The organism is Rhizobacter sp. (genome assembly GCF_046595475.1).
GTDB lineage: Bacteria > Pseudomonadota > Gammaproteobacteria > Burkholderiales > Burkholderiaceae_C > Rhizobacter.
Genome location: NZ_JBKJOQ010000084.1, coordinates 53,906 through 108,357 on the forward strand (window position 1 = coordinate 53,906; position 54,452 = coordinate 108,357).

The 54,452-nt window shown below is 65.5% G+C and carries 55 protein-coding genes (2 of these 55 running past the window's edge); 27 read left to right on the forward strand and 28 right to left on the reverse strand.

What is annotated here, in order from left to right; genetic code table 11:
- From AC30QB_RS14580 to AC30QB_RS14590, 3 genes are all read right to left on the reverse strand, one after another.
- On the reverse strand, positions 1-501 hold the 5' portion of the coding sequence (locus AC30QB_RS14580) for a hypothetical protein (protein WP_489546958.1). The gene continues 576 nt to the left of window position 1, outside the view; 501 of the gene's 1,077 nt are visible here — the first part of the coding sequence; the start codon lies at positions 499-501; its stop codon lies off the left edge, out of view.
- A 73-nt stretch (positions 502-574) separates the two neighbouring features.
- Positions 575-1,735, reverse strand: coding sequence for an 8-amino-7-oxononanoate synthase (gene bioF / locus AC30QB_RS14585; RefSeq protein ID WP_489546959.1), 1,161 nt, complete (start codon positions 1,733-1,735; stop codon positions 575-577).
- A complete protein-coding gene (locus AC30QB_RS14590) occupies positions 1,732-2,355 on the reverse strand; it encodes a TetR/AcrR family transcriptional regulator (protein ID WP_489546960.1) in 624 nt (207 codons plus the stop codon). The genes bioF and AC30QB_RS14590 overlap by 4 nt, the downstream gene beginning before the upstream one ends.
- Before the next feature lie 122 nt (positions 2,356-2,477).
- Here AC30QB_RS14590 and AC30QB_RS14595 point away from each other — a divergent pair, with 122 nt between their 5' ends.
- Complete coding sequence (locus tag AC30QB_RS14595) at positions 2,478-3,185, forward strand: DUF2855 family protein (protein ID WP_489546961.1); 708 nt, start codon at positions 2,478-2,480, stop codon at positions 3,183-3,185.
- 31 nt (positions 3,186-3,216) lie between these two features.
- Here AC30QB_RS14595 and AC30QB_RS14600 read toward each other — a convergent pair whose 3' ends face one another.
- Genes AC30QB_RS14600 through AC30QB_RS14615 form a run of 4 tightly spaced genes read right to left on the reverse strand, consistent with a single transcriptional unit; the run spans position 3,217 to position 6,275 of the window.
- Positions 3,217-3,762 (reverse strand): outer membrane beta-barrel protein, encoded by a 546-nt coding sequence (locus AC30QB_RS14600; RefSeq protein WP_489546962.1) that lies wholly within the window; start codon positions 3,760-3,762, stop codon positions 3,217-3,219.
- Positions 3,763-3,790: 28 nt separating this feature from the next.
- On the reverse strand, positions 3,791-4,507 hold the full coding sequence (gene bioD / locus AC30QB_RS14605) for a dethiobiotin synthase (protein WP_489546963.1): 717 nt from the start codon (positions 4,505-4,507) through the stop codon (positions 3,791-3,793).
- Entirely contained in the window at positions 4,504-5,811 is a 1,308-nt protein-coding gene (gene bioA / locus AC30QB_RS14610) for an adenosylmethionine--8-amino-7-oxononanoate transaminase (protein WP_489546964.1), read from the reverse strand. Before bioA ends, bioD begins: the two co-directional genes overlap by 4 nt.
- 8 nt (positions 5,812-5,819) lie before the next feature.
- Positions 5,820-6,275: a chorismate--pyruvate lyase family protein gene (locus AC30QB_RS14615; RefSeq protein WP_489546965.1), complete on the reverse strand. Its 456-nt coding sequence runs from the start codon at positions 6,273-6,275 to the stop codon at positions 5,820-5,822.
- 80 nt (positions 6,276-6,355) lie between these two features.
- On the opposite strand from AC30QB_RS14615, the gene pabB reads away from it, so the two are divergent.
- Together pabB and AC30QB_RS14625 are read left to right on the forward strand one after the other, a co-directional pair.
- Entirely contained in the window at positions 6,356-7,756 is a 1,401-nt protein-coding gene (gene pabB, locus AC30QB_RS14620) for an aminodeoxychorismate synthase component I (protein WP_489546966.1), read from the forward strand.
- 1 nt (position 7,757) lies between these two features.
- Positions 7,758-8,468 carry a hypothetical protein gene (locus AC30QB_RS14625; RefSeq protein WP_489546967.1) on the forward strand — a complete coding sequence of 237 codons (711 nt, stop codon included), beginning with the start codon at positions 7,758-7,760 and terminating at the stop codon, positions 8,466-8,468.
- On the opposite strand, the gene AC30QB_RS14630 is transcribed toward AC30QB_RS14625, so the two are convergent.
- Positions 8,398-10,194 carry an AsmA family protein gene (locus AC30QB_RS14630; protein ID WP_489546968.1) on the reverse strand — a complete coding sequence of 599 codons (1,797 nt, stop codon included), beginning with the start codon at positions 10,192-10,194 and terminating at the stop codon, positions 8,398-8,400. The two genes, AC30QB_RS14625 and AC30QB_RS14630, sit on opposite strands and share 71 nt — an antisense overlap.
- A 341-nt stretch (positions 10,195-10,535) precedes the next feature.
- Between AC30QB_RS14630 and AC30QB_RS14635 the strand changes: the two genes are divergently transcribed.
- The gene (locus AC30QB_RS14635; RefSeq protein WP_489546969.1) at positions 10,536-12,020 is read left to right on the forward strand and encodes a thioredoxin family protein; all 1,485 of its coding nucleotides are present in this window, start codon (positions 10,536-10,538) and stop codon (positions 12,018-12,020) included.
- Here AC30QB_RS14635 and AC30QB_RS14640 read toward each other — a convergent pair.
- The 6 genes from AC30QB_RS14640 to AC30QB_RS14665 all read right to left on the reverse strand — a co-directional run bounded on the left by AC30QB_RS14640 (position 12,010) and on the right by AC30QB_RS14665 (position 16,396).
- Positions 12,010-13,023: a lysylphosphatidylglycerol synthase domain-containing protein gene (locus AC30QB_RS14640; RefSeq protein ID WP_489546970.1), complete on the reverse strand. Its 1,014-nt coding sequence runs from the start codon at positions 13,021-13,023 to the stop codon at positions 12,010-12,012. The two genes, AC30QB_RS14635 and AC30QB_RS14640, sit on opposite strands and share 11 nt — an antisense overlap.
- On the reverse strand, positions 13,013-14,287 hold the full coding sequence (gene clsB / locus AC30QB_RS14645; protein ID WP_489546971.1) for a cardiolipin synthase ClsB: 1,275 nt from the start codon (positions 14,285-14,287) through the stop codon (positions 13,013-13,015). The genes AC30QB_RS14640 and clsB overlap by 11 nt, the downstream gene beginning before the upstream one ends.
- Positions 14,284-15,060 carry an endonuclease/exonuclease/phosphatase family protein gene (locus tag AC30QB_RS14650; protein WP_489546972.1) on the reverse strand — a complete coding sequence of 259 codons (777 nt, stop codon included), beginning with the start codon at positions 15,058-15,060 and terminating at the stop codon, positions 14,284-14,286. Before AC30QB_RS14650 ends, clsB begins: the two co-directional genes overlap by 4 nt.
- Positions 15,061-15,202: 142 nt before the next feature.
- On the reverse strand, positions 15,203-15,547 hold the full coding sequence (locus tag AC30QB_RS14655; protein WP_489546973.1) for a hypothetical protein: 345 nt from the start codon (positions 15,545-15,547) through the stop codon (positions 15,203-15,205).
- Positions 15,547-16,155 carry a glutathione transferase GstA gene (gene gstA, locus AC30QB_RS14660; RefSeq protein WP_489546974.1) on the reverse strand — a complete coding sequence of 203 codons (609 nt, stop codon included), beginning with the start codon at positions 16,153-16,155 and terminating at the stop codon, positions 15,547-15,549. The genes AC30QB_RS14655 and gstA overlap by 1 nt, the downstream gene beginning before the upstream one ends.
- A gap of 79 nt (positions 16,156-16,234) precedes the next feature.
- Positions 16,235-16,396 (reverse strand): hypothetical protein, encoded by a 162-nt coding sequence (locus AC30QB_RS14665; protein ID WP_489546975.1) that lies wholly within the window; start codon positions 16,394-16,396, stop codon positions 16,235-16,237.
- Between the two features lie 11 nt (positions 16,397-16,407).
- Here AC30QB_RS14665 and AC30QB_RS14670 point away from each other — a divergent pair, with 11 nt between their 5' ends.
- The 5 genes from AC30QB_RS14670 to AC30QB_RS14690 are packed head-to-tail and all read left to right on the forward strand — an operon-like array spanning position 16,408 to position 20,644.
- Positions 16,408-16,851 carry a VOC family protein gene (locus AC30QB_RS14670; RefSeq protein ID WP_489546976.1) on the forward strand — a complete coding sequence of 148 codons (444 nt, stop codon included), beginning with the start codon at positions 16,408-16,410 and terminating at the stop codon, positions 16,849-16,851.
- 43 nt (positions 16,852-16,894) lie between these two features.
- Positions 16,895-17,263 carry a glutaredoxin domain-containing protein gene (locus AC30QB_RS14675; RefSeq protein WP_489546977.1) on the forward strand — a complete coding sequence of 123 codons (369 nt, stop codon included), beginning with the start codon at positions 16,895-16,897 and terminating at the stop codon, positions 17,261-17,263.
- Positions 17,260-18,714 carry an alpha/beta hydrolase gene (locus AC30QB_RS14680; protein ID WP_489546978.1) on the forward strand — a complete coding sequence of 485 codons (1,455 nt, stop codon included), beginning with the start codon at positions 17,260-17,262 and terminating at the stop codon, positions 18,712-18,714. The genes AC30QB_RS14675 and AC30QB_RS14680 overlap by 4 nt, the downstream gene beginning before the upstream one ends.
- Positions 18,711-19,487, forward strand: a complete 777-nt coding sequence (locus AC30QB_RS14685; RefSeq protein ID WP_489546979.1) for an ABC transporter ATP-binding protein — start codon at positions 18,711-18,713, stop codon at positions 19,485-19,487. The genes AC30QB_RS14680 and AC30QB_RS14685 overlap by 4 nt, the downstream gene beginning before the upstream one ends.
- Positions 19,484-20,644: an ABC transporter permease gene (locus tag AC30QB_RS14690; protein ID WP_489546980.1), complete on the forward strand. Its 1,161-nt coding sequence runs from the start codon at positions 19,484-19,486 to the stop codon at positions 20,642-20,644. Before AC30QB_RS14685 ends, AC30QB_RS14690 begins: the two co-directional genes overlap by 4 nt.
- Positions 20,645-20,656: 12 nt before the next feature.
- Here the strand turns inward: AC30QB_RS14690 and AC30QB_RS14695 are convergent, their stop codons facing one another.
- Positions 20,657-21,790 (reverse strand): SMP-30/gluconolactonase/LRE family protein, encoded by a 1,134-nt coding sequence (locus tag AC30QB_RS14695; protein ID WP_489546981.1) that lies wholly within the window; start codon positions 21,788-21,790, stop codon positions 20,657-20,659.
- Positions 21,791-21,841: 51 nt separating this feature from the next.
- Here AC30QB_RS14695 and AC30QB_RS14700 point away from each other — a divergent pair, with 51 nt between their 5' ends.
- Positions 21,842-22,333 carry a GNAT family N-acetyltransferase gene (locus AC30QB_RS14700; RefSeq protein WP_489546982.1) on the forward strand — a complete coding sequence of 164 codons (492 nt, stop codon included), beginning with the start codon at positions 21,842-21,844 and terminating at the stop codon, positions 22,331-22,333.
- 6 nt (positions 22,334-22,339) lie between these two features.
- Here AC30QB_RS14700 and AC30QB_RS14705 read toward each other — a convergent pair whose 3' ends face one another.
- Positions 22,340-22,744 carry a DUF4902 domain-containing protein gene (locus AC30QB_RS14705; RefSeq protein WP_489546983.1) on the reverse strand — a complete coding sequence of 135 codons (405 nt, stop codon included), beginning with the start codon at positions 22,742-22,744 and terminating at the stop codon, positions 22,340-22,342.
- A gap of 325 nt (positions 22,745-23,069) precedes the next feature.
- Here AC30QB_RS14705 and AC30QB_RS14710 point away from each other — a divergent pair, with 325 nt between their 5' ends.
- The 4 genes from AC30QB_RS14710 (at position 23,070) to AC30QB_RS14725 (ending at position 28,817) form a co-directional block, all read left to right on the forward strand.
- A complete protein-coding gene (locus tag AC30QB_RS14710; protein ID WP_489546984.1) occupies positions 23,070-23,792 on the forward strand; it encodes a helix-turn-helix transcriptional regulator in 723 nt (240 codons plus the stop codon).
- 354 nt (positions 23,793-24,146) lie between these two features.
- On the forward strand, positions 24,147-25,406 hold the full coding sequence (locus AC30QB_RS14715; RefSeq protein WP_489546985.1) for an HlyD family secretion protein: 1,260 nt from the start codon (positions 24,147-24,149) through the stop codon (positions 25,404-25,406).
- Positions 25,407-25,416: 10 nt separating this feature from the next.
- A complete protein-coding gene (locus AC30QB_RS14720; protein ID WP_489546986.1) occupies positions 25,417-27,540 on the forward strand; it encodes a peptidase domain-containing ABC transporter in 2,124 nt (707 codons plus the stop codon).
- 11 nt (positions 27,541-27,551) lie between these two features.
- Positions 27,552-28,817 carry an HD-GYP domain-containing protein gene (locus AC30QB_RS14725; RefSeq protein WP_489546987.1) on the forward strand — a complete coding sequence of 422 codons (1,266 nt, stop codon included), beginning with the start codon at positions 27,552-27,554 and terminating at the stop codon, positions 28,815-28,817.
- On the opposite strand, the gene AC30QB_RS14730 is transcribed toward AC30QB_RS14725, so the two are convergent.
- A complete protein-coding gene (locus tag AC30QB_RS14730; RefSeq protein ID WP_489546988.1) occupies positions 28,756-29,091 on the reverse strand; it encodes a YkgJ family cysteine cluster protein in 336 nt (111 codons plus the stop codon). The genes AC30QB_RS14725 and AC30QB_RS14730 overlap by 62 nt on opposite strands.
- A gap of 158 nt (positions 29,092-29,249) precedes the next feature.
- On the opposite strand from AC30QB_RS14730, the gene mnmG reads away from it, so the two are divergent.
- Genes mnmG through AC30QB_RS14755 form a run of 5 tightly spaced genes read left to right on the forward strand, consistent with a single transcriptional unit; the run spans position 29,250 to position 34,081 of the window.
- Entirely contained in the window at positions 29,250-31,214 is a 1,965-nt protein-coding gene (mnmG, locus tag AC30QB_RS14735; protein WP_489546989.1) for a tRNA uridine-5-carboxymethylaminomethyl(34) synthesis enzyme MnmG, read from the forward strand.
- The gene (gene rsmG, locus AC30QB_RS14740) at positions 31,204-31,857 is read left to right on the forward strand and encodes a 16S rRNA (guanine(527)-N(7))-methyltransferase RsmG (protein WP_489546990.1); all 654 of its coding nucleotides are present in this window, start codon (positions 31,204-31,206) and stop codon (positions 31,855-31,857) included. Before mnmG ends, rsmG begins: the two co-directional genes overlap by 11 nt.
- Before the next feature lie 14 nt (positions 31,858-31,871).
- Positions 31,872-32,483, forward strand: a complete 612-nt coding sequence (locus AC30QB_RS14745) for a LysE family transporter (RefSeq protein ID WP_489547035.1) — start codon at positions 31,872-31,874, stop codon at positions 32,481-32,483.
- Positions 32,484-32,507: 24 nt separating this feature from the next.
- A complete protein-coding gene (locus AC30QB_RS14750; protein WP_489546991.1) occupies positions 32,508-33,290 on the forward strand; it encodes a ParA family protein in 783 nt (260 codons plus the stop codon).
- Complete coding sequence (locus AC30QB_RS14755) at positions 33,290-34,081, forward strand: GNAT family N-acetyltransferase (protein WP_489546992.1); 792 nt, start codon at positions 33,290-33,292, stop codon at positions 34,079-34,081. The genes AC30QB_RS14750 and AC30QB_RS14755 overlap by 1 nt, the downstream gene beginning before the upstream one ends.
- A 7-nt stretch (positions 34,082-34,088) precedes the next feature.
- Here the strand turns inward: AC30QB_RS14755 and AC30QB_RS14760 are convergent, their stop codons facing one another.
- Both AC30QB_RS14760 and argC read right to left on the reverse strand, forming a co-directional pair.
- A complete protein-coding gene (locus AC30QB_RS14760) occupies positions 34,089-35,045 on the reverse strand; it encodes a glycosyltransferase (protein ID WP_489546993.1) in 957 nt (318 codons plus the stop codon).
- A gap of 305 nt (positions 35,046-35,350) precedes the next feature.
- Entirely contained in the window at positions 35,351-36,292 is a 942-nt protein-coding gene (gene argC, locus AC30QB_RS14765; protein WP_489546994.1) for an N-acetyl-gamma-glutamyl-phosphate reductase, read from the reverse strand.
- 46 nt (positions 36,293-36,338) lie between these two features.
- Between argC and AC30QB_RS14770 the strand changes: the two genes are divergently transcribed.
- The 5 genes from AC30QB_RS14770 (at position 36,339) to AC30QB_RS14790 (ending at position 43,060) form a co-directional block, all read left to right on the forward strand.
- The gene (locus AC30QB_RS14770; protein WP_489546995.1) at positions 36,339-36,908 is read left to right on the forward strand and encodes an RBBP9/YdeN family alpha/beta hydrolase; all 570 of its coding nucleotides are present in this window, start codon (positions 36,339-36,341) and stop codon (positions 36,906-36,908) included.
- 31 nt (positions 36,909-36,939) lie between these two features.
- On the forward strand, positions 36,940-37,833 hold the full coding sequence (locus AC30QB_RS14775) for a ParB/RepB/Spo0J family partition protein (RefSeq protein WP_489546996.1): 894 nt from the start codon (positions 36,940-36,942) through the stop codon (positions 37,831-37,833).
- Between the two features lie 299 nt (positions 37,834-38,132).
- Positions 38,133-40,055 (forward strand): PrkA family serine protein kinase, encoded by a 1,923-nt coding sequence (locus AC30QB_RS14780; protein WP_489546997.1) that lies wholly within the window; start codon positions 38,133-38,135, stop codon positions 40,053-40,055.
- 102 nt (positions 40,056-40,157) lie between these two features.
- Positions 40,158-41,429 carry a YeaH/YhbH family protein gene (locus tag AC30QB_RS14785; protein WP_489546998.1) on the forward strand — a complete coding sequence of 424 codons (1,272 nt, stop codon included), beginning with the start codon at positions 40,158-40,160 and terminating at the stop codon, positions 41,427-41,429.
- Positions 41,430-41,557: 128 nt separating this feature from the next.
- Positions 41,558-43,060: a SpoVR family protein gene (locus tag AC30QB_RS14790; RefSeq protein ID WP_489547036.1), complete on the forward strand. Its 1,503-nt coding sequence runs from the start codon at positions 41,558-41,560 to the stop codon at positions 43,058-43,060.
- On the opposite strand, the gene AC30QB_RS14795 is transcribed toward AC30QB_RS14790, so the two are convergent.
- From AC30QB_RS14795 to AC30QB_RS14805, 3 genes are read right to left on the reverse strand one after another with little or no spacing between them, the layout of a single operon-like run.
- Positions 43,054-43,662, reverse strand: a complete 609-nt coding sequence (locus tag AC30QB_RS14795; RefSeq protein WP_489546999.1) for a helix-turn-helix domain-containing protein — start codon at positions 43,660-43,662, stop codon at positions 43,054-43,056. The two genes, AC30QB_RS14790 and AC30QB_RS14795, sit on opposite strands and share 7 nt — an antisense overlap.
- A gap of 41 nt (positions 43,663-43,703) precedes the next feature.
- A complete protein-coding gene (locus AC30QB_RS14800; protein ID WP_489547000.1) occupies positions 43,704-44,210 on the reverse strand; it encodes a Dps family protein in 507 nt (168 codons plus the stop codon).
- 37 nt (positions 44,211-44,247) lie between these two features.
- Positions 44,248-45,168 (reverse strand): LysR substrate-binding domain-containing protein, encoded by a 921-nt coding sequence (locus AC30QB_RS14805; RefSeq protein ID WP_489547001.1) that lies wholly within the window; start codon positions 45,166-45,168, stop codon positions 44,248-44,250.
- Positions 45,169-45,310: 142 nt separating this feature from the next.
- Between AC30QB_RS14805 and AC30QB_RS14810 the strand changes: the two genes are divergently transcribed.
- Entirely contained in the window at positions 45,311-45,877 is a 567-nt protein-coding gene (locus AC30QB_RS14810) for a hypothetical protein (RefSeq protein WP_489547002.1), read from the forward strand.
- Between the two features lie 11 nt (positions 45,878-45,888).
- Here AC30QB_RS14810 and AC30QB_RS14815 read toward each other — a convergent pair whose 3' ends face one another.
- Positions 45,889-47,121 (reverse strand): Yip1 family protein, encoded by a 1,233-nt coding sequence (locus AC30QB_RS14815; RefSeq protein ID WP_489547003.1) that lies wholly within the window; start codon positions 47,119-47,121, stop codon positions 45,889-45,891.
- Between the two features lie 99 nt (positions 47,122-47,220).
- Positions 47,221-49,275 (reverse strand): ATP-dependent DNA helicase RecG, encoded by a 2,055-nt coding sequence (recG, locus tag AC30QB_RS14820; protein ID WP_489547004.1) that lies wholly within the window; start codon positions 49,273-49,275, stop codon positions 47,221-47,223.
- Positions 49,276-49,293: 18 nt separating this feature from the next.
- Here recG and queA point away from each other — a divergent pair, with 18 nt between their 5' ends.
- A complete protein-coding gene (queA, locus tag AC30QB_RS14825; protein ID WP_489547005.1) occupies positions 49,294-50,349 on the forward strand; it encodes a tRNA preQ1(34) S-adenosylmethionine ribosyltransferase-isomerase QueA in 1,056 nt (351 codons plus the stop codon).
- Here the strand turns inward: queA and AC30QB_RS14830 are convergent.
- The gene (locus AC30QB_RS14830) at positions 50,346-50,747 is read right to left on the reverse strand and encodes a type II toxin-antitoxin system death-on-curing family toxin (RefSeq protein ID WP_489547006.1); all 402 of its coding nucleotides are present in this window, start codon (positions 50,745-50,747) and stop codon (positions 50,346-50,348) included. The two genes, queA and AC30QB_RS14830, sit on opposite strands and share 4 nt — an antisense overlap.
- A complete protein-coding gene (locus AC30QB_RS14835; protein WP_489547007.1) occupies positions 50,744-50,968 on the reverse strand; it encodes an AbrB/MazE/SpoVT family DNA-binding domain-containing protein in 225 nt (74 codons plus the stop codon). Before AC30QB_RS14835 ends, AC30QB_RS14830 begins: the two co-directional genes overlap by 4 nt.
- Before the next feature lie 206 nt (positions 50,969-51,174).
- On the opposite strand from AC30QB_RS14835, the gene tgt reads away from it, so the two are divergent.
- Positions 51,175-52,308, forward strand: coding sequence for a tRNA guanosine(34) transglycosylase Tgt (tgt, locus tag AC30QB_RS14840; RefSeq protein WP_489547008.1), 1,134 nt, complete (start codon positions 51,175-51,177; stop codon positions 52,306-52,308).
- Here the strand turns inward: tgt and AC30QB_RS14845 are convergent.
- Positions 52,305-53,123 carry a crotonase/enoyl-CoA hydratase family protein gene (locus tag AC30QB_RS14845; RefSeq protein ID WP_489547009.1) on the reverse strand — a complete coding sequence of 273 codons (819 nt, stop codon included), beginning with the start codon at positions 53,121-53,123 and terminating at the stop codon, positions 52,305-52,307. The genes tgt and AC30QB_RS14845 overlap by 4 nt on opposite strands.
- 18 nt (positions 53,124-53,141) lie before the next feature.
- On the reverse strand, positions 53,142-54,452 hold the 3' portion of the coding sequence (locus tag AC30QB_RS14850) for an MFS transporter (protein WP_489547010.1). It continues 585 nt past the right edge of the window; only the last 1,311 of its 1,896 coding nucleotides appear in the window; the start codon falls outside the window, past its right edge; the stop codon is at positions 53,142-53,144.

A 54,452-nucleotide genomic window follows, 5' to 3' on the forward strand; every position in this document is an offset into this window, starting at 1 on the left:
GGCGCTCGGCGACCAGGCGGCCAGCACGTCTCTCACCTGGTGCGGCAAGTGGGCCGGCTCGGGGGTGTCGGGGTACAGCAGGCGCCAGAGCACGACCAGGGGCGCTTCGAACATCAGCGTGTTGAGCAGGTGATGGCGCGGTGTGGCACCTTCTGCGGCGACCTGGCGGGCGGTCGCCTCGACCGGGAATTCGGCGCTCATCAGTTGCGTCACCCAGGCCTTGCCGTGGGCGTGCACCGCGCCGTCGTTCTGCCGCATCAGGCCGCCGAAGAGTTGGCCCGCCGGTGTGCCGACCAGCGGCCTGGGCACGGGCTCGGTGGGTGGCCGCACGCGCAGGCTGGTGTGGCGCAAGACCTCGTCGACCGCGGCAGCGCTGCTCACCACCCAAAGGTGATGCTCGGCGTCGTGGTGCAGGCCACTCGGCGCCGCGGCGCGCAGGGCGGCGTAGTAGGGGTAGGGGTCGGGGTGGGAGGGCGCGCTGAGCAAAGAAGGCGTGGGCATGGCGTGGTCCGAAGAGAGCATGTGCTCAGTGTCGGCATTGCTGCGCTGCGATGCTTCGAGGTGGATCGAAGCGTCACGCTCCTTCGGCGGCCCGCAGCGCCGCGAGCAGCCTGTTTACGTCGGCTTCATGGTGGCCGGCCGACAGCGAGATGCGCAGCCGAGCCGTGCCCTCGGGCACGGTGGGCGGGCGGATAGCCGGCACCCACAGGCCTTGTGCCAGCAGCGCGTCCATCACCGCCAGCGCTTCAGCATTGCTGCCGATGATGAGCGGCTGGATGGCCGTGGGCGAGGGGGCGAGCTGCCAGCGCAGGCCGCGTGTGCCCTCTTGCAACCGCGAAATCAGCAGCGCTAGGTGGGTGCGCCGCCAGCCCTCGGTGGCGATCACCTTGAGGCTGGCACGCGCGGCCTCGACCACCATCGCCGGTGTGGACGTGGCGAAGATGTAGGTGCGGGCGCGCTGCAAGATCCACTCAATGGTGGTCGCCTCGCCGGCCACGAAGGCGCCGGCGCAACCCGCCGCCTTGCCCAGCGTGGCCATGTAGACGAGCCGTGGTGAGCGCAGGCCCAGGTGCGCCGCCGTGCCGCGGCCCTCGGGCCCGAGCACGCCGAAGCCATGGGCGTCGTCGATCAGCAGCTGCGCGTCGTGTTGCTCGCACAGGGCGAGCAGTGCGGCGAGCGGGGCGATCTTGCCGTCCATGCTGAACACCGCATCGGTGACGACGAGCTTGCGCGCGGCCGTCGACGTGGCCAGTTGCTGTGCGAGCGTGTCCACATCGTGGTGTGGGTAGATGTGCGACTCGGCGCGCGAAAGCCGCACGCCGTCGATCAGGCAAGCGTGGTTGAGCGCGTCGCTGAACACGGCATCACCATGGCCCACCAGCGCTGGCACCAGCCCCACGTTGGCCATGTAGCCCGAGCCGAAGTACAACGCGCGCGGGCGCTGCACGAAGGCGGCCAGCTCGTGCTCCAGCGCCTCATGCGGCGCCTCGTGGCCGCTCAACATGGCCGAGCCGGTGGCGCCCACTCCGTAGCACGCGGCAGCCTCTTGCGCGGCGAGGATCAGCGCCGGGTGCTGGGCCAGGCCGAGGTAGTCGTTGCTGGCAAACGAGAGCATCGGCACGCCGTCGACGCGCAGCTGCGGGCCCGCCTTGGCTTGCACGACGCGGCGCTTGCGGCGCAGTTGCTGCTCGTCCAGCTGGGCCAGCCGGGTCTCGAAGTCAAAGGGCGAGGTCACTCTTTTTCGCTGGCCAGGGCCAGGGTTTGGGCGCAGAGGGTGTGCATTTGCTCCACCCAGGTTTGCGCGTCGAAAGGCGGCTGCACCAGCAGCAGGTAGCGGCGCCCGCCCCAGATCGCCACGAAAAGGGTTTCGGTGAGGGCTTCGTCCACCGGGCCATAGAGCGACTCGATGGCCGCGCGCCAGGCCCCCAGCAGCTCGGCGTAGGCGCGCAGCTGGTGCTTGTGCTCGGCAATCTCGTGCTCGTGGTCGAGCATTTGCGCGTCGAAAGGCGGCATGCCTTCGGCGCGCGGGTCGCACATCAGGCTCACCAGACGCGCAAGCGTCATCGGCTGCACGGCGATCGCCTGCACCAGGCCTTCGAGGCAGTGCCGCACATAGCCCGACAGCAGGGCGTGTTTGTTGGGGAAGTACTCATAGAGAGTGCCCACTGCGATGCCGGCTTCGAGGGCCACCGCCCGGGTGCTGATGCCTTCCCAGCCCTCAAGTTGCCAGATCCGAACAAACGCGCCGTAGATGGCCTGCACCGTGAAACGTGCCCGTGCTTGCGCCGGGCGCTTGAGTGGTTTGGCGGCCGCGGCGCGCAAACCGAACCTCTTGGCGGCTTGTCGTGCATACATTGATTGCGCCCCTTTGAAACGACACGGTTTGCCGACCGGAGACGAGCCGAATGAACATCCTGCTGACCCGCCTGCTGACGCAGAAGGCGCAATTGCAGCACAGCCGCTTCGACACCTAGCCTATGCCACTCGGCGGCGTTGACGAAGTGGTGCTCGCCATCGAACGCGTGGCCCTGACCACGAACAACATCAGCTGCGCGGCCCTGGGCGACAGCCTGCGCCACTGGGAGTTCTTTCCCACCGAAACGCAGGGCTGGGGCCACCTGCCCGCCTGGGGCTTTGCCGAGGTGCTGGTGTCTGACGTGAGCGGCGTGGAAGTGGGCGAGCGCTTCTACGGCTACTTTCCCATCGCCACCCACGTTGTGATGAAGCCGCAGGGTGTGACGGGGCGTGGCTTCCACGATGGTCGCGAGCTGAGCGCGGCCTACAACCAGTACACCCGCTGCAGCGCCGACCCGGCGTACCGCCGGCAGGACGAAAACCTGCTGATGCTGCTGAGGCCGCTGCTCACCACCTCGCGGTGCCTTGCTGATTCTTTGCCGGGCAACGTTCTTTTGGGCGCAGACGACGCCTTGCGCGAGCGCGTGCACCGTCACTTCGGCAGCGCGCTGGGCCACGACTGCTGCGCCGGCGCAACGCACAGCTCACCACCGGAAGTGGAGGGCGGCCCGCGCTTGGCGGATGCACTGCAAGCCTTCATACGCCACGTGGGCAACGCTGGCTGGCTGCATTGGGCCGAGCACACCGGCTTCGAGGCGGCCCGCAGCTTGATCAAAGACTTGTGCTCGGGCCGAGCCGACCCACAGCTCGGCCACGTGGTGGTGCTCTGAGCCTCAGAGGGTGAGAGTCAGAGGCGAGCCATCAGAAGGCGTAGCTGAGGCCGATGCCGAACAGGGTGGCGCCGCCCGAGCCGCGCGGGTAGTCGGCCCGCAGGTAATCGAAGCTGCCAGTAACGCTGAGCTTGGGCGTGAGCGCGTAGCTCAGGCCCAGGCCGAGGTAGGGGCCGATGCTGCTGTCTGAGGCCGAGTTGCCGAAGGGGCCGACGGCGGCGGAATAGTCGGCGTCGACCGACGCGAGGCCCAGGCGCGCGATGCCGGTGAGCTTGGGTGCCAGCGGCAGGAAGAAGGCGCCGCCGACCGTCAAGGCCGTGGCCGAGTAGCGGCCCGCCAAGGGGCCACTGCTCAGGCGCACTGAGCCGAAGTCGGTGTAGCCGAACTCCACCGCCGCGATCTGCGAAAACTTGTAGCCACCGTAGAGCTTGTACCCGGTGTCGCTCTTGTCGCAGCTCGACCAGCCCGAGCAGTTGACGCCTTGCTGGCTGACGCCGAAGCTGGCGCCGACATAGCCCTGCGCCAGGGTGGCGCTGCAGGCGAGCGAGGCGGCCAGGGCCAGAAGTGTTCTTTTCATGTTTGTGCCTGGGTGGGGTGGGCCGGAATCAGGGGCGCGATTCTAGGTCAGCGGCCATGGGCCGCCACCGCACGGCCTCGGGCCGCGGTGCTGCCAGGCGTGGCACGTCGGCCCACAGCGGGGCGTGCAGCTTCTCGCGCAGGTAGGCGATGTTGTCTTCTTGCGCCTGCATCTGCGGGTCGATGCGGTTGGCCACCCAGCCCGCGAACGTGAGGCCGCGCGACAAGATGGCTTCTTGCGTGAGCAGAGCGTGGTTGAGGCAGCCCAGGCGCAGGCCGACCACCAGCAGCACGGGCAGGCCCAGCGCTTGCGCGAGGTCGGCGCCGGTTTCTGTTTCATTGAGCGGCACGTGAAAACCGCCGGCACCTTCGACCACCACCGCGTCGGCCTGCGCAGCGAGCTGGCGATAACGGTCGACCAGCAGGCCGACCTCGATGCGCTGGCCGGCGGCGCGTGCGGCCAGGTGCGGCGACATCGGCAGCGGCAGGCAGTAGGGGTTGCCGAGTTCACGCGGCACCTGGATGGAGCCTGCGGCGCGCAGCGCCAGCGCATCTTCGTTGTCGCCCTCGGGGGTGGTGCCTGCGGCCACGGGCTTCATGCCGACCACGCGGGCGTGGGTTTTGCGCAAGTGCAGCAGCAGGGCGCAGCTCACGAGCGTCTTGCCGACTTCGGTGTCGGTGCCGGTGATGAAGTAGCTGGTCGGAGCAGGGCTTCGATACCTCGGCCCGAGCGGGTGTTCTGTCATCGCAAAGACTCGTTCAATGCGGCGAGTGCAGCTTCGGCCAGCCACTGCGATTCGGCCTCGTCGATCACATACGGCGGCATGAAGTACAGCGTGTTGCTTATGGGGCGCAACAGCAGCCCGTGCTTCAAGGCGGCAGCGTGATAGCGGCGCGAGAAGCTGGGGTCGTCAGTGTCCACATCGAAGGCCCAGAGCATGCCGAGCTGGCGCGAGCGCAGCACCTGCGGGTGACGGGCCAGCGGCTCGCTCAGGGCGCTCAGGCGTACGGCGGTGGTGTGGTTGCGTGCCATCCAGTCTTGCTGGTCGAAGACCTCCAGCGTGGCGAGCGCTGCGCGGCAAGCGAGCGGGTTGCCGGTGTACGAATGGGAGTGCAGAAAACCGCGTGCGGTGCGGTCGTCGTAGAAGGCGTCGTACACCGTGTCGGTGGTGAGCACGGTCGACAGTGCCAGGGTGCCGCCAGTCAAGCCTTTGGACAAACAAAGGAAGTCGGGTCGTATGCCGGCCTGCTGGTGCGCGAACAGGCTGCCGGTGCGGCCGAAGCCCACCGCAATCTCGTCGGCTACCAGGTGCACCTGGTAGCGGTCGCACAGTGTGCGAGCCTGGCGCAGGTACTCGGGGTCGTGCATGGCGATGCCGGCGGCGCACTGCACCAGGGGCTCCAGCACCAGGGCGGCGGTCTCGCCGTGGTGCAGCTCCAGGTAAGCCTGCAGCGCCTGCGCGCAATGGCGCGCGTGGGCTGAGGCCGAGACGCCTGGCGCCGCTGCACGTGCATCGGGGCTGGGCACGGCGGCGCTCACGCGCACCAGCGGGCCGTAGGCCTCGCGAAAAAGCGGGATGTCGGTGACCGACAAGGCCCCCACCGTTTCACCGTGGTAGCCGTGCTCCAGGCCGATGAAGCGGCTCTTCTCTGGCTGCCCGAGGTTGCGCCAGAAATGCGCGCTCATCTTGAGGGCGATCTCGGTGGCCGAGGCGCCGTCGCTTGCGTAGAAGGCGTGGCCCAGGCCGGTGAGCGCGCTCAGCCGCTCCGACAGCTCGACCACCGGCGCATGCGTGCAACCGGCCAGCATCACGTGCGAGAGCTGGTCGAGCTGGCGCTTGAGTGCGGCGGTGATGTGCGGGTGGCCGTGGCCGAAAAGGTTGACCCACCAGGAGCTGATGCCATCGAGGTAGCGCCGGCCGTCGGTGTCGTAAAGCCACACGCCTTCAGCGCGGTCGACGGCGAGCAGCGGCTGGGTCTCGTGCTGCTTCATCTGGCTGCACGGGTGCCAGACCGCTTGGCGGCTGCGCTCGGCCAAAGAGAGGGGCATGGGTGGTTTCAATCCGTCGCCACCATGCCTTCGCGAAAGGCCTCGAAGATCATCATCAAGGGCCCGCGCTCGGTGGTGATGCGGTAGCAGCGGCTGGCGCGCTCGTCGGGCAGGCTCACGTGGCGCCACAGCAGCGCTTCGGTGCGCGCGTCGCTCGCCACGGGCTCGCGCCGAACGAACAGGTGCTGCAGCAGGTGGCCGATGGGCGCCTGGCCTTCGTTCATTTGCGCCAGAAACCAGGGCGGCACGGCGTCAAGCCGGGTGAACGAGAGGTTGTCCATCAGCACGCGGCCGTGGGCATGCAGGCTGGTGACGCGTGCAAGCCAGGCGCTGCCGCCGAGCTGCTCGCGCACGGCGTCGGGCACGTCGTCGGTTTGCGTTTGCGCGAGCAGCAGCACCTGCACCGGCGCTTGCGCGATGGCCTCGCACACGCGGGTGGTGGAGCCGTCCAGGGCCATCAGCATGCGCAGTGTGGTGGCGTGCTGTGGGTCTCGGGGGAAAAGTCGTCGCTCTACACTCATGCGCTCAGGTTTTTATCTGCGAAATGGAATCGAGCATCGTACCCGTGCCCCTGGTGGGCAGCCCGCAAGATGTCTATGCGCGCCTGGGTGCGCAAGACGGCACGGTGCTGCTGGAAAGCAGCATGGCCATGCCGAGCTCCACCAGTTCCTCGGGCTGGTCGTGGATCGCCGGGCCCGCGCGGGCGACGCTGGAAACACGCGGCTTGACCACCACGCTGCGCGATGCCGCCACGGGTGATGTGCTCGGCACCTGGGCCGACCCGTTCGATGCCATTCAGGCCGTGCTGTCGCGCCTGGCACCACTCACGACACCCACGGCGCCCACCGCCGAGCGCCCCGCGGGCCTTGCCTTTGCGGGCGGGCTGATCGGCTACCTCGGTTACGACCTGGCGCGTTTTGTCGAGCGCCTGCCCAGCCTCGCGGCCGACGACCCGCCGCTGCCTGCCCTGCGCTTGCAGGTGTGCGACCACGTGCTGGCCTTCGACCATGCGCAGGCGCAGTGGTACTTCTGCACCCTGGCCGACACCGGCGGGCGTGCCCACGTGTGGAGCGAGACGCTGTCGCGGGTGCAGCAGCCCGTGCGCGTTGAAGGCCGCTTTCGTGCTGGCGTCTTGCAGTCGCGCACGCCAGCCGAGGCTTACCTCGCACAGGTGCAGCAGGTGCTGGGCTACATCGCGGCCGGCGACATCTTCCAGGCCAACCTGTCGCACCGGCTGGAGGGCGACTTCGAGGGTGATGCGTTTGCGCTCTACCGTGCGCTCACGGTGCACAACCCGGCGCCGTTTTCGGCCTTCATTCCGGGTGATGAGTTCTCGATTGCCAGTGTCTCGCCCGAGCGCTTTCTGAAGCTGTCGCAGGGTGAGGTGACGGCGCGCCCCATCAAAGGCACGCTGCCGCGCGATGCCGACCCGCAGCGCGATGCGCACCAGCGCGAAGCTTTGCAGGCCAGCGTCAAAGACCGCGCTGAAAACCTGATGATCGTCGACCTGATGCGCAACGACCTGGGCCGCGTGGCGCAGGTGGGCAGCGTGCGGGTTGACGCATTGTTCGAGGCCGAGGCCCACCCGAGCGTGTGGCAGCTCGTGTCGACCGTGCGTGCGCGCCTGCGCGCCGATGCCTCCGTGGCCGACCTGCTGCGCGCCTGCTGGCCGCCGGGCTCGATGACTGGTGCGCCCAAGGTGCGGGCGATGGAGATCATCGACGCGCTGGAGCCGGTGCGGCGCGGGCCCTATGCCGGCGCCATCGGCTACTTCGATGCGGGCGGGGCGATGGACTTGTCGGTGGTGATCCGCACGGCGGTGGTTCACGCGAACCGGGTGATGGTGCAGCTGGGTGGCGCGGTGGTGGCCGACTCGACCCCCGCCCAAGAGCTGGCCGAAACCGAAGCCAAGGGCCGGCTGCTGGTGAAAGCGCTGGCGGGCTGACATGCCCTCGCTCACCGCCGCCCACAGCCGCCGCCTGCGCGAGATCTGGCGCTCGGCTGGCTGGCCTTGCCAAGACCTGGTCGAAGTGGAGCTGCTCGCCGCCGGCCTGCTGGAGCGCGTGCGCCAGCCTTCGGGCCACGAGACGCTGCGTGTCACCGACGCTGGCGTGTTGCTGCTGGCCGAGACGCTGCAGCGCAACCGCGCGCGCCGTGATGCGCATGAAGACCTGGTCGACCGCGTGGCGCGCGAGATGACGCGTGCTGGGCGCATGGCCTGGCGCGGCCTGAGCCTGCGCGCCAAGGTGGGCGAGGGTGACGAGAGCCGCTGGGCGATGGCCATGCCCGATGTGTTTTCCATCCGCCACACCACGGTCGAGGCGTACCTTGAGCCCATCGTGCATGAGATCAAGGTGCACCGAAGCGACCTGCTCTCTGACCTGCGGCGCGAGTCCAAACGGGCCGCTTACTTGCAGCTCAGCAGCGAGTGCTGGTACGTGATCGCGCTCGGCATTGCCCAGCCTGAAGAGATACCGAACGAGTTTGGTGTGATGGTGGCGCAAGGCGCGCAGCTCGACGTGCTGCGGCCCGCGCCCAAGCGGGCCATGCGCATGTCGCTGCCGTTGTGGATGGCGCTGGCGCGCGCTACGCCGGTGGAAGGCTGGCGCAGTGAAGAAGCGCAGGCATGGCTGGGCGAGTCACCAGCTGATATTTGAAGCCGCGCAAGCTGCCTTGGGCCATGACGGAAGAGCGCAGGGCCAGCAGCGCCGGCTTTTGCGGATGCGGCGTGAGCAGCACGGCCCAGGCTTCGTCGCGCAGATGCAGGCTGCCCTGGCCTTCGACATGCGTTTGCGCGCTGTCGAGCATGAGCTGGCGTGTGGTGCCGGTACCGTCCGCGAAGTCGATCACCACAGTGCCGCAGTGCAGGGGCACGGGCTGGTCGCCGCTGAAAAAGGAGCGCAAGAGCTTGCCCAGGTTGAGGCCCAGCTTGGCATCCAACCGCGGGCTGAGGCTGCCGCCTTGCATCGCCAGGCTGAGCTGGCCACTCGCGCTGCCGGCCCAGGCCGCCACCGAAGGGCCGTGGCCGTGCAGCTTCACGCGGGCGCTGAGCGGGCCTTCGATCCGGGCCTGGCCGGGCCAAAGCTGCTCCAGGCGCAGGCCGTTGGCTTGCAGTTCCAGGCGCACCGCAGCGTCGGGTTCACGGCTGTCGAGTGCGAGCTGGCCGCTCAGGTGGCCACCGGCAAGGTCGGCGGCTCGCAGCGCCAGCTGCAGTTGGCCGTGCTCCAGCGCGGTGTGGAGGTGCAGGTGCTGAAGGGCAGGCAGCTCGGCGGCCTGCAGTGACGTGACCTTCAGGTCGACCGTGGCGTCTACCGCGCGCAGGCTGCTCAGCGGCAGCGCCGAATGCGGCAACACCCGCGTGCTGCTGCTGGCCGCCGCCGCCGCTGGCAGCGGCAGGTCGCTCAGGTGGATGCGCTGGCTCTGCAGGGTGGCTTTTAGTGCGCCGCGATCGTCGACCACGTCGTAGTGCAGCTCGCCCGCGAGGTCGGAGCCGCCCAGGGTCAGGCTCAGGCGGCGAGCATCCCAGGCTTGCTCGTTTTTGTTGACCTTGGCTACGACCCGGTAGGGTTTGATGTCTACCGTGGGCCATGACACCTTGGGCATGAAGCGCTTCATGGCCGCCAAGCTGGTGCCGCTCAGCGCCACGTCGGCCTCCAGGCGGGTGAGCTGCAGCAGGTCGGCCATGCGGCCTTCGAGCGTGAGGCGGGTGGTGCCCGAGTGGGCCTGGCCACGCAGCGCAAACCACTCGCCGCTGCGCAGGCTCAGCAGGGGGCCGGCGTCGGCTTCGCCTTCGACTGGGGCGCCTCGGAAGTTGCCGCTGAAGGTGATGCGCTGGGTGAGCGGCGCCTCGGTTTCAGCCAGAGGGGTCGAGGCCATCTGCAGGGCCAGGTCTATGCCTTTGTGCACGATGCGCAGGCGGCTGCGTTGCGTCTCCAGCGACAGCACCCTGATGTGAGCGGGGCCGCGGTCGTCGGGCTGGGTCAGGCGCCAGTTGCGCAGACCGTCGGCCTGGCGCTCCATGTCGATGTCGGCGTCGAGCAGCACCATGTGCGTGATTACACGCACGTCGTCGAACAGGCTGGTCCATTCGAAAGTGAAACGCGCTTCGCCCACCACGGCGAAGGGTCGCTGGGTGTCGGCCCAAGGCGCGTTTTCGACGCGCACGCCGCGCAGGCGCACGGTGGGTTGCAGGTGGGCGTCCAGGCCCAGGTGCAGGTCGGCCAGCTGAACCTGCCGGTGCGAATGCTGGGTCAGGTAGCGCTCCAGGGCGGGGCGAAACCAGTTCCAGTCGAACAGGGCCACCAGCAGCACCAGCGCAGCGAGTGTGCCCAGCGCGACTTTCGTCTTGGGCCCCGCAGCAGACAGGCGCGACAGCAGGTTCATCACAAGGGGACGGGAGCCGGTGGACGATCCGGGTCTGAGGCTGATGCTAGGCAAACCGGGCGGTTCACGGCACGGGGAAACGCCGCGTTCGCCTGTAGGACGGCCAGCGTTGCTGCGTGCAGCGAGGCAAGGCCTGGCGGATGGCCCTGCTGACGGTGCTGAATGCACCCCCGCGATGAGCGTACTTTGCGGCAACATCGCACCCCAAGGAGTGGTGCGCCATGAATGTGTGGACTCGATGGGGTGCTTGGGCGCTTGCGGGGTGGGTGCTGGCTGCGTGCTCGAAACCGGCGGAGCCACCGCCATCGTCACGGACGCCCCCGGCAGGCGCATCGGCACCCGTGGCGGCACCCGCAGCGAGCAAGGGCATCGCCTGGATGGCGGCCACGAGCGAAGCCCAGGTCGACGCCGCGTTTGCGCTCGCCAAGGCCGAGCACAAGCCGGTGTTCTTGTATTGGGGCGCCAGCTGGTGCCCGCCCTGCAACCAGGTGAAGGCCACGCTCTTCAACCGCCAAGACTTCATTGAACGCTCACGTGCCTTTGTGCCGGTGTATGTGGACGGTGACAGCCCTGGCGCGCAGAAAATCGGTGCGCGCTTCAACGTGCGCGGCTACCCGACCATGGTGCTCTTCAGCCCCGCAGGCGAGGAGCTCACGCGCCTGCCTGGTGAGGTGGATGCGCAGCAGTACACCCAGGTGCTCACGCTCGGCATGAATGCGCAGCGGCCGGTGAAAGCGGTGCTGGCCGAGGCCCGTGACGCCAAGCCCGGTCTGAGCGCCAACGACTGGAAGCTGCTGGCCTTCTACTCGTGGGAGACCGACGAGCAGGAGCAGTTGGTGGCGAAGAAAGAGCTGCCCGCGGTGCTCAAGCAGCTGGCCGCGGCTTGCCCCAGCGATGCAGGCGACAGCTGTACGCGCCTTTTCCTCAAGGCCTGGGCTGCGAGTGACGCCAAGGCCACGCCGCCCGACGCCGCCGCGCGCGATCGACTGCTGTTGGTGCTGCGCAATGCCGAGCAGTCGCGGGTGAACATGGACGTGCTGGGCTATGGCGCGGTCGAGCTGACCCGGGCCCTGAGTGCCGTCAAGACGCCGCAGCGCCAGCAGTTGCTCGACACCTACGACGCCAGCCTGGCTGGCCTGGCCAATGACGCCACGCTGGCACGCGCCGATCGCTTGGTCGCGCTCACCGCGCGGGTGCAGCTGGCCCGCATCGATCAGCCCAAAGGCGCCAAGCCCCAGCTGCCGACCGCGCTGCTCACCGATGTGCGCGAGCAGGTGCTGCGCATGGACCGCGAGACGACTGACGGTTACGAGCGCCAGGCCGTGATCCCGGCGGTGGCCGATGTGCTTGAAGAAGCCGGCGTGCCCGACGAGTCAGACGCCTTGCTCAAGGCCAACCTCGCCAAGAGCCACTCGCCCTACTACCTGATGTTGGGCCTGGCCGGCAACGCCAAGAAGCGCGGCGACAAGGCCGAAGCCTTGCGTTGGTACGAAGAGGCGTTCAAGGCCAGCGAAGGCCCGGCCACGCGCCTGCAATGGGGTGCCACCTACGTGAATGCGCTGGTCGACCTGGCGCCGCAAGACGATGCGCGCATCGAGCGGGCGGTGACGCAGCTGTTCAGCGAAGCGGCCGCGCAGCCGACCGCGTTTTACGAGCGCAGTGCGCGCTCCTTGCAGCGCGTGGGCAGCAAGCTGCAGGCGTGGCAGAAGGGGCGTGGACATGGTGCGGCGATGAAGCGCTTGCAGGCCCAACTGGACGACATCTGCGCTGGCCTGCCCGAGGCCGATGCGCAGCGCAGTACCTGCGAGAAGCTGCTCAAGGCATAGGGCGACGCTGAAGCGCCGTCATTCCTGTGTTGGCGCGCGCCTTCAGCCGCATCTCGAACAGCACGTACAGCAGCGTTGCCTGCGTCAATGGAATGAGGTAGTGAACGGCGCGGTAGACCAGCAGCGCGGCCAGCAGCTCCGACTTGGGCATTTGGGGCGCCAGCAAAGCGACAAACACCGCTTCGAGCACGCCCAGGCCAGCAGGCACGTGGGTGATGAGGCCAGCCACCGACGAGACCAGCAGCACGGCCAACACACTGGGGTAGTCGATGCGGTGTTGCAGCAGGGTGTAGATGACGCTTGCGATCAGCAACCAGGCGGCGCATCCCGTCACCAGCTGCAGCACGGCCATGCGCAGCGAGGGCAGCACGAGCTCGTGGCCGCGTACGGTCCAGCTGCGACGCCTGGAGAGGCCGCACAGTGCGACATAGGCCGCGGCCAGCAGCAGTGACAGCGCACCGAACACCCGCAAGGCATCGCTGCCGAGTGACCAGTCTTGCGGCAGCGCAATGGGCTGCAGCAGGCACAAGATGCCGGCCAGCACCATGTAGCCCAGCCAGTTGGTGAGCATGGTGAAGCCGAAGATGCGCGAGATCACGTCGGGCGCCAGACCCTGCTGCGAGTAGAGGCGGAAGCGAAACCCGAGCCCGCCGATCAACGCACCGAGGTTGAGGTTGAAGGCGTAGCTGATGAAGCTGGTGACCAGCACCGGGCCTGTGCCCAGGGTGTGCTCGGTGTAGCGGCGGCTCATCAGGTCGAAGCTGCAGTACACCGCATAGCTGGTGATGGCGAGCGCTGCAGCCGTGACGAGCACGTGCGGCGGGTAGTCGCGAATCGACTGCATCACTTCGCCCCAGCTCACCGCGCGGGCTTGCACCACCAGCAGCGATGCCACCAGGCCAAAAAACAGCACGGTGGCAGTGCGCTTGACGGCGGGCCACCAGGGGCGCTGCGTGAGCGGCCGACGCTGGGGCGGCGCGGGGTTTGCAATCTCAGATGCCATGCTCGCAGGCCTGCCTTTCTGTCGGTGTGCCGTGCGCAATGCTCGACTCGGTGGCCACTTCAACATGCGGCATCGGCTCGCCGGGCGCCGCCTGCATGGCCACCACGGCCGGCGTGTGGGCCGGCAGCCAGCCCGCCCAACTGGGAAAGCGACGCAGGAAGTGGAAGACGAAGAAGTTGCGCACCATTTGCAAGGCGGTCGGCGCGGTCGTGGGTGGCACCTCTTGGCAGCTGTCGCACATCAGCTTGCCGAGCCGCTCGCTCAAACCCTGGTTGAAGCCACGGTCGCGAATGATCACGTTGGCTTCGAGGTTGAGCGACAGGCTCAGCGGGTCGAGGTTGCTAGACCCCACGGTGGACCATTCGTCGTCGATCACCGCCACCTTGCCGTGAAAGGGGCGCTTGCAGTACTCGTAGATCTTGATACCCGCGCGCTGCAGGTGGTTGTGCAGCAGCTCGGCGGCGGTCTTGACGATGGGCATGTCGGGCTCGCCCTGCAGGATGAGGCTGACCTCGACACCGCGGCGCGCCGCGCGGCGCAGCTCGCGCAGCAAGCGGTAGCCGGGGAAGAAGTAGGCGTTGGCGATGACGATGCGCTTCTTGGCGGCGCGTATGGCCAAGCGGTAGTGGCGCTCGATGTCGTCGCGATGGGTGTTGTTGTCGCGCGTGACGAAAATCGCCTGCGCCTCGCCGGCCGCGGCTTGCTCGGGGCCAGACGCCGCCGCGCGGTGGCTGAACCAGCTGCGCGGGCCTGCCGGTGCGGCGATGGCCGCGCGCGTGAAGCGGTGGATCTCGGACACCAGCGGCCCGCGAATCTCGACTGAATAGTCTTGTTTCGCGGCGGGGCCGAAGTCGAGCAGGTGGTCGGCCGAGTAGTTGATGCCGCCCACGAAGGCACGCTCGCCGTCGACCACCACGATCTTGCGGTGCATGCGCCGGAACACGTTGAGGCGCACGCCCAGCAGTGGGGGCTTGGGGTCGAAGCTGCGCAGGCGCACACCGGCTGCGGCCAGCTCGCCTATGTATTTCGCTGACAGGTCGGGCGAGCCGAAGCCGTCGACCAGCATCTCGACATGCACACCGCGCTTGGCGGCTGCCACCACTGCTTCATGCAGTGCCAGGCCCACCTTGTCTTCGAACAGGATGAAGGTTTCGAGCAGCACCTCTTGCTTTGCGTGGGCGATGGCGTCGAACACGGCGGGGAAGAACTCCTCGCCGTTTTCCAGCAGCGTGAAGTGGTTGCCCGCGACCCACGGCGTCTTCACAGCGAGATCTCCGCCACGAGGGGTGCGTGGTCAGACAGGTGCGACCACGGCCGGCGCGGCAGCACCACCGGCGCGTGCACACGGGCGTTGCGCACGTAGATGCGGTCGAGCGCGAGCATGGGCAGGCGCGCAGGAAAGGTGCGCGCCGGCGCGCCGTGGGCGTGCACGAACACCTCGCGCAGGCCGGCGCAGCGCTCAAGCACGCGGCCGGCGCGGCGTCGCCAGTCGTTGAAGTCGCCGGCGATCAAGAGTGGGGCATCAGGCGGCACCTTGCTGTCGACCAGGTGGCACAGCAGCTCGAGCTGCTTGCGGCGGTGCGCCTCTTGCAAGCCCAGGTGCACGCAGATGGCATGGATCTCGATCTCGGCCCCAGGCACGCGCAGCGCGCAGTGCAGCAGGCCGCGACGCTCGGGGCCATTGATTGACACGTCGTGGTTCTCGTAGTGAACGATGGGGAATTTGGACAGCACCGCATTGCCGTGGTGGCCGTGCGGGTACACGGCGTTGCGGCCGTAGGCGAACTCGGGCCAGATCGAATCTGCCAGAAACTCGTAGTGCGGCGCTTCGGGCCAGTTGGTGAAGCGGCCGGGGTGCTTCTCGTGCGTGCCCTGCACCTCTTGCAGAAACACCACATCGGCGCCGACCGCGCGCACGGCATCGCGCAGCTCATGCAGGATGAACTTGCGGTTGAAGAAGGTGAAGCCCTTGTGGGTGTTCACCGTCATCACCTTGAAGGTCAGTTCGGGTCTGGCGGGCGCTTGAGAAGTGGGCATGGGCGGCGGTGAGACGCGACTAAAGCGCGACGAAATGCGACCCCGCTTTTGTACCGAGGATTGCCCGCAATGCCTGTAGGAGAAGGCCCACGACTGGCGCAGGCCGGTCACGCAAATGCATGGCGCCCTTGTGGTGGCGCCCTCAGCGAGACGGCGTGAGCAGCACCTCGTAGCGCAGGCCACGGGGGGCGTCGCCGAACTGCAGGGTTGTGCCGGTCCAGCGGTAGGTCGACTGGAATTCGGCCACCTGCATGCTGCCGTGGGTGGTGATGCCCACCAGCCCGCCGGGCACGAAGCTCAGGTGGTAGGCGATGTCGTCGACCCAGATGCGCAGCTCGCCGTCGGCATTGATGAGCGCGTGGGCCGCGCCGCAGCTCTGCGGTTGGGCTGAGACGGTCACGCACAGGCGGGCGTCATAGAGCCCCGCCGAGGGGGCTGCTGCCGCTCCGGCGGCGGCCAGCATCAACGCAAGGCCGCCGGCCAGCATCACTTCAGCAGGCCTTCTGCTTTCATCGCCTCTTGCACGGCAGGGCGCGCTGCGACGCGGGCCATGAAGGCGCTGATCTTGGGCAGGCCGCTCAGGTCGATGGACATCGGGCGCGTCCAGTTGGTCACGGCGAAGAGGTAACCGTCGGCCACGCTGAATTGCTCGCCCAGCAAATAGGGCTTGTCGCCGAGCTGCTGCTCGACGTAGCCCAGGCGGGCGAGGATCTTGGTCTTGGCGGCGGCCTTGCCTTCGTCAGAGGTGCCCGGGGTGAACAGGGGGCCGAAGCTCTTGTGGATCTCGGTGCCGATGTAGGTGAGCCACTCTTGTAGGCGGTAGCGGGCCATGGTGCCGTTGGTGGGTGCTAGGTTTTTGGCCGGTACCTGGTCAGCGATGTACTGCACGATCGCTGGGCCTTCGCTGAGACGCTCCCCGTTGTCGAGCTCCAGCAGGGGCACGTAGCCCTTGGGGTTGATGCCGTAGTAGTCGGTGCCGTCGGCCAGTTGGTGCGTCTTGGTGTTCGCGAGCACGGGCTCGAAGGCCAGGCCGGATTCACGCAGGGCGATGTGGGGCGAGAGCGAGCACGCGCCGGGGCTGTAGTAGAGCTTCATGGCTGGACCTTGGTCGTAGAGGTGGGGCGGTCATTACACCGTTTCCCGCAACTTCCTGCCACGCCAGGGCCAAGCCCCTTCAGCGCACGAAGCGGCCCTGGCGTGTGACCTGCACCCGCTCGACGAAGCGCGAGCCGGTGTGCTGGCCGGTGGTGAAGTCGATGACCGCCTGTGGCTCTGCCGCAAACGATACGGGCCGTGGCAGACTTTCAGAGCGGCCGGCCGGCCGTCTGACGGGCAACAAGGAGCGCCATGATCGAAGTGACAGGCATCGACCACATCTACATCACAGTGTCAAACATGGCACGCTCGCAGGCCTTCTACGACCGCGCGATGGCGGTGTTGGGGTTTCGCACCAGCCACTTCGAGATCGGCGGCGACCCGCATGTGCAGTACTACAACCGGCACTTCGGCTACGTGCTGAGACCGGCGCACAGCGAGCGCGCACACGACCCGTATACGCCGGGCTTGCACCACCTGTGCCTGCGCGTGGATTCGGTCGACGACGTGATAGCGGTCTCGCAGGCGCTGCGCAAAGTGGGCATCGATGCCACCGAAGCGCACCTGCACCCCGGCTATGCACCCGACTACTGGGCCACCTTTTTCACCGATCCCGACGGTGTGCGGCTGGAGGTGACCAACTACCGCGCCGAGCGGCGCGAGCGCCATGACCGCTGGGATGAACTGAAGCGATGAACCGACGGGCTAAGCTCTGGGCTTTCCCCCCTGGAGCGACCGCATGCCCCGTCAAGTGCTCGACGAATCTTCCTTGCACCCCGCCATTCGCGAGAAGGTGGCCAACCTGCATGCCGACATCGTGCACAACGTGCAGGCCGCCGCGGTGTCGAACCCGGTGCTGGTGGTGGGCATGCGCGTGAACGCCGCCTGCCGCAAGGCGCGCAAGGCGCTGGCCGAAGCCGGTGTGGCCCACCAGTATCTGGAGTATGGCGGCTACTTCAGCGATTGGCGCAGGCGCAATGCGCTGAAGATGTGGACGGGCTGGCCCACCTTTCCGATGGTGTTCGTGAAAGGCCAGCTGGTGGGCGGCAACAGCGACCTGGGCAAGCTGATCGCCAGCGGTGAGCTGAAGCGCCTGCTGGGGCAATGAAACGTCTTGCCGGTCTGGCGGCCAGTCTCGCGTGGTGGGCCTTGCTCGCCACGGCGGCGCAGGCCCAGGGGCCGGCGCCCTGCCGTGTGAGTGGCATACGCCATGAGGTGCTGTGCGGCAAGGTGCAGCGTGCGCTCGACCCGGCCCGGCCCGAGGGCGTGAAGATCGACGTGCACTATGTGGTGGTGCCGGCGCTTGCGCGGCGCAAGCACCCTGACCCGGTGGTGCTGCTGGCCGGCGGGCCGGGGCAAAGCGCGATCGCGATAGCGGGCAGTGTGCTGCCGCTGTTCTCGCGCCTGAACAACCGGTATGACATCGTCTTTGTCGACCAGCGCGGCACCGGCCGCTCGGCGCCACTGGTGTGCGACGACCCGCCCCACCAAAGCGTGGCCGCGCAGTCTGACCCTGATCGACAGGTCGCGCTGCTGCACCAGTGCCGCGAACAGCTGCAGAAGCTGCCTTACGGTGACCTGCGCTTTTTCACCACGCCGCTGGCCATGCAAGACCTGGACGCGGTACGCCAGGCGCTGGGCGCGACGCAATTCAATCTGGTGGGTGCTTCGTATGGCACACGCGCGGGGCTCGACTACCAGCGCCAGTTTCCGCAAGCGGTGCGGCGCATGGTGCTCGACGGCGTGGCGCCGGCCGACATGGTGCTGCCGGCCAGCTTCTCAACCGACGCGCAGGCGGCGTTCGACGCGATGCTCTCTTCTTGCGAGCGTGATGCGGCCTGCGCGCGCGCGCACCCCCGTTTGCGCGGCGAGTGGGCGCAGTGGCTAGCGCGCCTGCCGCAGAGCGTGACGGTGCAGCACCCACTCACCGGCGTGCCCGAGACCTTCATGCTGACACGCGACATGGCGGTGTCGGTGGTGCGCGCCGCGCTGTATTCACCGCTGCTGGCGCAGGCGCTGCCGCTGGCGATTCATGAGGCCACGCTCGGCCGAGTGCAGGCGTTGCTGACGCTGGGCAGTGGCCTGTCGGCGCGCAAGAGCACGGCGGTGGCCATGGGCATGCACTTCTCGGTGGTGTGTGCCGAAGACGTGCCGCGCCTGGCGCAAAGCGCTGACAAGCCGGGTGCCGATTTCGGAGCCGAGAGCGCTCGCCTGTACCAGCGCGTGTGCGCCGACTGGCCGCGTGGCGAGCTGCCCGCGGCCTTCTACACCCTGCCGGTGAGCCGCGCTGCGGTGCTGCTGCTGAGCGGCGGCATCGACCCCGCCACCCCGCCACGCCATGGTGCACGAGTGGCGCAGGCACTGGGGCCTATGGCCTTGCATGTGGTGGTACCCAACGCAGGCCACGGCGTGATGAGCCTGGGCTGCATGCCCGAGCTGATGCAGCGCTTTATCGACATCACCGACGACGCCGAGGCACTGAAACTGGATGCCAGCTGTGCGCAGGCCATCCCGCGCCCGCCGTTCTTTCAGGCGGTGAGCGCTGAGGCCGCACGATGATTGCGATCGACAATGTGGCCAAGCAGTTTGCGGCGCCGCGAGCGGGCTGGCGTTTGCGGCGCACGGCTGCGCCGGTGCTGGCCGTGAGCGCGATCAGCTTCAACGCACCCGATGGCCGCATCACCGGCCTGCTGGGCCCCAACGGCGCAGGCAAGACCACCACCTTGCACATGCTCGCCGGCCTCATCACACCCGATGCTGGCCGCTTAACGGTGGACGGGCTCGACGTGGTGCGCCAAACGCGCGAGGCGCAGGCGCGCATGGGCGTGCTGAGCGATTCGCGCGGCCTGTACTCTCGGCTCACGGCACGCGAAAACATCGTCTACTACGGCGCGCTGCAAGGCATGGCGCGTGATGCGGCTGCCGTGCGCGCCGAGCACCTGGCGCGCATGCTCGACATGACGGCCTTGCTAGACCGCCGCACCGAAGGCTTCAGCCAGGGCGAGCGCATGAAGACGGCGTTGGCCCGCGCGCTGGTGCACGACCCTGCCAACATCGTGCTCGACGGGCCCACCAACGGGCTGGACGTGGTGGCCACGCGTGCGCTGCGCGAGACGCTGCGGCACCTGCGCACGCCCGAGGGCGGCGGCAAGTGCATCGTGTTTTCGACGCACATCATGCAAGAGGTGCAGCGGCTGTGCGACAGCGTGGTGGTGGTGTCGCACGGGCGCACGGTGGCGGTGGGCACGGTGGAAGAGCTGCTCGCGCAGACGGGGCAAAGCGACTTCGAGCAGGCCTTTGTGATGCTGGCTTTCCCGGAGGTGCCTGCGTGATCGCTTGGGCTGTGTTTCGCAAGGAGCTGCTCGACGCGCTGCGCGACCGCCGCACGCTGATGGTGGTGCTGGTGTCTGCCGTGCTGCTGGGGCCTATGGTGCTGATCGCGCTGTCCAGCTTGCTCGCGTCGTTTGAAGCGCAAGCCGAGCGGCGCGAGGTGGTGGTGGTGGGCATTGCGCACGCCCCGGGCCTGAAGAACTTTCTGGAGCGCCAGAGCTACAGCGTGAAGGCCGCGCCAGCCGACTACGAGGCGAAGCTGCGTGCGTCCAAGCTGAGCGACGCGGTGCTGGTGGTGCCTGAGCGCTTCGAGCAGGCCATGCTCGCGGGCGAGCAACCCACGATCGAAATCGTGTCGGACAGCGGCAACCGCCAGTCGCAGGCCAGTGCCGGCCGGGCGGCGCAGCTCGTCAGTGCCTATGGCCGCGAGCGCGGGCAGCTGAGCCTCTTGGTGCGCGGTGTGTCGCCCGAGCTGCTGCAGCCGCTAAGGGTGGATGAGCGAGACCTTGCGAGTACGCAGGCGCGCGCGGCGCAGCTCACCGGCATGTTGCCGTTCTTCGTGATCATGGCGGTGCTCTATGGCGCGCTGAACGCGGCGCTCGATACCACGGCGGGCGAGCGCGAGCGCTCGTCGCTAGAGCCCTTGCTGATGACACCGGCCGCGCGCGCGTCGCTGGTGCTGGGCAAGTGGGGGGCGGTGGCGGCGCTGGCGATGCTGATCGCGGTGTTGAGCTGCATGAGCTTTCTGCCGGCGCAGTGGCTCTTGCGCAGCGACACGCTGCAGGCGATGTTTCAGTTCGGCCCGCGCGAGGCGCTTAAGTTCTTGCTGGTGCTGCTGCCCTTTGCGGCGGCGCTTTCGGCTGTGCTGATGGCCGTGGCCATACGCTGCAAGACCTTCAAGGAAGCACAGGCCAGCAGCACGGTGGTGGTGCTGGGCGTGTCACTCTTGCCGCTGGTGACCACCTTCAACCAGAGTGGCGAAGCGCCCTGGCACCTGTGGGTGCCGGCGCTTGCGCAGTACACGCTGATGCTGCGGGTGCTCAAGAGCGAGATCATGGGGCCCGAGCAGATGGCAGTGCCATTGCTGGTGTGCGTACTGCTCACCGCCGTGTGCGTGGCCTTCGTGGCGCGGCGCTTGCGCAGCGCCGCGGTGCGCTGAGCCTGCAGCCCTTTAGAGCCCGGCCTTCTTCTTGTCCATCCAGCCGAGCGACTTGGCGTGCAGGCTCTGGATGTAGAGCCGGTCGTCGCCCTCGGTGACGGCGGTGGCCTCAGGGTAGGCGCCGCTCGGGTCTTGCAGGTCGACCAGCACCTTGCCGGTTTCATCAAAGGCGAACACGTGGCCGTAGTCCGGCGGTACCGGCCACAGCGCCTTGGGCAGGCGCATGGCCAGCGAGCGCAGCCAGGGCTTGCCGGCGCTGTTGTCGATGAAGGCGCCGCGCGGCTTGACCAGGCCGACCCATATCTTGCCGCCCTGGCCGCGCATCAGGTTGTCAGGAAGGCCGGGCAGGTTGGCCAGCAGCACGCTGGCGGTGGCCTTCGGTTCTTTGGCGCTCACGTCCACCGCGTCGACGGCGACCTTCCAGATGCGGTACTCGCCGGTCTCGTTGACGAACACATGCTGCTCGTCGGCGCTGAGCGCCAGGCCGTTGGGGAAGCACAGGTCGCGCAGCACGATGCGGGTGGCCTTGGTGGCGGGGTCGTATTCGAGCAGACGGCCGCTCGACTGGTGCTCGATGATGTCGAGCACGCTTGCATTGAAGGTGCCGCCCCATTGCTTGGCACCGAAGCGGCGCGAGGCATCGGTGAAATAGATCTTGCCGTTCTTGGCCACGACCACACCGTCCGCGTAGAGGATGGGGTCGCTGTCGCTGACCTTGTCGGTGAGCAGCTCGGTCTGCGCAGCCGCGCCGGTGCCCGTGACGCGAAGCAGGCCGCCATGCGCGCCGGCCATCGGGTCGGCGATGACGAGCGCGCCATTGGCGTCGAAGTCGAAGCCCAGCGGCCGGCCGCCGGTTTGCACCATCACTTCACGGCCTGAGCCGTCGGGGCGCAGGCGAATGATGGCGCCGCTGGCCACCGCGGCGTAGAGCCAGCCGTTGCGCAAGACGATGTGCTCGGGGCCCTCGTGGCTGCCGAGCGAGATGGTCTCCAAATGGGCCAGCCGCGTGTTGACCGCATGTGGGCCGGTGTAGCCTGGTGCCTCGGGTGCGGCCCAGGCCACCGGCTTCATTGGCACCGGCCAAAGGAACAGGTAGGCGGCGAGCCCCAGCAACACGATCAGCACGACAGTCAGAATGCGGCGCATGGTGAATTCCCAGTGTTTTGTGTCGGGGCCGAGTATGCGCATGATGTCGCCATGAATCAGCCCGTTGCTTCCCTGAGTTCGCTGTCTTTGAGCTGGCGCACGGCCCGCCTGTCTGAGCTCGCGCCCCTGGAGCTGGCCCGCATCTACCGCGCACGCCAGGAGGTGTTTTCCATAGAGCAGAACTGCGTGTACCTCGACGCCGACGAGGCCGACGAGCAGTCGCACCACCTGGCGGCCTGGTCGACCGCACATGCCTTGCCGCTGGCCTATGCGAGGTTGGTGGCACCGGGTGTGAAGTACGCCGAGCCCTCAATGGGCCGCGTGATCACGACGGCGGTCGCGCGCGGCACGGGCCTGGGGCGCGCGCTCGTCCAGCGGGTGCTGGTGTTGTCAGACGAGCTGTACCCGGGGCTCGGCCTGCGCATTTCGGCCCAATCGCGCTTGCAGCGCTTTTACAGCGAGCTGGGCTTTGAGGCGGTGGGCGACGACTACATGGAAGACGGCATTCCGCACATCGAAATGCTGCGCCGCGGAAAGGGCTGACGCGCTTCAGTGTTCGACACGGGCGAGGGCGCGCTGCACCTCGGTTTGCCAGGGCAGCGTGTGCACCAGTTCGTTGAGCCTGAGCGTGGCTTCGAAGCCCGACAGCACCTGACCTTGCGCGCCCACCAGCTGCAGGTTGGTGACCAGGCCGAAAGGGTCGGCCATGGCGACCACGCCTTCCTGGATCTGCACCCAGTCCCACGCGACGCCTGCGGCACCGTCACCCGACGGGCCGCCCCAGAGGGTCTGGCCGGTGGTGGGTGTGTCGGAGTCGCCGGGGTTGAGCACGCGGGTGCCCAGGTGCACGAAGTGCAACTCTGGCGCCTGCATGGCCGGGCAGGTGACGGGGGGCCATGCACAGATGATCCATGCGGGGGTGGTTTGGGCGGGGCGGGTCTGTGGACGCAGCATGATCGAGGCCTTGATGTTGGATGCAGGATCATGTGATCGGTTGCCGGGACGGCGCAGCTGTAAGAGCTGCCAGCTGTTATAGATGACAGGTGTAAGCGTTGTCAGGTGAGTGGGGTGGCGAGCTCTGCACAGGCTAGAAGGTCTTCACCTTGTGCCATGGGAAGTGGCGAGAGGACTTTGCGCAACATCCCGCCGGTTGGTGGTTTGAGAAAAGTGTGGTGAAGTTCGGGTTCTTTGCCGCCGACGCATCGGCCGGCAAACACCTGGGCTTCTGGATCGAATGGCACTTCGGTGCGCTCACCTGGCTTCTGAATTCGCGGAGCGAATGGAGAACATGCTTCAAAGTGGCTACCTGTCCGTGCTGGAGGCTAAGAGCCGTGACGAGTTTCAAGCCGAACTCGTTCGCTTTACAAAGCAGTTGGGTTTTGAAACGGTCTCTGCAACCGCGGTGATTGACCATTTCTTGGGCGATCCTGAGTTCATTACGGTAGACAACACACCGAATGCTTATCGCGAAACCTTTCTGGATCGCAGCCATGCCAAGCGTGACCCGGTCAGTCAGCACTGCAAAACCAAGGGTGTGCCCATCATCTGGGATCAAGCGACCTACCTGAGTGCAGATCGCGGCGAACTTTGGGAGCATCAAGCCCGCTTCGGTTATCGCTTCGGGATTTCCCTCGCATTGCACATGCCCGACGGGCGGCACTTTCTGCTGGGGATCGACCGCGATCAAGCGCTGCCGAAAGATCCTGCAGAGGTCACGCGGATGGTGGCTTCATTGCAGCTGTTTGCCGTACATGCCCAAGAAGCCGCCATGCGGCTTCTTGTTCCGGCATCTTCGGAGGCGGGGTTGCCGACCCTTACGCCGCGCGAGCTTGAAACCTTGCGGTGGACCATGGAGGGCAAGACGGCGTGGGAGGTGGCCAATGTGCTGGGTATCAGCGAGCGAACCGCAGTGCTGCATGCCAACAATGCGATGCACAAGCTCGGCTGCGTCAATAAGCATCAAGCGGTGTTGAAGGCATTGCGTATGGGTTTAATACGTTGACGTGCAGTCGTCGATCCTGAGCTGTTTGTCACCCTGTAAGAGCTGACAGTTACCAGGTGCCCTGGGTGCTGCTGCAATGGCCTCAGTGCACAACGTCTTGTGCACGACGCTTACAGGAGCAGATCATGCAGCCCACGACGAACCAGACCGTTCCCGCCACTTCTTCTGTACCGAATCACGTGGCAAATCGACAGTCAGCCGGTGTGCCCCAAGCGCCATTGCCGCTCGACGTTGAGGCGCTTCGGCAGGTAAGTGGTGGTGTATCAGGACCAGCGGCTGGCTGGTGATTGCGGCCCGGCGTTACTTGGCCTGCCGAGGGCTGCGCCATCTTTACTGCCTCAATGGTTGACTCACATGCCCAGCCTCTTCCGCCCTGAAGTCGTCGAAGGACGACGCCAGGAGTGGCTGGGACGCATTCAGCTGATCCGGCCGGTGTCCCTGACGGTGCTGACAACGCTCGTTGCTGTCACCGCCGTCACGGTCATCGCCTATCTCAGCACCGGCGAGTACACCCGCAAAGCTAGGGTCACCGGGTACCTCGTACCCGACCGCGGGGTGATCCGCGTGGTGACGCCGCAGGCGGCCACCGTGCTGGAGCGCCACGCTGTGGAAGGCCAGTCTGTGAAGCAAGGCGACGTGCTCTTCGTGTTGTCGCTGGAGCGGGCCACGCTCCAAGGCGACACGCAAGCTGCAGTGCAGCAAAGCCTGACCACGCGGGAGCGCAGCCTTCAGGCGTCCAGCAAGCAGCAGACGCAGTTGCAGCAGGCCCAGTCTGTGGCACTGCAGCGCCAGATTGGCGACATGCGGCGCGAGGTGGCGCAAATGGGCGTCGAGGCCGACTTGCAACGTGAACGGCTGGCCCTGGCCCAGCAGGCTCAGGCCCGGCTGGAGTCGTTACGCAAGGAAAACTTTGTGTCATCGGCCCAGGTGCAAACCAAGACTGAAGAGGTGCTCGGCCTGCGCGCGCAGTTGCAAGGGCTAGAGCGGCAAAGTACTGCGCAGCTGCGCGAAATCGGCAACTTGGAGTCGCAGTTGCGCGAGCTACCGTTGCGTACACAAGCGCAACAAGGCGAGATTGAGCGTGACCTGGCTTCGCTTGCGCAAGAGTCGGCCGAGAACGCTGCGCAAACCCGCATCGTGATTCGCGCGCCGCAAGACGGTGTGGTGACGGCCGTGCTCGCCGAGCGTGGCCAGACCGCCACACCGGCCACGGCCCTGGCGAGTCTGGTGCCGGCGGATGCGCGCCTGCAGGCACATCTCTTTGCACCGTCGAGCGCCATAGGCTTCGTGCGCTCCGATCAATCGGTGCTGCTGCGCTACCAGGCCTACCCGTACCAGAAGTTTGGCCACCAGGCCGGCCATGTGATGCAGGTGTCTCGTACGCCGTTGCAAGCTTCGGAGCTCGCGAGCTTGGCTCTGCCAGGCCGCGGTTTGGACACCAATGAGCCGCTGTACCGCATCACCGTGGCGCTGGACCGGCAGGCCGTGCAGGCCTATGGTCAGGCCCAGCCGCTCGTGCCCGGCATGCAGTTGGACGCCGACGTGCAGCTCGACCGGCGGCGCCTGATCGAATGGATTTTCGAGCCGGTGCTGAGCATCGCGGGCCGGGTATGAGCAAGCCGTCATGTTCGAGCGACTGAACCTTGGCCTGGGCGGGAGGCGTGTCCCGTTGATCTTGCAGACCGAGGCCGCTGAATGCGGCCTCGCGTGTCTTGCGATGGTGGGGGCGCAGCACGGCTTGCGCACCGACCTGCCGACCTTGCGCAAGCGCTTCTCGCTGTCGCTCAAGGGCGCGACCATGGCCGACCTGGTGCGCATGGCAGGGCGCCTGCGGCTGAGCCCGCGGCCGCTGCGCGCCGAGATGGAGCACCTGCCTCAGCTGGCACTGCCTTGTGTGCTGCATTGGGATTTGAATCACTTCGTGGTGCTGACCGAGCTGCGTGGCGATTGGGCCACCCTTCATGACCCTGCGCGTGGCATGCGCCGCTTGCGCTTGAGCGAAGTGGCCAAGCATTTCACCGGCGTGGTGCTTGAGCTGTCGCCCGCACCCGACTTCAAGCCGCAGGTGGAGAAGCAGTCGGTCACCACGCGGCAGTTGCTGGGCCACGTGGTCGGCCTGCGCCGCTCGCTGGGGCAGATCTTCGTGCTGGCATTGGCGCTCGAAGCTTTCATGCTGCTGTCGCCCTTCTTCATGCAGTGGGTGGTCGACACGGTGCTGGTGAGCGCCGACCGCGACCTGCTGATCACGCTCGGCGTGGGCTTTGGCCTCTTGGTGCTGGTGCAGGTGGCGACGGGCGCCATACGCTCGTGGGCTGTGCTGTACCTGTCGGCCACGCTCAACCTGCAATGGCTGTCGAACGTGTTTGCGCATTTGATGCGCCTGCCGGTGAGCTGGTTCGAGAAGCGCCATACCGGCGACATCATGTCGCGCTTCGGTGCCATTCAGCAGATGCAGCAGACGCTGACCACCAGCTTCATCGAAGCGGTGCTCGACGGCTTGCTGGTGGTGCTGACCTTTGCAGTGATGTGCTTCTACAGCGTCACGCTCACGGTGATTGCCTTCGGCTCGGTCGCCGTGTATGCCCTGCTGCGCTGGGCGTTCTTTCGCCCGCAGCGCAACGCGACCGAAGAGGCCATCGTGCACGACGCCAAGCGCTCGACGCACTTTCTTGAGTCGCTGCGCGGCGTGCAATCGATCAAGCTTTTCAACCGGCAAGAAGACCGCCAGGCGCAGTTCATGAACCGCGTGGTCGACGCGATGAACGCCAACATCGCCACCCGCAAGCTCGACCTGATGTTCGGTGTGATGCACAAGCTGGTGTTCGGCCTGGAGCGCATTGCGGTGATCTGGGTGGGCGCGTTGCTGGTGATGGACCACCGCTTTTCGGTGGGCATGTTGTTTGCCTTCTTCGCCTACAAAGAAACCTTTGCGCTGCGGGTGAGCGGGCTGATCGACAAGATGGTCGAGCTGAAGATGTTGAAGCTGCAAGGCGAGCGCCTGGCCGACATTGTGCTCACCGCGCCCGAGGCCGAGCCCGACGTGCCCGTGCGCGAAACCGACTTGCCGGCGCGGCTGGAATTGCAGGGCGTGAGCTTTCGCTACTCAGACGCCGAGCCCGATGTGCTGAAAGACGTGAGCCTCGTGATCGAGCCGGGCGAGTCGGTGGCGATCGCCGGGCCGTCGGGCTGCGGCAAGACGACGCTGCTCAAGCTGATGCTGGGCATACACACGCCGCAGCAAGGGCAGATTCTGGTGGGCGGCGTGCCGCTGCGCCAACTGGGCCTGCGCGGCTGGCGCGACATGATCGGCACCGTGATGCAAGACGACCAGCTCTTCGCTGGCTCGATCACCGACAACATCAGTTTCTTTGACACCCATGCCGACCCGGCGTGGGTGACGCAATGCGCTCAGCTCTCGGCCGTACACGACGAGATCGAAGCCATGCCCATGGGCTATCACACGCTGATCGGCGACATGGGTGCCAGCATTTCTGGCGGGCAGAAGCAGCGCATCTTGCTGGCCCGCGCGCTCTACAAGCGGCCGAAGATCCTGTTCCTCGACGAGGCGACCAGTGCGCTCGACGTGGATCGCGAACGCCTGGTGAATCAGGCGATACGCCAGCTCGACCTCACGCGGGTGATCGTGGCGCATCGCCCCGAGACCATGGCTTCGGCCAGCCGTGTGATCGTGCTGAAGGACGGCCATGTTGCACAAGAGCTTCGCACCGTCACCGGCGCGGGGCGATAACACCCGTGTCCATGCATCTGTCCCTTTCGCCGGGGAGCGAGCCCAATCCCCATGCACTTGCCGCGCTGAGCAAGGCCGGTGAGTTGTTTCACATCATCGCGTCGCAAGACATCGTCGACTACCGAGGCGTGAAGCTGTGGGCGCGCGACCAGCCGGTGACGGCCGCGCTGCACCAGCGCTTGCTCGACCGCCGGCTACAGCAGCCGCTTGAGATTTGCCTGCAAGCCGAAGGCGGCGTCACGCTCTTCACGCTGATGCACGACCTGCAGGAGCTGATCGAATCTGACAGCCCCCTGGCGCCGGCCATCAAACCCTGGGCCGCGGTGCTGGTGGCGCAGCTCAAGCAGATCCCCCTGCACTCGGTAGCGCAGTTGCTGCTCACCACGGCCGCCGCCACGCGACCGGCCACGCTGGCGCATGCGGTCACCGGCATGGCTCTGGCGGGTGCCATGCTGGCCAGCCGTGAGGCCAGCCACCACGACATTCGCGTGGCGATGCTGGGCGGCTTGCTTCACGACATAGGCGAGGTCTACATCAACCCGCTGTATCTCGACTATGCGCAGGCACTCGACATCATCGGCCACAAGCATCTGGTGGTGCACCCGCGGGTGGCGCAGATGCTGCTGACCACGCTCACCGACTACCCGCCCTCGCTCGGCCAGGCGGTGGCTGAGCACCACGAGCGGCTAGACCGCTCGGGCTACCCGGCACGCCTGAGTGGCGAGGCGGTGTCAACGCTGGGCCGTGTGCTTTCGGTGGTAGAGGTCACACTCGGCAGCTTGTGCGGCGCGCACGCACCGCTTACGCGCGCGAGCTTTGCGCTGCGCGTGGTGCCAGGTGAGTTCGACCCGCAGTGGGCGGCGTTCGTGTGTGACGCGGCCCACGAAGCGGGTGAAGATTTCGCCGGCGAGGGGCAGTTGGCAGCACCCACGCTCGCCGCGCAGCTGGCCAACATTGACCAGCAGCTCGCCGAAGCGCACCAGCTCGCGCTCGAATTGAATGAGCAGCGCCGCACCTCGAAGATCACCGACGTGGTGACCGATGCGCTGCACCGGCTGGACCGCTTGCGAGTCGCCTGGAATGCCCTGGGCCTGTGGGGCGTGTCGGCCAACGATGCGCCGCCGGCCGAGCGCCTGGAGCTGGAGCTGGCCGAAAGCGAGCTGCGGCAGCGCATGCGGGCGTTCCACCGCGAGTGCCTGCTTCTGAGCGAGGGGCTCACCGAGGCAGAGAAATTCCGCTTGTCGCCGCTGTGGCAGGGCCTGCTCGATCCGGTGTGACGGGTGACGCAGGCGCGGTCTGCCGTTCCATGTGATCTAGCCAACGCAACGCGTGCTCGCGGCTGTTGCCACACATTTCAGCTGCCGGGCGCAGCGATGCGCACACCGCCGGGCGCTCAGGGTGGCCGAAGATGGCACAGGCGTTGTCTGCCGTGAGCTGCACACAGCGCATGCCCGCAGGCTTGCTGATGCCATCGACGAGCGGCATGCCGGGGATGGGTGTGGAGATGGAGGGCGCGATGCAGCAGGCGCCGCAGCCCGTTCGGCAGTTCATGGGCGGGATTATTCGGCAAGGGCACCACGCGCGGCTGAGGCCATAGCACGCAGCGGGTGACGCCAAGAGGCTCGCAGCCTAAAATTCACGCCTTGCCCGTTCCGCTCTGTGTCACCGTACACCCCTGCGAGAGCCGCGGCCCAGCCCCCGGAGTTTCCATGTTGTACCCCCATGAATTCGACGTCATCGTCGTCGGCGGCGGCCATGCCGGCACCGAAGCCGCGCTCGCATCGGCGCGCATGGGCGCCAGCACCTTGCTGCTGACGCACAACATCGAGACGCTCGGCCAGATGAGCTGCAACCCGTCGATCGGCGGCATCGGCAAAGGGCATCTGGTGAAGGAGATCGACGCCCTGGGGGGCGCCATGGCGGCGGCCACCGACGAGGCGGGCATCCAATTCCGCATCCTCAACAGCTCCAAGGGGCCGGCGGTGCGCGCCACCCGCGCGCAGGCTGATCGCATTTTGTACAAAGCGGCGATACGTCGTGGGCTGGAGAACCAGCCCAACCTGACCCTGTTTCAGCAGGCCGTGGACGACCTCATGGTCGAAGGTGACCGTGTGGTGGGCGCCGTGACGCAAGTTGGCATTCGCTTCCGTGCCAGGGCGGTGGTGCTGACCGTAGGCACCTTCCTTGACGGCAAGATTCACGTCGGCCTGCAAAACCATGCGGGTGGCCGAGCGGGCGACCCGCCGGCTGTGTCGCTGTCGGCGCGCCTGAAGGAGCTGAAGCTGCCACAAGGCCGGCTGAAGACCGGTACGCCGCCGCGTCTGGACGGGCGCAGCATCGATTTTTCGGTGCTCACCGAGCAACCCGGTGACCTGAACCCGGTGCCGGTGTTCAGCTTCATGGGTCATGCCTCGCAGCACCCGCGCCAGGTGCCGTGCTGGATCACCCACACCAACGAGCGCACGCACGAGATCATTCGCTCGGGGTTTGATCGCAGCCCGATGTTTACCGGCCTGATCGAAGGCGTGGGCCCGCGCTACTGCCCGAGCATTGAAGACAAGGTCAACCGCTTCGCCGACAAAGACGCCCACCAGATCTTTCTGGAACCGGAGGGCCTGACTACACACGAGTACTACCCGAACGGCATCAGCACCAGCCTGCCTTTCGACGTGCAACTCGCAGCCGTGCGCTCGATGCGTGGGTTGGAAAACGCGCACATCCTGCGGCCCGGCTACGCCATTGAGTACGACTATTTCGACCCGCAGGCGCTGAAGGCGAGCTTCGAGACCAAGTCCATCGCCGGGCTGTACTTTGCAGGGCAGATCAATGGCACCACCGGCTACGAAGAGGCGGGCGCTCAAGGTTTGTTCGCCGGCATCAACGCGGCCCTGCAGGTGCGAGGCAAAGACGCCTGGACGCCGCGGCGCGATCAGGCGTACCTGGGCGTGCTGGTCGATGACCTGATCACCAAGGGTGTGACCGAGCCCTACCGCATGTTCACCAGCCGAGCCGAGTTCCGCTTGCAGCTGCGCGAAGACAATGCCGACTTGCGGCTCACCGAGGCGGGCCGGCAGTTCGGCTTGGTCGATGATGCGCGCTGGGCGGCTTTCAATCGCAAGCGCGACGCAGTGGCGCGCGAAACCGAGCGCTTGAAGTCGACCTGGGTCAACCCCAGCGTCTTGCCCGATGCCGACGCTGAACGCCTGTTAGGCAAGGCTCTTGAGCATGAGTACAGCTTGGCTGACTTGCTGCGCCGGCCAGAGGTCACCTTCGATGCACTCGCCGAGGTTGCTTCCATCGCGAAGCCAAGCGCCGGTGTTTCACGTGAAACACTGGTTTTGGAACTGGGGGAAGGCCTCGCAAGTGAAGTGATCGAGCAGGCCGAGATCAGCATCAAGTACGCCGGCTACATCCACAAGCAAAACGAAGAAGTGGAGCGTACTGTCCATTTTGAAGGGCTGAAGCTTCCGGCCGAGCTGGACTATGCGAAGGTCACCGCACTCAGCTTCGAGGCGCGGCAAAAGCTGGCCTTGCACAGGCCCGAGACCTTGGGTCAGGCATCTCGCATTTCGGGCATCACGCCAGCGACCATTTCGCTGCTGTTGATTCACCTGAAGAAGGGGCGCTTCAAGGGTTTTGCGGCCAACGACGTGTCGGGCCGCGATGCCGCCTGAGCAGCACGAACTGCTGGCTCAGGGTGCGCAGGCGCTGGGCCTGAGCCTGAGCGATGCCCAGTGCGACACCTTGCTGGCCTACCAGGCGCTGCTGGCCAAGTGGAACCAGGTCTACAACCTCACGGCCGTGCGCAAGCCGGCCGACATGCTCACGCACCATCTGCTCGACAGCCTCTCGGTGCTGCCGCCATTGCGCCGCCACTTGGCGGGCAAGCCGGCTCGGCTGCTCGACGTGGGCAGTGGTGGTGGCTTACCGGGCGTGGTTCTGGCGGCCTTGCTGCCGGGGGCTGATGTGACCTGTGTCGACACGGTTGGCAAGAAGGCCAGCTTCATTCGCCAGGCCGCCGCCGAGCTGAAGTTGCCCAATCTGAGCGCGGCCCACGCCCGGGTGGAAGACCTGCGCCTCAAACCCTTCGACGTGATCACTTCGCGAGCCTTTGCTTCGCTTGCTGACTTCACCCGCCTGACCAAACACCTGGTCTCGACAGACGGTGTCTGGATGGCGATGAAGGGCAAGATGCCTGTCGATGAAATCGCGGCCTTGCCTTCAGAATGGGGTGTGTTTCACGTGGAACAGTTGACAGTGCCCGGCTTGAACGCTGAGCGCTGCCTGCTCTGGATTCGACGCACACCATCCCAGTGAGCCCTTTGATGACGCTGCTCGGCATTTCTGATTTCGGAACTTTCTGCTTCTCGATTCTCGTGTTTCTGGCGCTCCCGGGACCAGGCACGTTTGCCTTGCTGACCTCTACCGCCAAGGGTGGCTTTCGCGCCGGCGCCGCTGCCACCATGGGCCTGATCCTGGGCGACCAAGTGCTGCTGTGGATGGCGGTGGCCGGTGTGGCTGCCTTGTTGGCGGCGAATCCGCTGGCCTTTCGGGTGGTTCAGTATGCTGGGGCGGCTTACCTGGCGTGGGTCGGCCTGCGGCTTCTGTTTGCGAAAGAGGGCAGTGCCTCACCCATACGCATCGAGCCACGCCATTACCTTCGCCAGGCCGTGCTCATCACCTTGCTCAACCCCAAGGCCATCGTGTTCTACATGGCTTTCTTCCCACTCTTCATCAACCCGACCACGCACCGTGGGGCCGTCACCTTTGCCGCGATGGCGGCCACCATCGCGCTCATCACCGCCGTCTATTGCCTGATCTTGTGTGCGTTTGCCGGCGCGGTGTCGAGCCAGGTGAGGGCGCACAAGCAGGTGGCGCGCTGGCTTCAAAAGCTGGCCGGTGTCTTCTTGGTAGGCTTTGGCATACGCCTGGCCAGCAATTGATTTCTCTCACCTGACCGGATCTCCATGACCCGCATTTTTTGCGTTGCCAATCAAAAGGGCGGCGTCGGCAAGACCACCACCACCGTCAACTTGGCTGCCGGGCTGGCCAAGGTCGGCCAGCGCGTGCTGGTGATCGACCTTGACCCGCAGGGCAATGCCACCATGGGCTCGGGCGTGGACAAGCGCGCCTTGGAGCTCACCGTGTACGACGTGCTGCTCGAATCGGCCAGCATCGCCGAAGCCCGGGTGCGCAGCGAAAAAGTGGGTTACGACGTGGTGGGTGCCAACCGCGAATTGGCCGGCGCCGAGGTCGAACTTGTCGAGCTGGAGCGGCGTGACAAGCGGCTCAAGGGTGCGATCGCGGCCGTGGCCAATGACTACGACTTCGTGCTGATCGATTGCCCGCCGTCGCTGAGCCTGCTCACGCTGAATGGCCTTTGCAGCGCCCATGGCGTGGTGGTGCCCATGCAGTGCGAGTACTTTGCGCTCGAGGGCCTGAGCGACCTGGTCAACACCATCAAGCAGGTACACGCCAACTTGAACCCCGACCTGCAGATCATCGGCCTGCTGCGGGTGATGTTTGACCCGCGCATCACCTTGCAGCAGCAGGTGAGCGAGCAGCTGAAGGCGCACTTCGGCGACAAGGTGTTCAACACCGTGATCCCGCGCAACGTGCGCCTGGCCGAGGCACCGAGCTATGGCTTGCCGGGCGTGGTGTTTGACCCGGCTTCCAAAGGGGCGCAATCGTTCGTCGAGTTCGCGCAGGAGATGGTGCAGCGCATCGGCGCGGAGCCCGCGGTGGTTTGATGCCGGCCCGGCAAACGCTCAACCCGCAGTTCGACAGCGCCTTGCTGTCGCGGGTAGAAGACGCCGGCCTGAACGCCAGCGCCCCGCCTCAGCAGCGCTGGGTCGATGGCTGGCTGGTGCGCTTTTCTGCGGGCAAGGCCAAGCGCGCTCGCTGCGTGAATGCGGTGGCCAATGGCACGCTGCCCCTGCATGTGCGCCTTTCCCTGTGCGAGCAGGTGTACGCACAGGCCAAGCTGCCGATGATCCTGCGGGTCACGCCTTTCACCCAGCCTGCCGACCTCGACGACACCTTGGTTGCGATGGGCCTGCACCGCATAGACGACACCCGCGTGATGGTGCTCGATCGCCTGGCCGACCTGCCGCCGCCGCCACTGACGTCGGGGCTGACGGTGCACAGCGTCGGCCTGGAGCCCTTTGCGCACCGCGTGGGCTCGATGCGGGGCTCCCCACTTTCGCAGCGCCAGGCCCATGCCGAGCGATTGCTGCATGCGCCAGTGCCCTTCAGCGCCTTCGAGTTGCGTGCCCACGGCGAGGTGCTGGCCTGTGGCCAGTACGCCATCGAGTCTGATCTGGTGGGCTTGTACGACGTGTACACCACCCCGGTGGCGCGCGGCCGCGGCTGTGCACGCCAGTTGTGCCAACAGATGCTGGTGCATGCGCGTGAGCGCGGTGCGCGGCATGCGTACTTGCAGGTGGAGGGTGACAACCACCCGGCGCGTGCCGTGTACCACCGCCTGGGGTTTGCTGATGGCTACGCCTACCACTACCGCACGATGGCGGCTGAGGCCTGACGGCGCGTTAGAGGCTAAGCGGCTCTTCGACTTCAAGAGCTCCCAGCATCAGCGGTGCTTCCGCAAGGTTGTCTGGCAAGTTTCCCCTGTTGGCCCTCACCGTTGAACGCAGAATGTGGTCTAACCGCGCCGCGAATACATCAGTGGTCAATCGCGTGTGGAAGTCTTCCCACCCTGCAATGGCGATTTGTCGCCTCAGCGATGAGTCTTCGAGCAGCTGCACAACGGCATCGGCCCAGTCCTCGACTTGCTCGACTGGCAGCAGGCCGTTCTGCCCGTCTCTAAAGAACAGTGGGTGATCAACGGCACGCGACGCAACAACTGCGACTTGTCCACTGAGGTAAGCAAGTATCTTCCCGAATGATTTTCCTCGGCTGAACTCGTTTTTCGCCGAGACAGGCTGAAGCCCTACCGCTGCTTCAGACACCTTGGCCAAGTACGCGTCGTACGGCATGGCTGGAATGGCCACGCAGACTCCGCCTGCTTGGCGCACCGGTTTGAACCATTCCCGAGCTTCGTCTTCTTTCGTCCCAAAAAGCCAGAAAATGCACCGCGTTCGAGCGCACACGGCCCTCATCACCTCCTGCATGAATGCCGATTCATGCGGGTAGTCCAACGGGGAAACGTGCGCCCATGCAACGATTGGAGCTCGCGCTTCTGGCGGCGTGACGGGCAGGCGCAATGGGCGAGGGGTGCACGTCCACAGTACATGGGCGTTTTCATTGTGCTGCCCCAGGCAGCGCGCCACGAAGCGGCTGCCGCCGACAACAGCTGCCGCATCTTGCGCGCAGCGAGCAATTCTCATCTGGTGCCGAGGATCCAGGTAGTCGGCATCGTCGGCATCCAAGATGCAGAGATACCCCACGTACAAATGAGCCTCGTTCAAAGGATGCCGGGTTTGTTGAAGGAGCACCACATCCGGCTGTTCAAGCCGCAAGATTCGCAGCCGTTGCTTAAGGCTCAAAGGAGCAGGAACGACAACGACCCGCCAACCGCGCTGTCTTAACGACGGCGCCACGAGCCACGCCCTGAGATTGCTGGGTGCTTCCCAGCGTTGTTTGGAGGGGAAGACGACAACACAAGGGCGGCGTCTCGGAGTTCTCCATCGGTGAACGTGAAGGATTGCTTCGTGCACCAAGGATCGGACGCGATGCGCAATCGTGCTTTCAAGCTGGTGGGTAGTTTCCAATTCTTGGTGTCGTCACTGAGGATCTGCATTTAGTCCGGCAGGCGACCGGATGAGCGACATGCACTCGGCACGCCATCAAATCAGAGGCCCAAGCTCTCGTCCAGGGCCAAATGCACGTTCATCGACTGCACCGCCGCGCCGCTCGCGCCCTTGCCCAGGTTGTCCAGCCGCGCCATCAGAATGGCTTGCGTATCGTTGGCAAACACGAAGATGTCGACGCGGTTCGTGTCGTTGCACGCCTGCACGTCGAAGAAACCCGCTTCTACAGAAGCAGGGTCACGCACCGGCAGCACGCGGATAAATCGCTCGCCGGCATAGCGCTCGGCCAAGGCCTGCTGCAGCTTCTCGGGCGTGGTGCCGGCCACCAGTTGTGACAAATGCAAGGGCACACTTACGCTCAAACCCTTCAGGAAGTTGCCGACGATGGGCATGAACACGGGCTTGACCTGCAGGCCGGTGTGCGCGGCCATCTCGGGCACGTGCTTGTGCGTGAGCGTCAAACCATAAGGGCGGGGCGAGTCGAGCAGCGGGTCGCCGCCGGCCTCGTACTGCTCGATCATCTTCTTGCCACCACCCGAGTAGCCGGTGATCGAGCTGGCCGTGATGGGCAGACCGGCGGGCACGAGGCCTGCATCCACCAGTGGGCGCAGTAGCAAGATGAAGGCGCTGGAGTGGCAGCCGGGGTTGGAGATGCGCTTGCTGGCGCGCAGCTTGTCGCGCTGTCCAGGAGCGAGCTCGGGCAGGCCGAAGGCCCAGTCGGGCGACGTGCGGTGCGCCGTGCTGGCGTCGATGACGCAGGTCTTCGGGTTGTTGACCAACGCGGCTGCCTCTTTGGCGGCCACGTCGGGCAGGCAGAGAAAGGCCACGTCGGCAGCGTTCAACAGGCGTGCACGCTCGTCGGTGTCTTTGCGACGCTCGGGGGCGATGCGCAGCACCTCGATGTCGCTGCGGCCGGCGAGATACTCGTTGATGCGCAGCCCGGTCGTGCCTTCCTGGCCGTCCACAAACACGCGGTATGTCATCGTCATCACCTTCAGTTTCAATCAGCCCCAAGGATAAAGCACGCACATGACCGACCCTGAGGTTTTCCCTGTGATCCGCTCACGCGTGCTGTTGTTGCCTGGCTGGCTCAACTCCGATGCCGCCCACTGGCAAAGCCGCTGGGAGCAGCTGCACGGTGATCGGCGTGTCGAGCAAGACGACTGGCAATGGCCCAAGCGCGGCGACTGGATGGCTAGGCTGGAAGAAGAGCTGCTGCTGAGCGACACACCCGCCGTGCTGGTGGCGCACAGCCTGGGTTGCCATTTGGTGGCCGCCTGGGCCGCGCATTCGCAGCACACGCACCGTGTGAAGGCGGCACTGTTGGTGGCGTTGCCCGACGTGGAGCGCGACGACATGCCGCCGCAGCTCGCGCCCTGGCGGCCCATCGTGCGCAAGCGCCTGCCGTTTGCGAGCATGGCCGTGGTCAGCAGCGACGACCCCTACTGCGTGAGCGATCGCGCCGCGCAGATGGCCACCCATTGGGGCAGTGAGCTGATGTCGGTGGGCGCGCGTGGGCACATCAACGGTGAAGCGGGCCTGGGCGATTGGCCGCAGGGCCGCACGATGTTGCAGGCCTTGGTCGGCACGAGTCGCTGAACCGCGGGGCTTCATCGGCCAGAATGCGCCCATGGTCACCAAGAAACCCAAAGGCCTCGGCCTGGGCCTCGAAGCATTGCTCGGCCCCAAAGTCAACGACAACCCCACACCCGCGAACGACGGTACGCCGCGCACGCTGAAGCTCACGCAGCTGCAGCCCGGCAAGTACCAGCCGCGCACGCGCATGGACGAAGGCTCGCTCTACGAGCTGGCCGAAAGCATCAAGGCGCAGGGCATCATGCAGCCCATCTTGGTCCGCCCCGTGGGGCCGAACCGCTTCGAAATCATTGCGGGCGAACGACGCGCGCGCGCCGCCAAGCTGGCCGGCCTCGATGAAGTGCCAGTGCTGGTGAGAGATGTGCCCGATGAAGCCGCCGCCGCGATGGCGCTCATTGAAAACATCCAGCGCGAAGACCTCAACCCGCTCGAAGAAGCGCAAGGCATTGCGCGCCTCGTCAACGAATTCCACCTCACGCACGAGCAGGCCGCGCAGGCCGTGGGCCGCTCGCGCAGTGCCGCGAGCAACCTGCTGCGTCTGTTGAACCTGGCCGAGCCAGTGCAGCAGATGCTGATGGCCGGCGACATCGACATGGGCCACGCGCGCGCGCTGTTGCCGCTTGAAGGCGCACAGCAAATACTGGCAGCCGCCGAAGTAGTCGGCAAGAAACTCAGTGTGCGCGAGGCTGAAAAGCTCGTCGCCAAGAGCATGACCTCGCGACAAAAGCCCCTGCTGCGTGTTGCCAAAGAGAAATCACGAGATATTTCGCGCATCGAAGAAGAACTCTCTGATGCGCTGACCGCGCAAGTCGAGATTCGTGTGAAGAAGCGTACCAAGCGCGGCGAGCAAGGCGAGGTGGCGATTCAGTTCGGGTCGTTGGATGAACTCAACGGCCTGCTCGAAAAACTTGGCTTGTCGAATGCATAGGCGTATCTTGAGCAGCGGTATGGTTGACGGAAGAATCCATGAGGAACTTTGTGCCCCGTCTACCGCTCACTTGCATGGAGGGGTCGCCGCGCAAACGGCACACTCCTTGCAAAGCTTGAACAGCGGTGATATTTCGCTTCTTCTCAACACATGATTGCTCTCACAATGACCGAAGCTTGATCGCAAGCAGCTGACACCAAGGAAAGCTCTGATGGAGCCTGAAGCGGGCTTCATCAGAACTTCCCCAGACGGTGCCGAGGTGGCCCCCGGCAGTGTCTTCCTGAATCTAGGAGGTCAGCATGGATGTGATCAGCCATTTCGCCGCTCGATTCGAGCGCACGCGTGAAGAGGAACTCTCACTCGAGGAATACCTGGCCGAGTGCAAACGCAACCCGATTGCGTATGCCACCGCCGCTGAGCGAATGCTCAGGGCCATCGGTGAGCCTCAAAGCGTAGACACACGCAACGACCAGCGCCTCTCGCGCCTGTTCGCCAACAAGGTCATCAAGATCTACCCCGCCTTCGCCGAGTTCTACGGCATGGAAGACGCCATCGAACAAGTGGTGTCGTACTTCCGGCATGCCGCGCAAGGCCTGGAAGAAAAGAAGCAGATTCTTTATCTGCTGGGGCCGGTGGGTGGAGGCAAATCTTCCATCGCCGAGCGGCTCAAGTCGCTGATGCAGGAAGTGCCCTTCTACGCCATCAAGGGCTCGCCGGTGAACGAGTCGCCGCTGGGCTTGTTTGATGCGGTGGAAGACGGGGCCATTCTTGAAAAGGAATACGGCATTCCACGTCGCTACCTGCAGCGCATCTTGTCACCTTGGGCCGTGAAACGTCTCGACGAATACGGCGGCGACATCCGCAAGTTCCGAATCGTCAAACGCTTCCCGTCGGTGTTGAAGCAAGTGGGCATTGCCAAGACAGAGCCCGGCGATGAAAACAACCAAGACATCTCCTCGCTGGTTGGCAAAGTCGACATCCGCAAGCTTGAAACCTACGCGCAAGACGACCCCGATGCGTACAGCTACTCGGGTGGCCTGTGCCTGGCCAACCAGGGGCTGCTGGAGTTCGTGGAAATGTTCAAGGCGCCGATCAAGGTGCTGCACCCATTGCTCACCGCCACACAGGAAGGCAACTACAAGGGCACTGAAGGGTTCGGCGCCATTCCCTTCGACGGCATCGTGCTCGCGCACAGCAATGAGAGCGAGTGGAAGACCTTCCGCAACAACAAGAACAACGAGGCCTTTCTCGACCGCATCTACATCGTGAAGGTGCCTTACTGCCTGCGTGTGAGTGAAGAAGTAAAGATCTACGAGAAGCTGCTGCGCGGGTCGTCGCTGGCGCAAGCCACCTGTGCGCCCGGCACGCTGAAGATGATGAGCCAGTTTGCCTCGCTCACGCGTCTGAAAGAGCCCGAGAACTCATCGCTCTACTCCAAGATGCTGGTGTACGACGGTGAAAACCTGAAAGACACCGACCCGCGCGCCAAGAGCTTCCAGGAGTACCGAGACTACGCGGGCGTCGACGAAGGCATGAGTGGCGTGTCCACGCGTTTCGCCTTCAAGATTCTGTCTAAGGTCTTCAACTTCGACAGCACTGAAGTCGCCGCCAACCCTGTGCACTTGATGTACGTGCTTGAGCAGCAGATTGAGCGTGAGCAGTTCCCGGCTGAGACCGAGCAGAAGTACTTGGCGTTCATCAAGGAGCACCTGGCCGTCAAGTACGCCGAGTTCATCGGCAAAGAAATTCAGACCGCCTACCTTGAGAGCTACAGCGAGTACGGCCAGAACATCTTCGACCGCTATGTCACCTACGCCGACTACTGGATTCAAGACCACGAGTACCGCGACACCGACACCGGCGAGGTGTTCGACCGCGGCTCGCTGAACGCCGAACTTGAGAAGATCGAGAAGCCGGCGGGCATCAGCAACCCGAAAGACTTCCGCAACGAGATCGTCAACTTCGTGCTGCGCGCGCGCGCCAACAACGCGGGCAACAACCCGACCTGGACGAGCTACGAGAAGCTGCGCACGGTGATCGAGAAGAAGATGTTCTCCAACACCGAAGAGCTGCTGCCGGTGATCAGCTTCAACGCCAAGGCGAGTGCCGATGAGGCGAAGAAACACGAAGACTTCGTCACACGCATGGTCGCCAAGGGCTACACGCCGAAGCAGGTGCGCTTGCTGTGCGAGTGGTATTTGCGGGTTCGCAAGAGTTCGTGATGACGCACAACCCCGTTCGGGCTGAGCCTGTCGAAGCCAGCGTGTGCCTCGTGGCTGGCACCTCGATAAGCTCGGTGCGATCGGAGCGCTAAAAGGGCCAACATGCTCCAGCAGATCATCGACCGGCGGCTTGCGGGAAAGAACAAGTCCATCGGCAACCGCGAGCGCTTCTTGCGCCGCCACAAAGACCAGATCCGCGAGGCGGTGAAGCGTGCCGTCGATGGCCGCGGCATACGCGACCTGGCGCAGGGCGAAGACATACACATCCCCAGGCGCGACATTGCCGAGCCAGTATTCGGCCATGGCCAGGGGGGTAAGCGCGAGATGGTGCACCCTGGCAACAAAGACTATGTGCGCGGTGACCGCATCGAGCGGCCCAAGGGCGGTGGTGGCGGCGGTGGCGGCGGGCAGGCCAGCGACTCAGGCGAGGGTGACGATGACTTTGTCTTCCACCTCAGCAAAGAAGAGTTCATGCAGGTCTTCTTCGACGATTTGGCGCTGCCCAACCTCACCCGCACCACGCTCGCCGAGACGCCCGAGTTCAAAACCCACCGCGCCGGTTACAGCAGTGACGGCACGCCCAACAACCTGCACGTGGTGCGCAGCATGCGCGGCGCCATCGGCCGGCGCATTGCTTTGGGCAGCGAGTCGCGACGCGAGCTGCACAAGCTAGAAGAAACGCTGGCCGAGTTGAAGGCGCACCCTGATGGGCACGCCGTCGAGATTGCTGCGTTGGAAAAAGAGATCGAGGCTCTGCGCGCTCGCCTTGGGCGCATTCCGTATCTCGACCCGATGGACCTGCGCTACCGCAGCCGCGTGCGCGTGCCGGTGCCCACCAGCAAGGCGGTGATGTTTTGCCTGATGGACGTTTCGGGCTCGATGGATGAGTCGCGCAAGGACCTGGCCAAGCGCTTCTTCATCTTGCTGTACCTTTTCTTGACGCGCCACTACGAGCGCATCGACATCGTCTTCATACGCCACCACACGCAGGCGCAAGAAGTCGACGAGCAAAATTTCTTCCACTCCACCGAGACCGGTGGCACCGTGGTGTCCAGCGCACTGGTTTTGATGGAAGAAATCGCCAAGGCGCGCTACCCGACGAGCGAGTGGAACATCTACGGCGCGCAAGCCAGCGACGGTGACAACTGGCACCACGACAGCGGCCGCTGCCGCGAGCTGCTGGCCAACAACATCTTGCCGCTGTGCCGCTACTTCGCCTATGTGCAAGTGGCCGAAGAAGAGCAGAACCTGTGGGATGAATACGCCACGCTGGCTGCTGACGCAAAAGACTTCGCCATCCGCAAGGTGACCGAGGCCTCGCAGATCTACCCGGTGTTCCGGCAACTGTTCAAGAAAGAAGGGGCCGCAGCATGATCTCGATTTCTACCGCGCGGGGTGCTGTCATGACGCAGGTGAATCCGCCTTGGGGTGACGAGCGGCGCAAGGAACAGTGGACCGATACGCCGCGTCGACGGGCAGCCGACATCGTGGCGCCGGCGCGCATGCGTGTACCGCTGGAAGCGCCTAGCGACTGGTCGTTTGAGCTGATCGAGCGCTACCACGAGGTCATCAAAGCCACCGCTGCCCGCTTCGGCCTCGACACTTACCCCAACCAGCTGGAGATCATCACCGCCGAGCAGATGATGGACGCGTATGCCTCGGTCGGCATGCCAGTGAACTACCGCCACTGGAGCTACGGCAAGGAGTTCATCTCGACCGAGAAGAACTACAAGCGCGGCCACATGGGCCTGGCGTATGAGATCGTCATCAACAGCAACCCTTGCATCAGCTATTTGATGGAAGAAAACACCATGGCCATGCAGGCTCTGGTGATCGCGCATGCCGCTTACGGCCACAACAGCTTCTTCAAGGGCAACTATCTCTTTCGCATGTGGACCGATGCGGCGTCCATCATCGACTACCTGGTCTACGCCAAGAACTATGTGACCGACTGCGAAGAGCGCCATGGCCTTGATGCGGTCGAAGAGCTGCTCGACAGCTGCCATTCGCTGATGAATCACGGCGTCGACCGCTATCGCCGGCCCAGCCGCAAGTCGCTCGCGCAAGAGTTGGCAGACCGCAAGGACCGCGAGGCTTACGCACAGCTGCAGGTCAACGAAATGTGGCGCACCCTGCCCAAGAAGGCAGACAAGGCCGCCGAAGAAGCGCAGGCCCGGCGCTTCCCTGAAGAGCCGCAGGAGAACCTGCTGTACTTCATCGAGAAAAATGCGCCCTTGCTGGAGCCGTGGCAGCGCGAGGTCGTGCGCATCGTGCGCAAGGTGGCGCAGTACTTTTACCCGCAACGCCAGACGCAGGTGATGAACGAAGGCTGGGCCACGTTCTGGCACCACAAGCTGCTCAACACCATGTACGACGACGGCCACTTGACCGACGGCATGATGATCGAGTGGCTCAAGTCGCACACCAACGTGGTCTACCAGCCGCGCGTGGGCGACCGGGGCTACAGCGGCATCAACCCTTATGCGCTCGGCTTTGCGATGTACACCGACATCAAGCGCATCTGCGAAAACCCGACCGATGAAGACCGCCTCTGGTTCCCTGACATCGCAGGCAAAGACTGGTTGGAGACCATCGACCACGCGATGCGCAACTTCAAAGACGAAAGCTTCATCGGGCAGTACCTCAGCCCCAACCTGATGCGCGAGTTTCGCCTCTTCTCCATCCTCGATGACGAGAAGGAAGAAGAGCTGCATGTGTCGAACATCCACGACGAAAGCGGCTACCGCCGCGTGCGCGAGGCCTTGTCACACCAATATGACCTGGGTGCGCGCGAGCCCAACATTCAAGTGTGGAGCGTCAACCTGCGGGGCGACCGCTCATTGACGCTGCGCCATGCCCAGCACAACGACCGCCCGCTTCACGACGGTGCAAATGAGGTGCTCAAGCACGTGGCGAGGCTGTGGGGCTTCGGTGTGCACCTCGAGAGCGTGAACGGCGCTGGTGAAGTGCAGCGCCGCTGGTCGGTGTCGCCTACCGGTCAGTGAGATGGTTCTTCACTGACGAACGGCTGCACCACGCTCAGCAGCTTCTTCACGTATTCCTCTTTCTCGCCCACTGGCGCCACATAGTGCAGCGCCTGCTCAGTGGCCTGCACGCCGGCGCGCTTGAGCATCACCCAGGTGGCCAGGTATTGCGAGGCCATGCACCCCCCCGCCGTGGCCACCGGCCCTTGGGCGTGAAAGGGCTCGTCGACCACCCGCACGCCAGCCTCTATCACCCAAGGCTTGGTGGTGAGGTCGGTGCAGGCGGGCATGTTGCCGATCAGCCCGAGCCGCGCGAGCAGCAGCGTGCCTGAGCACTGAGCGCCTATCAGTTGGCGCAAGGGGTCGAGCGTGAAGCGGTCCATCAAGGCCGAGTTCTCGGCTATGGCCCGTGTGTAGATGCCGCTGCCGAACAAGACCACCTCGGCTTCGTTGGCGAACTCCAGCGGCTGTTGGGCTTCGATGGTCACGCCATTCATCGAGGTCAGGCGGGTGCTAGGGCCGGTGATCTCGGCCGTGAAGCCGAGCGGGCGCAGCCGGTTGAGCAGACCGAGCGCGACAAACGAATCGAGTTCGTTGAAGCCGTCGAAGGTGATGATGGCCACCCGAGTGGGGGCGGGCGTCGGAAGAGGCTCGGCGCCGCCCATCAGGCCTCCAGCAGGCTGCGCAGCATCCAGGCGGTCTGCTCGTGCACCGTGAGGCGTTGCGTCAGCAGGTCGGCGGTGGGCTCGTCGGCAGCTTTGTCGGCGAGCGGGAAAATGCTGCGCGCGGTGCGTGCCACCGCCTCGTGGCCGGTCACCAGAATCTGCACCATCTCCAGCGCCTTGGGTGGCTTGGCCGGAGCATCCTTGATCGAGGCGAGCGCGCCAAACTGTGCGTACGAACCCGGGGCCGCGTGCCCCAGCGACCGGATGCGCTCGGCGATGGGGTCAACCGCATTCCACAGCTCGGTGTATTGCCCCATGAACATCAGATGCAGCGTGTTGAACATCGGCCCCGTCACGTTCCAGTGGAAGTTGTGCGTGGTGAGGTAGAGCGTGTAGGTGTCGGCGAGCAAGCGGCTCAGGCCGTCGGCAATCGCCTTGCGGTCTTTCTCGCTGATACCGATGTTGATCTGCACGCCGCTTGTGGCAGCGGTGGGTTTCTTGGCCATGAGGTTCTCCAGTGAGAGGTGGGCAATCAATGAGCGGTCATGACACGCGGTGCACGCCTTCCAGCGGGCAGGCGTAGATGGCGTTGCGCAAGGCGGCGATCGCCTCGTAGCGAGTGAAGGTACGGCGCCAGGCGAGCACCACGCGGCGCGTGGGCACCGGGTTGGCGAAGGGCACGTAGTGCACATGGGGTTGCTGGTCTTTGGGCACGCTGAGCTGCGGCACCACCGTCACGCCCATGCCTGAGGCCACCATGTACTTGATGGTCTCCAAAGACGAGCCCTCGAAGCTCTTGCGTATGCCTTCGGCGTCGCTAGAGAAGCGCGCGTACTCGGGGCAGACTTCGAGTACGTGGTCGCGAAAGCAGTGGCCGGTGCCCAGCAAGAGCATGGTCTCTTTCTTGAGCTCTTCGGCGCTGATGCTCTTGCGCTTGGCCAGCGGGTGGCTGGTGGGCACGGCCACCATGAAGGGCTCGTCGTAGAGGGGCGCGATGGCCAGGCCTGCATCGGGAAAGGGCTCGGCCATGATGGCGCAGTCAAGCTCGCCGGTGCGCAGCATCTCAAGCAGCTTGACGGTGAAGTTCTCTTGCAGGATCAGCGGCATCTGCGGCACGCGCTCAATGGCGGCTCTCACCAAATCGGGCAGCAGGTAGGGGCCGATGGTGTAGATGATGCCGAGCCGCAGCGGGCCCGACACCGGGTCTTTGCCGCGCTTGGCAATCTCTTTGATGTTGGCCGCCTGCTCGATGACCGACTGCGCCTGGCGCACGATCTCTTCGCCCAGTGGGGTCACGCTCACCTCGTTGGCGCCGCGCTCGAAGAGCTTCACGTCTAGCTCTTCTTCGAGCTTCTTGATGGCCACGCTGAGGGTGGGCTGTGAGACGAAGCAGGCTTCGGCGGCGCGGCCAAAGTGCTTCTCGCGTGCGACAGCCACGATGTAGCGCAACTCTGTGAGGGTCATGGCTCGCAGAATATCCCAGCCACAGCTTCGCGTCATGCACCCCATGGCATCACCTTTCGATACTCGGGCGCCAGGCGCTTGCCGCTCGGCGACATCTGGCGGACTCTCCGGCCGCGGCATGTGCCGCGCATCGAAAGCCCGTATGAGTACACCGCGCTCGCGCACCCTGGCCATCACAGCCGTGATGGCCCTCGGCCTCTCGGCCTGCTACCTCGTGCCCATCGACCCCCGCACCGGTCAGGGCTACCCCATCACCACCGACTCCTACCGCGGCAACGCGGTCGCCACCAGCAGCCCCGGCGCAGTCATGGTGGTGACGCCGCCCCCGCCCCTCGGCCCGCCACAGCCCACGGTGCTGAGCGCTCGTCTGTACCCGCTCAATCCGCAGGCCAACAAGGGTGGCCTCATCACCGCCGTGGTGGTCGACAACAACACCGGCCGGGGCAGCTTCACGCTCGGCTACCTGGGCGACACGCTGCAAGGCGAAGCCACGCGGGTGGACGCCAGCTACGCGGCTTTCGGCCGCATTTACAACGAGGTACTGGGCTTGAACCAGCGCAGCTTCAGCGGCAGGCGTGGCATTGCCAACGCGTTTGGCGCCAAGGGGGTCAACGCCCAGTGCGAGTACCTCATCACGGGGCCGACCATGGGCACCGGCGCGTGCCAGTTCTCAGATGGCGCCAAGTACCAGATGCACTTCGGGTCTTAAGACTTTGGTGCTCAAGACTTGGCGGGGCGCTTCAGCGCTTCGAGCTTGCCCAGGTCTACCCCGTCGACGATGGCCTTGAGCGCGGCCATCTCTACATGCTGGCCGTTGGCTTCAATCACCACGCCGTTGTTGAGGATCACGGCGTACTCGCTACGGCTGCCGTCCTTGCGCGACTCTTCGCGCACGGTGCGGTTGCCTTGCTTGTAGACGCGTTCCACCTTGTCATCGGTCTCGCGGTCCAGCGTCTGGTTGGCCCAGCCGGCCAGCGAGGCAAGCCCGCCCAGGCCGCCGATGTCGGTGATCGTCAGGCGCACGCGCTTGTCGCCGCCGACGTAGGTGGCCTTGGCCGATGAGCCGGCAATGCCCATGGCCTGGTTGCCCTGCGCCTCGACCGAGTTGCGCTTCAGGTCGCCCAGGCTTTCGGGCAGCATGGCCTTCAGGTCTTGTGGCGCTATGGGTTCACCACTGGTGCCCGAGAGGGCGCCCATGGCCTGCGACAAGGCCTTGCCGGCGGCGGCGGGGTCGCCTGACTTCTGCGCTGCTTCCATGCGCTTGCCGGCTTCTTCCAGCTTCTGGGCCATGGCCTCCATCTTCGACGTGTCGATGTTGACCTCGCCGCGAGGCGTGCTGATTTTCACGTCGCTGCTGCCGCGCATGCCACCGAAGCGGCTGAAGCCGCCCGGTGTGAGCGCGGCGGTGATGGCACCCACCACGACGAAGGCCACGATGCCGCAGACGATCACCACCGCGGTGTAGCCAGCAGCCTTGTCTTGCGGGCATTTCATCAACACGGGGATGCCGAGGTAGATCAGGTAGATGGAGTACAGGCCAGCCAGAATGCCCAGCACAGCGAGCGAGGGGATCAGGGTGAAGATGCCGCCCACGTAGCTCGCAGTGAGGCCGTAGGCGATCAGCTTGAACGCATTGATCTGGCTCTTGGTGCCGCCGAAGGAGGGGGCCAGCGCATCGACAATCAAGGCCAGCACGAAGACCATCGCGAGCGACAGCGCGTAGCTCACGATCATGTTCGTGAGGCCCCACATGAAGGGCACGCGGATGTTCATCCCGAAGCCGCCCACGCCGATCAACGACAGGCCGATGAAACCCGCCAACGCCGGAATCGCCGCCAGGAAGATCAGGTAAGTCTTGTAGATCGAGGCCACATCGGCCTGCTCTTGCTCGATCACCGGCCAAGTCGGCTTGGGCTTGAGCAGGATGTCTTGAACGCGTTGGATCAGGTTCATGTGGGTCTCTCCGGGCAGGGGTTGTGTCACCAGCATCGCAATCTAGCGGAGCGCGGCGCCGTTGACTACGGGACGAACGTCATACGCACGGTGTCGAACTCAGGCCTTCAGGAATTCAGCCTTGCTGCCCAGCCAACGCGCCACGTGCTGCTCGGCCACCTCGGGCCGCGTGGCGAGCAGCTGGGTGGCGGCCTGCCGGGCCACCTGCACCAGCGCTTCGTCCAGCGTGAGGTCGGCAAAGCGCAGCAGCGGTGCGCCCGATTGGCGTGCGCCCAGAAACTCACCCGGCCCGCGTATCTCCAAGTCGCGGCGGGCGATCTCGAAGCCATCGTGGGTCTCGGCCATGGCTTTCAGGCGCGCCTTGCCGGTCTCTGATAAGGGCGTGGTGTAGAGCAGCACGCACACGCTGGCCACCGAGCCACGCCCGACGCGGCCGCGCAGCTGGTGCAGCTGCGAGAGGCCGAACCGCTCGGCGTGCTCGATCACCATCAGGCTGGCATTGGGCACGTCTACGCCCACTTCGATCACGGTGGTGCTCACCAGCACTTTCATGCTGCCTTCAGTGAACTGCGCCATCACCGCCGCCTTGTCGGCCGACGGCATGCGGCCGTGCAGCAGGCCCACGCTCACGCCGGGCAGTGCTTCGCTCAGCTGCTGGTGCGTGGCGGTGGCGTTTTGCAAATCGAGCTTCTCGCTCTCTTCGATCAGCGGGCACACCCAGTACACCTGCCGGCCGCGGCCAACCTCTTCGGCGATGGTGCGCACCACGCTGTCGCGCTTGGCGTTGTTGAACAGCTTGGTGACGATGGGCGTGCGGCCGGGTGGCAGCTCGTCAATGGTGCTCACGTCGAGGTCGGCAAACAGTGTCATTGCCAGGGTGCGCGGGATGGGCGTGGCGCTCATCATCAACAGATGTGGCTCCAGTGCTTGCGCCTGCAGCTTGTCGCGCAAGGCCAGCCGCTGCGCCACGCCAAAGCGGTGTTGCTCATCGATGATGGCCAGGCCCAGCCGCGAGAACTGCACCTCGCTCTGGATCACGGCATGGGTGCCCACCACCAGCGCCGCCTCACCCGAGGCCACGCGCGCCAACATCTCGCTGCGCTTCTTGCCCTTGCGGCTGCCGGTGAGCCACGCGGTCTTTATGCCCAGCGGCTCCAGCCAGCCCACCAGTTTGCGAAAGTGCTGCTCGGCCAGGATCTCGGTGGGCGCCATCAGTGCGCACTGCCAGCCTTCGTTCATCACCACGGCGGCGGCGAGCGCAGCCACCACCGTCTTGCCCGAGCCCACGTCGCCTTGCAGCAAGCGGTGCATGGGCGCCTCGCGCTGCAGGTCGAGCGCGATCTCTTCGACCACGCGGCGCTGCGCCGCCGTCAGGCCGAAGGGCAGGGCGGCGAGCAGCTTCTCTTGCAGGCCATGGGCGCGCACGGTGAAGCGTGGCGCGCGCTGCAGGGCGCGTTCATGTTTGGCTTGCAGTTGCGAGAGTTGCTGCGCGAGCAGCTCTTCGAACTTGAGGCGTTGCCACGCGGGGTGGGTCTTGTCTTCCAGGTCGCCCAAGCTCACGTCGGGCGTGGGGTGGTGCAGAAAGCCCAGCGACTCGCGCAGGCTCAGCAGGCCGGCGGGCGCCAGCGCAGGCGGTATCAGCTCTGACAGGTCAGCCCGTTGCAAGCCCGACGTCACGGCCTTGCGCAGGTAGGCCTGGGGCAAGGTGGCGCTGCTCGGGTAGACGGGCGTCAGCGCGGTGGCAAGCGGTGTCTGCTCGTCGACGCTTTTGAACGTGGGGTGCACCATCTCCAGCCCGAAGAAGCCGCCACGGGCTTCGCCGCGAACGCGCACGCGCTTGCCGGCAGCGAGCGTCTTCTGGTGGTTGGGGTAGAAGTTCAGGAAGCGCAGGTACAGCTCGTCGGTGCCGTCGTGCAGCTTCACCACCAATTGCCGGCGCGGGCGAAACGCGATCTGGCAATCGCTGACCACGCCCTCCACCTGCGCCGTGTCGCCATCGCGCAGCTCGCGTATGGCGGTGATGCGTGTCTCGTCTTCGTAGCGCAGCGGGATGTGCAGCGCAAGGTCGATGTCGCGCACCAGGCCCAGCTTCTCCATCGCCTTTTGCGGCGCAGATTTCTCCTTGCGCGCGGCGAGGGGGGTGTCGGTGGGCATGGGACAATTTTGCGGCATATGCCTACACACACTGGAAGTTTCCAGCTCGCCGATTTTGATTTCGACCTGCCGCCTGAGCTGATCGCCCAACACCCGGTGGGGGAGCGCAGTGCTTCGCGCTTGCTCGATGGCACGCAAGCCTCGCCCGCCGACCGCATCTTCCGCGAGCTGCCCCGCTTGTTGCGTGCCGGCGACCTGCTGGTGTTCAACGACACGCGTGTCATCAAGGCGCGGCTGCTGGGGGCCAAGTCCACCGGCGGGTCGGTTGAAGCGCTGGTCGAGCGCGTGTTGCCGAACCATGAAGTGATGCTGCACCTGCGCGCGAGCAAGTCGCCCAAGCCCGGCGCCATGATCTGTTTTGTGAACGGCGACAAGAGCTTCAAGGCCGAGATGCTGGGCCGCGGCGGGCCTGAAAACTCGCTCTTTCACCTGCGCTTTCCGAGCGAGCCATTTGCGTTGATTGAGCAGCACGGCCATGTGCCGCTGCCGCCTTACATCACCCATGCCGACGATGCCGACGACGAGCGCCGTTACCAGACGGTCTTTGCCGCCAAGCCCGGCGCCGCAGCCGCACCGACCGCGGCCCTGCACTTCGATGAGGCTGTGCTTCACGCGCTGCGCGAGCGCGGCATCGGCAGCGCAAGTGTCACGCTGCACGTGGGCGCCGGCACCTTCCAGCCGGTGCGCACTGAAAATTTGGCCGAGCACAAGATGCACAGCGAATGGTTCGAGGTGCCGCAGGCCACCGTCGACGCCATCGCGCAAACGCATGCCCAGGGCGGCCGCGTGGTGTCGGTGGGCACGACGACACTGCGTGCCCTCGAATCGGCTGCGGTGAGTGGCACGCTCGAAGCCGGCAGTCGCGACACCGACATCTTCATCACCCCGGGCTTCGCGTTCAAGGTGGTCGACGTGCTGGTCACCAACTTTCACCTGCCCAAGAGCACGCTGCTGATGCTGGTGAGCGCCTTTGCGGGCTATGAGCACATGAGGGCGCTCTACCGCCATGCCATCGCCGAGCGCTATCGCTTCTTCAGTTATGGCGACGCCATGCTGCTGGCGCGTAACGGCTAAATCTGCGTGATGTGCTGGCGGATCCAGCTGGCGAACCCGGCCTCGCTCAGGTCACCCGACGCCAAAGACAGCATGGTGAGCACGCATTGCACGTCGTCGTCTTCGAGCACGTGGGCGTTCAGTGCCAGGAAGAGTTCTACGGCGACAAATGCGGTGCGTTTGTTCCCGTCGATGAACGGGTGGTTGCGAGCCAGGCCGAAGCCGTAGGCAGCTGCGAGATCGGCCACATCGGGTTTGCCGTAAGTCACGAGATGCAGCGGCTTTGCCAGAGCAGACTCGAGCAGGCCGATGTCTCTCACGCCGCCCGCGCCGCCATGCTCCGACAGTTGCTCTTCATGCACCGCAAGAATCACGCTGGGCTCGATCCACACCCACCGGTCGTTTGCTGGCTTGCTCATTTCGCGAGTTCACGCAAGACGGCCCGTCGCTTCTTCATGATGGCTCGTGCGGCCGTCATTTGCGCTTCAAAAGCCGGGTCATGCGCGGTCAGCCTTACTCCTTCGGGGCTGTCCGTGACGTACAGCACATCACCCTTTTCAACCTTCAGCCGCGCGAGCAGTTCCTTGGGCAGGATCACCCCCACCGAATTGCCGATCTGGGTGAGTTTGAGGGTGTGCATGGTGCTCATCCGTGGGTTATAACAAACGTTATATTAGACGCTGCCCGCCTCCAAGGCAAGCGTCCGTGTTGCTCGGCCGTTCGGTCGTGGGCATCGCAAGGCCCTCGCGAAACAAGGGGTGGTCATCTACCGGGAGCGGCTTCACGCAGGCACGTGTGCGGGGGCGTTTTGAATTGGGGCGCGCAGGCAACGGCGACAATTGGCACATGCTCGAATTTGAATTGCTGAGAACCGAAGGCCAGGCGCGGCGCGGCCGCCTCACCCTCAACCATGGCGTGGTCGAAACGCCGGTCTTCATGCCCGTGGGCACGTACGGCACGGTCAAGGGCGTGATGCCTTCTTCGCTCGAAGCCATGGGCGCCCAGATCATCCTGGGCAACACCTTCCACCTGTGGCTGCGCCCGGGGCTGGACGTGCTCGCACAGTTCGGCGGGCTGCACCGCTTTGAGAGCTGGCACAAGCCCATCCTGACCGACAGCGGCGGCTTTCAGGTGTGGAGCCTGGGTGAGATGCGCAAGATCAGCGAAGAGGGCGTGAAGTTTGCGTCACCCGTCAACGGCGACAAGCTCTTTCTCACGCCCGAGGTGAGCATGCAGGTGCAGCGCGTGCTCAACAGCGACATCGTGATGCAGTTCGACGAGTGCACGCCCTACGAGACCAAGGGCCACTTCACCACGGAGCGCGAAGCGCGCATCTCGATGGAGCTGAGCCTGCGCTGGGCGCGGCGCTGCCTGGCCGAGTTCAACCGGCTGGAGAACCCCAACGCGCTGTTCGGCATCGTGCAGGGCGGCATGTTTGAGCACCTGCGCCAGGAGTCGCTCGACTCGCTGGTCGAGCTTGATCTGCCCGGCTATGCGATCGGCGGCGTGAGCGTGGGCGAGCCGAAAGAAGAGATGCAACGCATCATGGCCCACACGCCGCACCGCCTGCCGGCACACAAGCCGCGCTACCTGATGGGCGTGGGCACCCCCGAAGACCTGGTGGAAGGCGTGGGCGTCGGGGTCGACATGTTCGATTGCGTCATGCCCACACGCAACGCGCGCAACGGCCATTTGTTCACCCGCTTTGGCGACCTGCGGCTGCGCAATGCGCGCCACAAAACCGACGAGCGGCCGGTCGACGAGACCTGCAGCTGCCACTGTTGCCAGAACTTCAGCCGCGCCTACCTTCACCACCTGGATCGCTGCGGCGAGATGCTAGGCCCCATGCTCGCCAGCATCCACAACCTGCACTACTACGTCAACCTGATGCGCGAAGTGCGCGAGGCATTGGACGAAGGGCGGTTCACGGCCTTTGTTGCGCAATTCAGGGCCGACCGCGCACGCGGCGTCTCAAGCTAGCCGGGCGTACTGAAAACCGGCGCCCGCTTCTCCAGCCCGGCCCGTGCGGCCTCGCGTTGGTTGGGGCTGCCGATCAACGCTTTCTGCTCCACCGACTCGGCCATCAGCACCTCGGCTGCACGCACCGGCGACGCGCCATGCAGCAGGCGCTTGCCGGCGCGTATGGCATCGGGGCTGGCGCCGGCGATCTGCGCGGCGAGAGCGCGCGCGTCGGCCAGTGGGTCATCGCTCACGCGTGTGGCCAGGCCGATCTGCTGCGCCTCGGTGCCCGAGATGATGCGGCCGGTGTAGGTGAGCTCGCGCACGATGTCGGCCCGCACCAGCTCGGTCATCAGCACGCAGCCGGCCATGTCGGGCACCAGCCCCCATTTGATTTCCATCACGGCCATCTTGGTGTCGGGGTGCACGCAGCGGATGTCAGCGCCTAGCGCGATCTGCAAGCCGCCACCGAAGGCGACGCCATGCACGGCGGCAATCACCGGCACCGGCAGCTCGCGCCAGCCCCAGGCCACTTGCTGCGCGTCGTTGGCAAGGCCATGTGTGCGGGCCAGCAGGTCGGTGCCCATCGAGCCGCTGGTCTGGCCTGCGCCCATTTGCTGGAAGCGGCCCATGTCGAGGCCGGCACAGAAGGCACGGCCCTCGCCGTGCAGCACCACCACCCGCACACGCGCATCGCTGCGCAGTTGCTCGACGGCACCGACCAGTGCGCGGAACATGGCCGCGTCGATGGCGTTCATCTTGTCGGCACGCACCATCGCCACTTCGGCGACACCGCGCTCGTCCACTGTCACGCGTACGCGTTGCTCATCGCTCATGCTTGTCTCCGGTTGGTTTCAGTGTGTGGGCGTGTTGATCAGGGCCTGCACGCGCTCGCGCAGCAGGGGTACGCTCACCTCCGCGGCGGGCACCGGCGTGCCGGCAACCAGCCCAACGCTGCTCCAGAAGCCACGGCGGAACGGCTTGCTCATCGCGTTGCCTTCGACCCGCGAGAAGAACGAGCCCCACAAGTTTTGCAGCGCCAGCGGAATCACGGGCACCGGGTTTGTTTCCAGCAGCTTCATCACGCCGCCCTTGAACTCGCCCAGCTCACCGTTCTTGGTGATCGCGCCCTCGGGGAAGATGCAGACCAGGTCGCCTTCTTCCAGCACTTTGCGGGCGCGCGCGAAGGCCTGCTCGTAGATGGCGGGGGATTCTTTTTGCGGCGCGATCGGGATGGCCTTGGCCAGCTTGAACAGCCAGCCCAGCACCGGCACCTGGAAAATGCGGTGGTCCATGATGAACGCGATGGGCCGCGGGCTCGCGGCCATCAGCAGCACCGCGTCGACGAAGCTCACGTGGTTGCACACCAGGATGGCGGCGCCGCTGGTCGGGATGTGCTCGTCGCCACGCACCTTGAAGCGGTACACCAGGCGCGTGGCGATGAAGGCGATGAAGCGCAGCAGGTATTCGGGCATCAGCATGAAGATGTAGAAGGCCACGATGGCGTTGAGCACGCCGGTGATCAGGAACACCTGCGGAATGGTGAGGTGCAGGCTCAGCAACGCGCCCACACCGACCGAGCTGACGATCATGAACAGAGCATTCAAGATGTTGTTGGCCGCAATGATGCGGGCGCGGTGCGTGGGCGGCGAACGCAGCTGAATCAGTGCGTACATTGGCACGCTGTAGATGCCGGCGAAGAGCGAGAGCAGCAGCAGGTCGGCCATCACGCGCCAATGCGCGGGCTGGGCCAGAAAGGCGCTCACCGTGTATGGCGCGGCCGCGGGCAGGCCGCGGGCCGCGAAGTAGAGGTCGATCGCGAAGACGCTCATGCCGATGGCGCCGAGCGGCACCAGGCCGATCTCCACGTGGCGGCGCGACAGCATCTCGCACAGCAGCGAGCCCACGCCTATGCCCACCGAGAACACCACCAGCAGCAGCGAGGCCACGTGCTCGTCGCCGTGCAGCACTTCTTTGGCGAAGGAGGGGAACTGCGACAGGAACACGGCGCCGAAGAACCACATCCACGAAATGCCCAGCAGCGAGCGGAACACCGCCAGGTTTTCGCGCGCGAGCTTGAGGTTGCGCCAGGTCTCGCTGGCCGGGTTCCAGTTGATCTGCAGGCCCGGGTCGGTGGCCGGCGTGGGCGGCACGAACTGCGCGCA

Coding starts and splice junctions, on each gene's coding strand:
- AC30QB_RS14625 (WP_489546967.1), top strand. CDS start 7,758: ATGCCCTCGCTCACCGCCGCCCACAGCCGCCGCCTGCGCGAGATCTGG.
- AC30QB_RS14810 (WP_489547002.1), top strand. CDS start 45,311: ATGAGTACACCGCGCTCGCGCACCCTGGCCATCACAGCCGTGATGGCC.
- AC30QB_RS14680 (WP_489546978.1), top strand. CDS start 17,260: ATGAAACGTCTTGCCGGTCTGGCGGCCAGTCTCGCGTGGTGGGCCTTG.
- AC30QB_RS14590 (WP_489546960.1), bottom strand. CDS start 2,355: ATGTATGCACGACAAGCCGCCAAGAGGTTCGGTTTGCGCGCCGCGGCC.
- AC30QB_RS14770 (WP_489546995.1), top strand. CDS start 36,339: ATGACCGACCCTGAGGTTTTCCCTGTGATCCGCTCACGCGTGCTGTTG.
- AC30QB_RS14815 (WP_489547003.1), bottom strand. CDS start 47,121: ATGAACCTGATCCAACGCGTTCAAGACATCCTGCTCAAGCCCAAGCCG.
- gstA (WP_489546974.1), bottom strand. CDS start 16,155: ATGAAGCTCTACTACAGCCCCGGCGCGTGCTCGCTCTCGCCCCACATC.
- AC30QB_RS14800 (WP_489547000.1), bottom strand. CDS start 44,210: ATGGCCAAGAAACCCACCGCTGCCACAAGCGGCGTGCAGATCAACATC.
- AC30QB_RS14845 (WP_489547009.1), bottom strand. CDS start 53,123: ATGAGCGATGAGCAACGCGTACGCGTGACAGTGGACGAGCGCGGTGTC.
- bioA (WP_489546964.1), bottom strand. CDS start 5,811: ATGCCCCTCTCTTTGGCCGAGCGCAGCCGCCAAGCGGTCTGGCACCCG.
- AC30QB_RS14785 (WP_489546998.1), top strand. CDS start 40,158: ATGCTCCAGCAGATCATCGACCGGCGGCTTGCGGGAAAGAACAAGTCC.
- rsmG (WP_489546990.1), top strand. CDS start 31,204: ATGCCGCCTGAGCAGCACGAACTGCTGGCTCAGGGTGCGCAGGCGCTG.
- AC30QB_RS14720 (WP_489546986.1), top strand. CDS start 25,417: ATGTTCGAGCGACTGAACCTTGGCCTGGGCGGGAGGCGTGTCCCGTTG.
- AC30QB_RS14695 (WP_489546981.1), bottom strand. CDS start 21,790: ATGCGCCGCATTCTGACTGTCGTGCTGATCGTGTTGCTGGGGCTCGCC.
- recG (WP_489547004.1), bottom strand. CDS start 49,275: ATGCCCACCGACACCCCCCTCGCCGCGCGCAAGGAGAAATCTGCGCCG.
- AC30QB_RS14685 (WP_489546979.1), top strand. CDS start 18,711: ATGATTGCGATCGACAATGTGGCCAAGCAGTTTGCGGCGCCGCGAGCG.
- AC30QB_RS14705 (WP_489546983.1), bottom strand. CDS start 22,744: ATGCTGCGTCCACAGACCCGCCCCGCCCAAACCACCCCCGCATGGATC.
- AC30QB_RS14750 (WP_489546991.1), top strand. CDS start 32,508: ATGACCCGCATTTTTTGCGTTGCCAATCAAAAGGGCGGCGTCGGCAAG.
- AC30QB_RS14725 (WP_489546987.1), top strand. CDS start 27,552: ATGCATCTGTCCCTTTCGCCGGGGAGCGAGCCCAATCCCCATGCACTT.
- AC30QB_RS14780 (WP_489546997.1), top strand. CDS start 38,133: ATGGATGTGATCAGCCATTTCGCCGCTCGATTCGAGCGCACGCGTGAA.
- AC30QB_RS14775 (WP_489546996.1), top strand. CDS start 36,940: ATGGTCACCAAGAAACCCAAAGGCCTCGGCCTGGGCCTCGAAGCATTG.
- AC30QB_RS14805 (WP_489547001.1), bottom strand. CDS start 45,168: ATGACCCTCACAGAGTTGCGCTACATCGTGGCTGTCGCACGCGAGAAG.
- AC30QB_RS14640 (WP_489546970.1), bottom strand. CDS start 13,023: ATGGCATCTGAGATTGCAAACCCCGCGCCGCCCCAGCGTCGGCCGCTC.
- AC30QB_RS14755 (WP_489546992.1), top strand. CDS start 33,290: ATGCCGGCCCGGCAAACGCTCAACCCGCAGTTCGACAGCGCCTTGCTG.
- AC30QB_RS14730 (WP_489546988.1), bottom strand. CDS start 29,091: ATGAACTGCCGAACGGGCTGCGGCGCCTGCTGCATCGCGCCCTCCATC.
- AC30QB_RS14830 (WP_489547006.1), bottom strand. CDS start 50,747: ATGAGCAAGCCAGCAAACGACCGGTGGGTGTGGATCGAGCCCAGCGTG.
- pabB (WP_489546966.1), top strand. CDS start 6,356: ATGGAATCGAGCATCGTACCCGTGCCCCTGGTGGGCAGCCCGCAAGAT.
- AC30QB_RS14655 (WP_489546973.1), bottom strand. CDS start 15,547: ATGCTGGCCGGCGGCCTTGCGTTGATGCTGGCCGCCGCCGGAGCGGCA.
- mnmG (WP_489546989.1), top strand. CDS start 29,250: ATGTTGTACCCCCATGAATTCGACGTCATCGTCGTCGGCGGCGGCCAT.
- AC30QB_RS14650 (WP_489546972.1), bottom strand. CDS start 15,060: ATGCCCACTTCTCAAGCGCCCGCCAGACCCGAACTGACCTTCAAGGTG.
- AC30QB_RS14710 (WP_489546984.1), top strand. CDS start 23,070: ATGGAGAACATGCTTCAAAGTGGCTACCTGTCCGTGCTGGAGGCTAAG.
- AC30QB_RS14675 (WP_489546977.1), top strand. CDS start 16,895: ATGCCCCGTCAAGTGCTCGACGAATCTTCCTTGCACCCCGCCATTCGC.
- argC (WP_489546994.1), bottom strand. CDS start 36,292: ATGACATACCGCGTGTTTGTGGACGGCCAGGAAGGCACGACCGGGCTG.
- AC30QB_RS14790 (WP_489547036.1), top strand. CDS start 41,558: ATGCGTGTACCGCTGGAAGCGCCTAGCGACTGGTCGTTTGAGCTGATC.
- AC30QB_RS14715 (WP_489546985.1), top strand. CDS start 24,147: ATGCCCAGCCTCTTCCGCCCTGAAGTCGTCGAAGGACGACGCCAGGAG.
- AC30QB_RS14600 (WP_489546962.1), bottom strand. CDS start 3,762: ATGAAAAGAACACTTCTGGCCCTGGCCGCCTCGCTCGCCTGCAGCGCC.
- AC30QB_RS14700 (WP_489546982.1), top strand. CDS start 21,842: ATGAATCAGCCCGTTGCTTCCCTGAGTTCGCTGTCTTTGAGCTGGCGC.
- AC30QB_RS14615 (WP_489546965.1), bottom strand. CDS start 6,275: ATGCTGATGGCCCTGGACGGCTCCACCACCCGCGTGTGCGAGGCCATC.
- AC30QB_RS14835 (WP_489547007.1), bottom strand. CDS start 50,968: ATGCACACCCTCAAACTCACCCAGATCGGCAATTCGGTGGGGGTGATC.
- AC30QB_RS14630 (WP_489546968.1), bottom strand. CDS start 10,194: ATGAACCTGCTGTCGCGCCTGTCTGCTGCGGGGCCCAAGACGAAAGTC.
- queA (WP_489547005.1), top strand. CDS start 49,294: ATGCCTACACACACTGGAAGTTTCCAGCTCGCCGATTTTGATTTCGAC.
- AC30QB_RS14595 (WP_489546961.1), top strand. CDS start 2,478: ATGCCACTCGGCGGCGTTGACGAAGTGGTGCTCGCCATCGAACGCGTG.
- bioD (WP_489546963.1), bottom strand. CDS start 4,507: ATGACAGAACACCCGCTCGGGCCGAGGTATCGAAGCCCTGCTCCGACC.
- tgt (WP_489547008.1), top strand. CDS start 51,175: ATGCTCGAATTTGAATTGCTGAGAACCGAAGGCCAGGCGCGGCGCGGC.
- AC30QB_RS14670 (WP_489546976.1), top strand. CDS start 16,408: ATGATCGAAGTGACAGGCATCGACCACATCTACATCACAGTGTCAAAC.